Annotated in this window: 54 protein-coding genes and 1 rRNA gene (1 of these 55 cut by a window edge); 39 read left to right on the top strand and 16 right to left on the bottom strand. The window is 69.0% G+C overall.

Features of this window, described 5'->3' with window-relative positions; translation table 11 throughout:
• On the top strand, positions 1-1,011 hold the 3' portion of the coding sequence (locus HCR68_RS03150; protein ID WP_167146104.1) for a polysaccharide deacetylase family protein. Its footprint begins 948 nt before the window's first position; only the last 1,011 of its 1,959 coding nucleotides appear in the window; its start codon lies off the left edge, out of view; the stop codon is at positions 1,009-1,011.
• Between the two features lie 94 nt (positions 1,012-1,105).
• Positions 1,106-2,602, top strand: coding sequence for a Tat pathway signal sequence (locus HCR68_RS03145; protein ID WP_167146102.1), 1,497 nt, complete (start codon positions 1,106-1,108; stop codon positions 2,600-2,602).
• Between the two features lie 67 nt (positions 2,603-2,669).
• Here the strand turns inward: HCR68_RS03145 and HCR68_RS03140 are convergent, their stop codons facing one another.
• Positions 2,670-4,982 carry a DEAD/DEAH box helicase gene (locus HCR68_RS03140; protein WP_167146100.1) on the bottom strand — a complete coding sequence of 771 codons (2,313 nt, stop codon included), beginning with the start codon at positions 4,980-4,982 and terminating at the stop codon, positions 2,670-2,672.
• A gap of 451 nt (positions 4,983-5,433) precedes the next feature.
• Here HCR68_RS03140 and HCR68_RS03135 point away from each other — a divergent pair, with 451 nt between their 5' ends.
• From HCR68_RS03135 to HCR68_RS03115, 5 genes are all read left to right on the top strand, one after another.
• Positions 5,434-6,321 carry a MarR family winged helix-turn-helix transcriptional regulator gene (locus HCR68_RS03135; protein ID WP_167146098.1) on the top strand — a complete coding sequence of 296 codons (888 nt, stop codon included), beginning with the start codon at positions 5,434-5,436 and terminating at the stop codon, positions 6,319-6,321.
• A 43-nt stretch (positions 6,322-6,364) separates the two neighbouring features.
• On the top strand, positions 6,365-8,332 hold the full coding sequence (locus tag HCR68_RS03130; protein WP_167146096.1) for a sodium:proton antiporter: 1,968 nt from the start codon (positions 6,365-6,367) through the stop codon (positions 8,330-8,332).
• 101 nt (positions 8,333-8,433) lie between these two features.
• Entirely contained in the window at positions 8,434-9,579 is a 1,146-nt protein-coding gene (locus HCR68_RS03125) for a histidinol-phosphate transaminase (protein ID WP_167146095.1), read from the top strand.
• 121 nt (positions 9,580-9,700) lie between these two features.
• Positions 9,701-10,300, top strand: a complete 600-nt coding sequence (gene hisB, locus HCR68_RS03120; protein ID WP_167146093.1) for an imidazoleglycerol-phosphate dehydratase HisB — start codon at positions 9,701-9,703, stop codon at positions 10,298-10,300.
• Positions 10,300-11,229, top strand: coding sequence for a hypothetical protein (locus HCR68_RS03115; RefSeq protein WP_208320487.1), 930 nt, complete (start codon positions 10,300-10,302; stop codon positions 11,227-11,229). Before hisB ends, HCR68_RS03115 begins: the two co-directional genes overlap by 1 nt.
• A gap of 68 nt (positions 11,230-11,297) precedes the next feature.
• On the opposite strand, the gene HCR68_RS03110 is transcribed toward HCR68_RS03115, so the two are convergent.
• On the bottom strand, positions 11,298-12,959 hold the full coding sequence (locus HCR68_RS03110; protein WP_167146089.1) for a serine/threonine-protein kinase: 1,662 nt from the start codon (positions 12,957-12,959) through the stop codon (positions 11,298-11,300).
• 383 nt (positions 12,960-13,342) lie between these two features.
• Here HCR68_RS03110 and hisH point away from each other — a divergent pair, with 383 nt between their 5' ends.
• Positions 13,343-13,981 carry an imidazole glycerol phosphate synthase subunit HisH gene (gene hisH / locus HCR68_RS03105; RefSeq protein ID WP_167146087.1) on the top strand — a complete coding sequence of 213 codons (639 nt, stop codon included), beginning with the start codon at positions 13,343-13,345 and terminating at the stop codon, positions 13,979-13,981.
• A gap of 38 nt (positions 13,982-14,019) precedes the next feature.
• The gene (gene priA / locus HCR68_RS03100; protein ID WP_167146085.1) at positions 14,020-14,772 is read left to right on the top strand and encodes a bifunctional 1-(5-phosphoribosyl)-5-((5-phosphoribosylamino)methylideneamino)imidazole-4-carboxamide isomerase/phosphoribosylanthranilate isomerase PriA; all 753 of its coding nucleotides are present in this window, start codon (positions 14,020-14,022) and stop codon (positions 14,770-14,772) included.
• A 37-nt stretch (positions 14,773-14,809) separates the two neighbouring features.
• On the opposite strand, the gene HCR68_RS03095 is transcribed toward priA, so the two are convergent.
• From HCR68_RS03095 to HCR68_RS03085, 3 genes are all read right to left on the bottom strand, one after another.
• Complete coding sequence (locus HCR68_RS03095) at positions 14,810-16,099, bottom strand: lysophospholipid acyltransferase family protein (protein WP_167146083.1); 1,290 nt, start codon at positions 16,097-16,099, stop codon at positions 14,810-14,812.
• A gap of 131 nt (positions 16,100-16,230) precedes the next feature.
• Positions 16,231-17,169, bottom strand: coding sequence for a phosphatidate cytidylyltransferase (locus tag HCR68_RS03090; RefSeq protein WP_167146081.1), 939 nt, complete (start codon positions 17,167-17,169; stop codon positions 16,231-16,233).
• On the bottom strand, positions 17,166-17,864 hold the full coding sequence (locus HCR68_RS03085; RefSeq protein WP_167146079.1) for a CDP-alcohol phosphatidyltransferase family protein: 699 nt from the start codon (positions 17,862-17,864) through the stop codon (positions 17,166-17,168). The genes HCR68_RS03090 and HCR68_RS03085 overlap by 4 nt, the downstream gene beginning before the upstream one ends.
• Before the next feature lie 198 nt (positions 17,865-18,062).
• Between HCR68_RS03085 and HCR68_RS03080 the strand changes: the two genes are divergently transcribed.
• On the top strand, positions 18,063-18,839 hold the full coding sequence (locus tag HCR68_RS03080) for an SseB family protein (protein ID WP_208320495.1): 777 nt from the start codon (positions 18,063-18,065) through the stop codon (positions 18,837-18,839).
• A gap of 36 nt (positions 18,840-18,875) precedes the next feature.
• On the opposite strand, the gene HCR68_RS14130 is transcribed toward HCR68_RS03080, so the two are convergent.
• Complete coding sequence (locus tag HCR68_RS14130; protein WP_243858903.1) at positions 18,876-19,076, bottom strand: hypothetical protein; 201 nt, start codon at positions 19,074-19,076, stop codon at positions 18,876-18,878.
• A 271-nt stretch (positions 19,077-19,347) separates the two neighbouring features.
• On the opposite strand from HCR68_RS14130, the gene HCR68_RS03070 reads away from it, so the two are divergent.
• The 6 genes from HCR68_RS03070 (at position 19,348) to HCR68_RS03045 (ending at position 24,407) form a co-directional block, all read left to right on the top strand.
• The gene (locus HCR68_RS03070) at positions 19,348-20,091 is read left to right on the top strand and encodes an ABC transporter ATP-binding protein (RefSeq protein WP_243858902.1); all 744 of its coding nucleotides are present in this window, start codon (positions 19,348-19,350) and stop codon (positions 20,089-20,091) included.
• Entirely contained in the window at positions 20,088-21,698 is a 1,611-nt protein-coding gene (locus tag HCR68_RS03065) for a DUF6297 family protein (protein ID WP_167146075.1), read from the top strand. Before HCR68_RS03070 ends, HCR68_RS03065 begins: the two co-directional genes overlap by 4 nt.
• Positions 21,699-22,048: 350 nt before the next feature.
• Positions 22,049-22,651 carry a translation initiation factor IF-3 gene (gene infC, locus HCR68_RS03060; protein WP_243858901.1) on the top strand — a complete coding sequence of 201 codons (603 nt, stop codon included), beginning with the start codon at positions 22,049-22,051 and terminating at the stop codon, positions 22,649-22,651.
• Positions 22,652-22,775: 124 nt separating this feature from the next.
• Positions 22,776-22,970: a 50S ribosomal protein L35 gene (rpmI, locus tag HCR68_RS03055; RefSeq protein WP_003780493.1), complete on the top strand. Its 195-nt coding sequence runs from the start codon at positions 22,776-22,778 to the stop codon at positions 22,968-22,970.
• A gap of 27 nt (positions 22,971-22,997) precedes the next feature.
• The gene (gene rplT, locus HCR68_RS03050; RefSeq protein ID WP_003780489.1) at positions 22,998-23,378 is read left to right on the top strand and encodes a 50S ribosomal protein L20; all 381 of its coding nucleotides are present in this window, start codon (positions 22,998-23,000) and stop codon (positions 23,376-23,378) included.
• A 114-nt stretch (positions 23,379-23,492) separates the two neighbouring features.
• Positions 23,493-24,407 carry an RNA methyltransferase gene (locus HCR68_RS03045; RefSeq protein ID WP_167146073.1) on the top strand — a complete coding sequence of 305 codons (915 nt, stop codon included), beginning with the start codon at positions 23,493-23,495 and terminating at the stop codon, positions 24,405-24,407.
• Between the two features lie 40 nt (positions 24,408-24,447).
• On the opposite strand, the gene HCR68_RS03040 is transcribed toward HCR68_RS03045, so the two are convergent.
• Positions 24,448-25,728, bottom strand: a complete 1,281-nt coding sequence (locus tag HCR68_RS03040) for a nucleotide disphospho-sugar-binding domain-containing protein (RefSeq protein ID WP_167146072.1) — start codon at positions 25,726-25,728, stop codon at positions 24,448-24,450.
• A gap of 252 nt (positions 25,729-25,980) precedes the next feature.
• On the bottom strand, positions 25,981-26,640 hold the full coding sequence (locus tag HCR68_RS03035; protein ID WP_243858900.1) for a TetR/AcrR family transcriptional regulator: 660 nt from the start codon (positions 26,638-26,640) through the stop codon (positions 25,981-25,983).
• Positions 26,641-26,966: 326 nt separating this feature from the next.
• Between HCR68_RS03035 and HCR68_RS03030 the strand changes: the two genes are divergently transcribed.
• From HCR68_RS03030 to HCR68_RS03015, 4 genes are all read left to right on the top strand, one after another.
• Positions 26,967-27,821, top strand: a complete 855-nt coding sequence (locus HCR68_RS03030; protein ID WP_279586960.1) for an amino acid ABC transporter ATP-binding protein — start codon at positions 26,967-26,969, stop codon at positions 27,819-27,821.
• 89 nt (positions 27,822-27,910) lie between these two features.
• Complete coding sequence (locus HCR68_RS03025; RefSeq protein WP_167146070.1) at positions 27,911-28,975, top strand: glutamate ABC transporter substrate-binding protein; 1,065 nt, start codon at positions 27,911-27,913, stop codon at positions 28,973-28,975.
• A gap of 154 nt (positions 28,976-29,129) precedes the next feature.
• On the top strand, positions 29,130-29,786 hold the full coding sequence (locus HCR68_RS03020; RefSeq protein ID WP_167146068.1) for an amino acid ABC transporter permease: 657 nt from the start codon (positions 29,130-29,132) through the stop codon (positions 29,784-29,786).
• Entirely contained in the window at positions 29,783-30,658 is an 876-nt protein-coding gene (locus HCR68_RS03015) for an amino acid ABC transporter permease (protein ID WP_167146066.1), read from the top strand. The genes HCR68_RS03020 and HCR68_RS03015 overlap by 4 nt, the downstream gene beginning before the upstream one ends.
• 21 nt (positions 30,659-30,679) lie before the next feature.
• Here the strand turns inward: HCR68_RS03015 and HCR68_RS03010 are convergent, their stop codons facing one another.
• On the bottom strand, positions 30,680-31,066 hold the full coding sequence (locus tag HCR68_RS03010; RefSeq protein ID WP_167146064.1) for a VOC family protein: 387 nt from the start codon (positions 31,064-31,066) through the stop codon (positions 30,680-30,682).
• A gap of 128 nt (positions 31,067-31,194) precedes the next feature.
• Here HCR68_RS03010 and HCR68_RS03005 point away from each other — a divergent pair, with 128 nt between their 5' ends.
• The 3 genes from HCR68_RS03005 to HCR68_RS02995 all read left to right on the top strand — a co-directional run bounded on the left by HCR68_RS03005 (position 31,195) and on the right by HCR68_RS02995 (position 33,267).
• Positions 31,195-31,680: a WYL domain-containing protein gene (locus tag HCR68_RS03005; RefSeq protein WP_347878297.1), complete on the top strand. Its 486-nt coding sequence runs from the start codon at positions 31,195-31,197 to the stop codon at positions 31,678-31,680.
• Positions 31,625-32,227 (top strand): TetR/AcrR family transcriptional regulator, encoded by a 603-nt coding sequence (locus tag HCR68_RS03000; protein ID WP_167146062.1) that lies wholly within the window; start codon positions 31,625-31,627, stop codon positions 32,225-32,227. The genes HCR68_RS03005 and HCR68_RS03000 overlap by 56 nt, the downstream gene beginning before the upstream one ends.
• Positions 32,228-32,310: 83 nt before the next feature.
• Positions 32,311-33,267 carry an NADP-dependent oxidoreductase gene (locus HCR68_RS02995; protein ID WP_167146061.1) on the top strand — a complete coding sequence of 319 codons (957 nt, stop codon included), beginning with the start codon at positions 32,311-32,313 and terminating at the stop codon, positions 33,265-33,267.
• 22 nt (positions 33,268-33,289) lie between these two features.
• On the opposite strand, the gene HCR68_RS02990 is transcribed toward HCR68_RS02995, so the two are convergent.
• Entirely contained in the window at positions 33,290-33,745 is a 456-nt protein-coding gene (locus tag HCR68_RS02990) for a MarR family winged helix-turn-helix transcriptional regulator (protein ID WP_167146060.1), read from the bottom strand.
• A gap of 50 nt (positions 33,746-33,795) precedes the next feature.
• On the opposite strand from HCR68_RS02990, the gene HCR68_RS02985 reads away from it, so the two are divergent.
• Entirely contained in the window at positions 33,796-34,155 is a 360-nt protein-coding gene (locus tag HCR68_RS02985; protein ID WP_208320486.1) for a hypothetical protein, read from the top strand.
• Positions 34,156-34,187: 32 nt separating this feature from the next.
• Here HCR68_RS02985 and HCR68_RS02980 read toward each other — a convergent pair whose 3' ends face one another.
• The 5 genes from HCR68_RS02980 to HCR68_RS02960 all read right to left on the bottom strand — a co-directional run bounded on the left by HCR68_RS02980 (position 34,188) and on the right by HCR68_RS02960 (position 38,419).
• On the bottom strand, positions 34,188-34,583 hold the full coding sequence (locus HCR68_RS02980) for a type II toxin-antitoxin system VapC family toxin (protein ID WP_167146056.1): 396 nt from the start codon (positions 34,581-34,583) through the stop codon (positions 34,188-34,190).
• Positions 34,580-34,825 carry a type II toxin-antitoxin system prevent-host-death family antitoxin gene (locus tag HCR68_RS14515; RefSeq protein WP_347878296.1) on the bottom strand — a complete coding sequence of 82 codons (246 nt, stop codon included), beginning with the start codon at positions 34,823-34,825 and terminating at the stop codon, positions 34,580-34,582. Before HCR68_RS14515 ends, HCR68_RS02980 begins: the two co-directional genes overlap by 4 nt.
• A 53-nt stretch (positions 34,826-34,878) precedes the next feature.
• Positions 34,879-36,573, bottom strand: coding sequence for a Tat pathway signal protein (locus HCR68_RS02970; RefSeq protein WP_243858899.1), 1,695 nt, complete (start codon positions 36,571-36,573; stop codon positions 34,879-34,881).
• Positions 36,573-37,454, bottom strand: coding sequence for an ABC transporter ATP-binding protein (locus tag HCR68_RS02965; protein ID WP_208320493.1), 882 nt, complete (start codon positions 37,452-37,454; stop codon positions 36,573-36,575). Before HCR68_RS02965 ends, HCR68_RS02970 begins: the two co-directional genes overlap by 1 nt.
• 101 nt (positions 37,455-37,555) lie before the next feature.
• Positions 37,556-38,419 (bottom strand): MerR family transcriptional regulator, encoded by an 864-nt coding sequence (locus HCR68_RS02960; protein ID WP_167146050.1) that lies wholly within the window; start codon positions 38,417-38,419, stop codon positions 37,556-37,558.
• Between the two features lie 209 nt (positions 38,420-38,628).
• On the opposite strand from HCR68_RS02960, the gene pheS reads away from it, so the two are divergent.
• From pheS to HCR68_RS02915, 9 genes are all read left to right on the top strand, one after another.
• On the top strand, positions 38,629-39,714 hold the full coding sequence (gene pheS / locus HCR68_RS02955) for a phenylalanine--tRNA ligase subunit alpha (protein ID WP_167146048.1): 1,086 nt from the start codon (positions 38,629-38,631) through the stop codon (positions 39,712-39,714).
• Between the two features lies 1 nt (position 39,715).
• A complete protein-coding gene (pheT, locus tag HCR68_RS02950; protein ID WP_167146046.1) occupies positions 39,716-42,373 on the top strand; it encodes a phenylalanine--tRNA ligase subunit beta in 2,658 nt (885 codons plus the stop codon).
• A gap of 130 nt (positions 42,374-42,503) precedes the next feature.
• A complete protein-coding gene (locus tag HCR68_RS02945; protein ID WP_167146044.1) occupies positions 42,504-43,013 on the top strand; it encodes a flavodoxin domain-containing protein in 510 nt (169 codons plus the stop codon).
• Between the two features lie 88 nt (positions 43,014-43,101).
• Positions 43,102-44,211 carry an N-acetyl-gamma-glutamyl-phosphate reductase gene (argC, locus tag HCR68_RS02940; RefSeq protein ID WP_167146042.1) on the top strand — a complete coding sequence of 370 codons (1,110 nt, stop codon included), beginning with the start codon at positions 43,102-43,104 and terminating at the stop codon, positions 44,209-44,211.
• Complete coding sequence (gene argJ / locus HCR68_RS02935) at positions 44,208-45,404, top strand: bifunctional glutamate N-acetyltransferase/amino-acid acetyltransferase ArgJ (RefSeq protein WP_167146040.1); 1,197 nt, start codon at positions 44,208-44,210, stop codon at positions 45,402-45,404. Before argC ends, argJ begins: the two co-directional genes overlap by 4 nt.
• Entirely contained in the window at positions 45,401-46,327 is a 927-nt protein-coding gene (gene argB, locus HCR68_RS02930) for an acetylglutamate kinase (RefSeq protein ID WP_167146038.1), read from the top strand. Before argJ ends, argB begins: the two co-directional genes overlap by 4 nt.
• Positions 46,324-47,673 (top strand): acetylornithine transaminase, encoded by a 1,350-nt coding sequence (locus tag HCR68_RS02925; protein ID WP_167146036.1) that lies wholly within the window; start codon positions 46,324-46,326, stop codon positions 47,671-47,673. The genes argB and HCR68_RS02925 overlap by 4 nt, the downstream gene beginning before the upstream one ends.
• The gene (locus tag HCR68_RS02920; protein WP_167146034.1) at positions 47,670-48,257 is read left to right on the top strand and encodes an ArgR family transcriptional regulator; all 588 of its coding nucleotides are present in this window, start codon (positions 47,670-47,672) and stop codon (positions 48,255-48,257) included. Before HCR68_RS02925 ends, HCR68_RS02920 begins: the two co-directional genes overlap by 4 nt.
• Positions 48,258-48,331: 74 nt before the next feature.
• Entirely contained in the window at positions 48,332-49,555 is a 1,224-nt protein-coding gene (locus tag HCR68_RS02915) for an argininosuccinate synthase (RefSeq protein ID WP_167146032.1), read from the top strand.
• Positions 49,556-49,773: 218 nt separating this feature from the next.
• Here HCR68_RS02915 and HCR68_RS02910 read toward each other — a convergent pair whose 3' ends face one another.
• Positions 49,774-50,646 (bottom strand): formate/nitrite transporter family protein, encoded by an 873-nt coding sequence (locus HCR68_RS02910; RefSeq protein ID WP_167146030.1) that lies wholly within the window; start codon positions 50,644-50,646, stop codon positions 49,774-49,776.
• A gap of 175 nt (positions 50,647-50,821) precedes the next feature.
• On the opposite strand from HCR68_RS02910, the gene argH reads away from it, so the two are divergent.
• The 6 genes from argH to HCR68_RS02880 form a co-directional block, all read left to right on the top strand.
• Complete coding sequence (gene argH / locus HCR68_RS02905; protein ID WP_167146028.1) at positions 50,822-52,441, top strand: argininosuccinate lyase; 1,620 nt, start codon at positions 50,822-50,824, stop codon at positions 52,439-52,441.
• 31 nt (positions 52,442-52,472) lie between these two features.
• A complete protein-coding gene (locus tag HCR68_RS02900; protein ID WP_167146026.1) occupies positions 52,473-53,144 on the top strand; it encodes a DNA-3-methyladenine glycosylase in 672 nt (223 codons plus the stop codon).
• A gap of 36 nt (positions 53,145-53,180) precedes the next feature.
• Positions 53,181-53,789, top strand: coding sequence for a class I SAM-dependent methyltransferase (locus HCR68_RS02895; RefSeq protein WP_167146301.1), 609 nt, complete (start codon positions 53,181-53,183; stop codon positions 53,787-53,789).
• Positions 53,790-53,803: 14 nt separating this feature from the next.
• Positions 53,804-54,505 (top strand): base excision DNA repair protein, encoded by a 702-nt coding sequence (locus HCR68_RS02890; RefSeq protein ID WP_167146024.1) that lies wholly within the window; start codon positions 53,804-53,806, stop codon positions 54,503-54,505.
• A 189-nt stretch (positions 54,506-54,694) separates the two neighbouring features.
• A complete protein-coding gene (tyrS, locus tag HCR68_RS02885) occupies positions 54,695-55,957 on the top strand; it encodes a tyrosine--tRNA ligase (protein WP_167146022.1) in 1,263 nt (420 codons plus the stop codon).
• A gap of 546 nt (positions 55,958-56,503) precedes the next feature.
• A 16S ribosomal RNA gene (locus tag HCR68_RS02880) occupies positions 56,504-56,623 on the top strand; the annotation flags it as partial.

The following is a 56,623-nucleotide window of genomic DNA, read 5'->3' as shown; positions in this document are numbered from 1 at the left end:
TCCTCCGGACTGACCTTCATCGGGGAGGTCCCTCTGACCTACCTCGGTGAGCAGGACCGGTACATCGCCGCCGCCGACATCCTCCTGGACGTCCTCCAGCCCAACGCCCAGCAGTACCGCCAGGCCGCCGTGCGCCTGGAGGACATCACCCCGGACAGCGACCCCGAGGAGCTGCAGGCGATCGTCGACTATCTCCACAGCGAGAACGTGCCCTTCCAGATGGCGGTCGTGCCGATCTACACCGACCCCAAGGGCACTGAGAACAACGGTGTCCCCAAGGAGATGACCCTTGAGGACTCCCCGGAGCTGGTGGCCGTTCTTCAGGACGCCGTCAACAAGGGTGGAACGATCGTCCAGCACGGCACCACCCACCAGTTCGGCACCCTGGACAACCCCTACAACGGCGTCTCGGCGGACGACTTCGAGTTCATCCGCTCATGGTGCTCGGCCACCAACGACACGAAGGCACCGGCCATCGACTGCCAGGACAACTCCTTCGTCCAGATCGGCGGCACGCTGCCGGACACCTCCAGGCAGTGGGCCTCCGAACGCGTTGATCAGGGCCGCCGGATCTTCGGCGAGGTCGGGCTGCCCACGCCCGAGATCTTCGAGACCCCGCACTACTCGGCCACCCGCGAGGCCTACGAGGGCATCGGCGAGCACTACCCGGTGCGCTACGAGCGCGAGCTGCTCTACGCCGGCCTGCTCACCAGCACCCAGGCGGGTCCGCACGACTACTACGGCCAGTTCTTCCCGTACGCGGTCAACGACCCCTACGGGACGCACGTCCTGCCGGAGAACCTGGGCAACTTCGAGCCCAACGAGATCAACCAGCACCCGCCGCGCCTGGCCCAGGAGGTCGTCGATGCTGCCAAACTCAACCTCGTCAACACCCACGCCACCGCCAGCTTCTTCTTCCACCCCTACTACCCGCTGTCGGAGCTGAAGAAGATCGTCGCCGGTATCAAGGCCGAGGGATACACCTTCGTCCCGGCCTCGGAGCTGAAGTGACGACGGCACTGGACGTGGCAACGAACCACACCGGATCCACCGCAGTGGAACCGTTCGGTCGGAAGACCTCTCAAGAGACGGGAATAATGGTTCCATGACTCTTGAGACCAGCCGCAGAAGGGCACTGGCGCTCCTGGGCGCCGGGGTTCTGGGAACGTCAGTGTCCTCCTGTGGTCACGGACATGTGGCCACCCCGCCGGCCATGGGCGACGGGGCGACCACTCACTTGAGCCTCCACGTCAGCGATGCGCAGGGCAGTGCCCTCGACCTCGAGGCACTGCGACGCATCCAGTCCAACGGCAAGGGCGAGGCCGGCTACGACGACGCCCTGCTGGACGCCAAGACCCTGGAGGTCATCGCCGTCGGCCCCCTCTACCAGGACGAGGGCGGCGCCATCGGCATCGACGTGCCCACCGGGCGCGCCTGCACGCTGACCATGTCGTGGCCCACCAGCCACGGGTACTCGGCTCTCATGGCGGACCTGCCCGCCTCCGGTGAGCACGACCTGCTGGAGCTGGCGGCCAGAACCCTCCATGAGCGGCAGGCCGAGCGCTACCAGCAGGCCACCGCGCAGGGCCTCAAGGGCGCCGACGAGGCGGTACCGCTGCGGGACTCCGCCCAGCAGTCCCTGGATGCCTGCGCCACGGCCCAGTCCTGGGCCGACAGAGGCCGCCTGGCCAACTCGGCCCTGGAGTCCACCGCCGGGGCCCAGCTCGCCCTGGACCGGGCGATGGTGGCCCAGGCCCCCCAGGACGCCATCATCGGAGTGACCTTCACCCGGGTTCCCACGGCCGCCGAGATCACCGCGGCCCTGGCCCCCAGTGGACCAGGAGGTGGAAAGCGGAAGGTATCGGCCCGCCTCGTCATCGGCAACCCCGGCGACGCCCAGGAGATGGCCGGCTGGCGCGCCGCAGTGGACGTCCTGCATGCGCAGGGCGGTCTGGCCCTGGTCCAGATCTGCGACTCCCACGACATGGCCGCCTTGAGCGACGAGGCCTGGGACACACGGGTGAACACCCTCATCGCGGCGCTTCCCGACGTCGACGCCTGGGAGGTCGGAAACGAGATCGGTGGGGACTGGCTGGGCACCGGCCCGGTGGCCAAGGCACAGCGTGCGGCCCAGGCGGTACGCGAGCGCACCGGCGCCACAACGGTGCTCACGCTCTACTACCAGCTCGGACAGGCGGACCCCGCCTACTCCCTGTTCAGCTACGCGGCCAAGGAGATCACCCAGCCGATCAGGGACCTGGTCGACGTCGTCGGACTGTCCGTCTATCCCCAGCTCCACCCGCTGGGAACGGCTGCGGACCGGGTCCTCAGCGCCCTGGACGCCGCCTTCCCGGCCTCCCGGGTCGCCGTCACCGAGCTGGGGTACGGGGCTGAGGACCTGAACCACGGCCCGTGGTGGTTCGGGTCGGCCTCCGACCCCACGGTGGCCCGCACCGCCGTCGCCGAGCACGTCACCGGCGCCGCACTGGGGCGCTCCGACGCCTGGGGCGCTCCCTTCTGGTGGTACTACCTCGAGGACCAGGTGGGGACCCCTGGCGGCCAGGTGGCTCCGGCACTGGCCGCCGCCTCCACCGGGTTCTAGCGCGCCGGAGCCGGGCGGGTGCCGGAGTCGGTCCGGCCAGCACCCGCCCGGCCCTGCCTCCCTGTCCCTATCTCTGGGCCAGGACGAAGGGGTGAACCGCGGCCGCTCCCGCCTCACGCAGAAGGGCGGCCGCCATCGTGAGCGTCCAGCCGGAGTCGCTCCAGTCGTCCACCAGGACCGCGACGGAACCCCGCAGCTGATCAAGCGCCTGCGCCGACCACGCCTCGAGGGTCAGGCTGCGGGCCACCTCCGCCAGCCGGAACGCCGAGCCCACGTCGTGGTGCGGCGGATCCTGGCCGGCCAGGCCCACGACTCCCAGTGGTCTGGCCCCGAGCCGGGTGGCCACGGCGTGCCCCAACCGGCGGACCAGGTGGGGCCGGGTGCGAGAGTCCACAACGACGACCACGATCCGCCTCTCCTGCGTCTGAGTGCCGGCGTCCCGCTCGTCCTGGATGATCTTGCCGAGCCGGTCCACGGCCTGAAGCACCAAGGGTCTCAGGGGGACCGGGACCTCCCCGTCGGAACCGGAGGCCACCAGCTCGCGCAGAGCGCCCGAGGCCCCCAACCCGTCCAGCCGCCCCACGGCCAACCCGGTTGCCGCCTGCTGCGCGGCGCCGATGCGACCCTTGAGCCGGCCCAGCCCCAGACGCTCCATCCCGGTGGGCCACTGACGGCGAGCCCGCAGCTCGACACCGGCGCGGCCCAGCGCCCGGCGGGCGGCACCGACCTGCTCCTCGCCGGGGACATCGGGCAGAACCAGGCCTCCGCACAGGTCACAGGCCCCGCAGCGCCACCCCCGCTCAAGATGCGGATCATCGAGCGCCGACCTCAGGAAGGCCATCCGACAGGGTGCATCAGCCCCTGAGGAGGCGGCGTCGGCTCCGAGCCGCTCGTAGGCGACCATCGCCTCCTGCTCGGCCCGACGCGCGGCGTCGACCCTCGCGTAGCGCTCAGCATCATAGGACCAGGGCTCGCCGGTGGACTCCCAGCCGCCCCGAACCCGGCGCACGGCGCCGTCGACGTCAAGGACCTTGAGCATGGACTCCAGCCGGGTGCGCCGCAACGAGGTCACCGTCTCCAGCGCCGCCGTCGACATCGGCCCGGACCCCGCGGCCCGCTGGTCCTCCAGGCCCTCCAGGACCGTGCGGACCTGCTCCTCGGGAGGGAAGCCCTGAGAGCCGAACCACTCCCAGATGGCGCGGTCCTGCGATCCCGGCAGCAGGACCACCTCGGCCCGCTCCACGCCGCGACCGGCACGCCCCACCTGCTGGTAGTAGCTCACCGGCGAGGACGGCGCCCCCATATGCACCACGAAGGCCAGGTCCGGCTTGTCGAACCCCATTCCCAGCGCCGAGGTGGCCACCAGCGCCCTGACCCGGTTCGCCTTGAGATCCTCCTCCAGGCGCTCGCGCTCGGCGGCGTCGGTCTGCCCCGTGTAGGCGGCCACCTCCATGCCCGCGGTGCGCAGGTACTCGGCGACCTCCATCGCAGCCGAGACGGTCAGGCAGTAGACGATGCCGCTTCCGCGGGCTCGCCGCAGGTAGGAGGCCAGCCAGGCCAGGCGGGCGGCGGCATCGGGCAGGGCCCTGACCCCCAGGTGGAGGGAGCTGCGCCCCAGGGTGCCGCGCAGCACCAGGACCTGCGATTCGTCCACGCCGGACGCCGTGGGGGAGACTCCCAGCTGCTCGGCAACATCGGCGCTGACCCGGGCGTTGGCGGTCGCCGTCGTCGCCAGGACCGGGGTGCGCGGCGGCAGATCCTCCAGCAGGGTGCGAATGCGCCGGTAGTCCGGACGGAAGTCATGCCCCCAGTCCGAGATGCAGTGGGCCTCGTCAATGACGACCAGCCCGGCCGCCTCGGCCAGGTGCGGCAGCACCTCGTCCCGGAAGACCGGGTTGTTGAGCCGCTCGGGGGAGACGAGCAGGACATCCACCTCTCCGGTGCGCACCTGGGACTCGATCTCCTCCCACTGGGTGACGTTGGCCGAGTTCATCGTCACGGCCCGGATCCCGGCGCGCTCGGCGGCGGCCACCTGGTCGCGCATGAGGGCCAGCAGCGGCGAGATGATGACGCTCGCGCCGACGCCCCCGGTCCGGTCGCGCGCGCCGGGGGAGGGCGTCGGCGCGCCGGGGCGCCAGTCTCCCCAGCCCTCACGCAGCAGCACCGTGGCCACGAAGTACACCGCCGACTTGCCCCAGCCCGTGCGCTGGACCACCAGGGCCCGACGGTGGGCGACGACAAGCGCCTCGATCGCCCGCCACTGGTCCTCGCGCAGGCGGGCCTCCGGGCGGCCGACGAGCTCGCGCAGGACGGCCTCGGCACGCTCACGAACAGGGCGGACGGCACCTTGAGAACCCGATGTCATGGTCGTCGTAGACATGCTGCAACGCTAACCCCGGCGACTGAGCCTCACCGAGTTTCACCGGCTTCCGGTGACTTCCGGTGACTTCCACTGACTTCCACGGACGTGCCCGTGCATCCGCGGACATCGATACCGGATCCGGCACCGGCGAGGTCGGACACCGTCGTGAAGAATGACCTACATCATACAGGTACCAGCAGATAGTCTCTTGACGATGATCAGAAGGTGCCTGTACCTTCGGTGTCGTCAAGATACAACAGGCACCTTCCAAAGTCTGTCCGCCGCCGCCCGCGATGACGGTTCGAACCGATGGCGACAGGAGTGGCAGTAGACCCGCAAGACCCGCACAGGTGCCCTCACGAGTCAGGAGAAGCTCATGAATGCCGAGAGCATCAGGAACACCGACCCAGACACAACCTCACTCGACAGTCAGCACAGCGCCCGCCAAGGCGCTGGAACGGAGACCGACATGACGAACAACTCCAACAACCCCCATCCCAGTGCTTCCGAGCTCGACGCCGACGACACCGGTAACACCGAAGACGCGGCCTCGTCGCAGCACCTGCAGCGAGCCTCGCTCCACGAACGATTCCGCCGCCTGCAGCACCTCATGCGCCGCAGTCGCATGACAGCGCATCACGACGGCCCCTTCGCCGACACCACTCGAGGCCGCGGCCGGGTACTGGCCGCCCTGCGCATGCAGAGCCCGATCCCCACCCGAGACCTGGCCTTCCTCCTCGATATCCGCCAGCAGTCCCTCAATGAGCTGCTCAAGAAGCTCCAGGCCGATGGCCTCATCGAGCGCAGGGCCAGTGAGGAGGACCGCCGCGTCATGGTCGTCCACCTCACCGAGGCCGGTCGTGACACGCCCCTGAGCGGGCCCAGGGCCGACTACCTCGACTCGCTGACCGATGAGGAGGCCGCCACCTTGGCCCGGCTTCTCGACAAGATCATCACCTCTCTGGAGTCTCGGCTCGGGCCGGACGAAGACGGTGAGTGCGGGCCGCGCTTCGCCGACGCCCGTCGTCGCATGGGCGAGGAGCGCTTCGAGGCCATGATGCGCATGCGCGAGCGCGGCTTCGGCCCCTTCGGCCCCGGTCCCGCATTCGTTCCGGGCTACGGTCCCGGTTTCGGCCCGGAGGCGGACGACGCCGATCTGTCTGAGGGCCGTGGCAGGCGAGGCGGGCGCTCAGGCCACGGGGGACCGCGTCGAGGAGGACGACCCCATCGAGACGGCAGTGCCCTCCCCGGAGAGGACTTCCCCGAGCGCGGAGCCCGCAGGTTCAGAGCCGCTCGGGCACGACGCACCCGTGGAGCCCGCATGACCTCCTACCGCTTCACCGCCCACGACTGCTGAAGCCTCATCATTGGCCGCCGATGGCCTTGGCTACCCTTGGCCCATGGACCTCCTCATCATCGCCGTGCTGGGCACCCTGGCCATCGCGGCGGCCTCGCAGCTCAGTGACCGCATTGGTGTCGCTCCGGCGCTGATCCTCCTGGCCGGCGGCACCGCCGTCGGCTTCCTGCCCTTCATCCCGGCGGTCGAGCTGGACCCCCAGGTGGTCCTCGAGGGCATCCTTCCCCCACTGCTGTTCTCGACGGCGGTGAGCATCTCGACCATCAACTTCCGACGGGAGCTCGCCCCCGTGGCGGTCCTGGCCATCCTGCTGGTCGCACTGTCCGCCGCCGTGATCGGCGTGGTGCTCACCCTGCTGGTCCCCGGGCTCTCCCTGGCCTGGGCGATCGCCATGGGAGCGATCCTCAGCCCCACCGACGCCGTGGCCATCTCCATCGCCCGCCGGTTGGGGGTCTCGCAGCGCATCATCACCGTCCTGGAGGGGGAGGGGCTCCTCAACGACGCCACCGCCCTGGTGGTCCTGTCCTCGGCCGTCTCGGCCGCCACGTCGGGAGGCGTGAGCGTCGGAGGCGTTCTGGGCGGCTTCGCCCTGGCGGTCCTCGTGGCCCTGGGCGTGGGCTGGCTCGTCGGCGAGGTGAGCCTGCGGGTGCGATCCCACATCACCGATCCCACCGTGGACACGGTCGTGTCCTTCACCGTCCCCTTCCTGGCGGCGATCCCGGCCGAGCACATGCACGGATCGGGCCTGGTGGCCGCCGTCGTCGCCGGACTCATCACCGGACACCGAGGTCCCCGGATGCTGCCGCCGGCCCACCGAGTGGCCTCACGGACCAACTGGCACACCGTGGAGCTCACCCTGGAAGGACTCATCTTCCTGGTCATGGGGCTGGAGTTCTTCGGCGTGGTGGAGAAGGTGGACGCCTCGGACCTCGGGGTCCGTCGGGCGGTTGAGGTCGCCGCCATCGCCGGGCTCCTCACCGTCGTCATCCGGGCCCTGGTCGTCGCCCCGATGCTCAAGCTCCTCAGCCACCGGACCGCGCGCTGGGCGACCCACTGGGAGGAGAACGAGGAGGCCATCCACCAGTTCCAGAACCGCTGCTCGGCCATCGTGCGCGGCGAGGCCGAGATGCCTCAGGTTCCCTGGGACCGACGCCGCCTCGCGCGGGTCCAGCGCAAGCTCCGGCGCGAGCCCAGCCACGAGAGCATCGCCCGGCGCGCCCTGAGGCTCTCCAGCCGGGTCCGACGCCGCGGTGCCGACCTGGACTACTTCGCGGCCGAGCCCCTGCGCGCACGCGAGGGCGCCGTCATCATCTGGGCGGGCATGCGCGGCGCCATCACCCTGGCCGCGGCCCAGACCCTGCCGACCACGGCGCCGCACCGACCCTTCCTCCTCCTGGTGGCCATGCTCGTGGCCGCCGGCTCGCTGACGCTCCAGGGACTGACGCTGCCGGCGCTGGTGCGCCTGGTCAGACCCGCAATGGCCGGACCCGCCGACGACGAGGAGAAGGCATCCGTCATCTCGCTGCTGGTCAGTGCCGCCCGCGACGCCGTTGCCGATGGCCATGAGCCTCCCGGCCGCAGCCCTCACGACGCCATGGACTCCGGTACCACGAAGCCCTCCGACAGCGAGCCCGTGCCCGACACGCAGACCGAGTCGACCGGCCCGGAAGAGCCTGCCACCTCCGAGACGGCGTCGAGGCCGGACAAGGCCCCGGTGTCCGCCCAGGACGAGGAGAACGAGGCCCTCAAGCCTGAGCGCAGCACCCTGCTGCGACGGGAGGGGGACGACATCGTCCTCTCCCCGGCGGCCGTCGCCAGAGCATGGACCGACCCGACCTGGCGGCACGACGAGCTGGCCCCCATGAGGGAGCGGGCCCTGGACATGATCCGGGCCCAGCGCGAGGCCCTCCTGGACGCCGGGGACGAGGGCCTGTACTCGGCCGACTCCCTGGAGCACGCCCTGGATCGTCTCGACTTCCAGGAGATCATGCTGACCAGCGAACCGCACTGACCACCGTCGTCACCCGGCTCCGGCCGGCACCTCGGCGCGGGTGATCCCACCTGCTGAGGCCGCCCCTCCGCCAAGGGCTAGCGAGCCGTAGACTCCAGGCCGTGAGCGCGAACCTGCCCCTGAGACCGGACCTGGAGGACGAGACGCCTTACGGCGCCCCGGAGATCGACGTCCCCGTGCGGCTGAACGTCAACGAGAACCCCTATCCTCCGTCCGCCGCGGTCATCGAGTCGATCGCCACCGCAGTGGCCCGGGCCGCCCGGGGACTCAACCGTTACCCGGAGCGCGACTTCCCCCGGCTGCGGGCCGCGCTCGCGGACTACCTCGAGGCGGAGTCCGGGGTGGAGCTGACCCCGGAGCAGATCTGGGCGGCCAACGGCTCCAACGAGGTCATGCTCCACGTGCTTCAGGCCTTCGGCGGTCCGGGGCGCACTTGTCTGACCTTCACCCCCACGTACTCGATGTACCCTGAGTACGCCCGTGACACCCTGACCGACTACGCCACGCGCCCGCGCCGCGAGGACTTCACGCTCGACGTCGAGGCCGCGGTGGCCGCGATCACCGAGCTTCGGCCCGCCGTGGTCATTCTGGCCAGCCCCAACAACCCGACTGGGACGGCTCTGCCGCTTGAGGACGTCAGCCGGATCCTTGACGCGGCTCGCGGTCACGGCCCGATGCTCGGGGCCGAGATCGGATCACCGGCGCGCGCCAGCGACTGCGTCGTCGTCATCGACGAGGCCTACGCCGAGTTCCGCCGTCCGGGCGTGCCCAGCGCCCTGGAGCTGCTGGGGCCGGCCAATCCGCACCTGGCCGTCACCCGCACCATGTCCAAGGCCTTCGGAGCGGCCGGGCTGCGCCTGGGCTACCTGGCCGCCGATCGCGCCCTGGTCGATGTCCTGCGCGTCGTGCGCCTGCCCTACCACCTCTCCGCCGTCACCCAGGCCGTCGCCCTGGCCGCCCTGTCCCACCGCGACGAGCTCATGGCGCAGGTCGCCTCCCTGCGTGATGAGCGAGACGCCCTGGTGACCTGGCTGCGCGGCCAGGGACTGACCGCGCACGAGTCGGACGCCAACTTCGTCCTGTTCGGCCCGTTCCCGGACCGCGACGCCGTCTGGCAGAGCCTCCTCGACGCCGGGGTCCTCATCCGCGTCGTCGGCCCCGAGGGCTTCCTGCGCGCCAGCATCGGCACGCCGGAGGAGATGGGGCGGCTGCGCACCGCGCTGACGGCGGCCACGAGGAAGGCATGAGGAGATGGGAAGGACGCCGGCCGCGGGCGGCGTCGAGGACCGGTAGGGTTGCCACCGGTTGAGATCCTTCAAGGAACCAGTAATGCTGAAAAGCACGACACACGATGCTGAGGAAGCACACATGAGCCGTACCGCGCGTATCGAGCGAGCCACGAGCGAGTCCAGCGTCGTCGTCGAGATCAATCTCGACGGCACCGGCCAGACCGACATCTCCACCACCGTCCCCTTCTACGACCACATGCTCACCGCCCTGGGGCGGCACTCCCTCATCGACATGACGGTGCGCGCCAGCGGTGACACCGACATCGACGTGCACCACACCGTGGAGGACACCGCCATCTGCATCGGCGAGGCCCTGCGCGTGGCACTGGGGGACAAGCGCGGCATCCGCCGTTTCGGCGAGGCCAGCGTCCCTCTGGACGAGGCCCTGGCCCACGCCGTCGTCGACATCTCCGGACGCCCCTACCTGGTGCACGAGGGCGAGTCCGAGGCCTTCGTCCACCACCTCATCGGGGGTCACTTCACCGGCTCGATGGTGCGTCACGTCCTGGAGGCTGTCGCCTACCACGCCGGCATCTGCCTGCATGTGCGAGTCCTGTCCGGCCGCGACCCCCACCACATCGCTGAGGCCGAGTTCAAGGCCCTGGCCCGAGCCCTGCGCGCCGCCGTGGAGGACGACCCCCGCGTTGAGACCATCCCGTCCACGAAGGGAAGCCTGTGATGGACCAGATCCCCCAGCCCGACGAGCACCACGATGACGGCCAGGACGGCCGGCGCGACCTGGACGCCGAGTTCGCCGCCCTCATGGACGACGTCGAGATCCCCGACGACCTCTCATCGATCGAGGGCCTGGAGGCCCCGGAGGGTCCCCGGAGCAACAAGACCCGGGACGGCCTGCCAGAAGCGGCATCCGCCTCGCCCGACGGCGCCAAGGAGACCACGTCCGAAACCGTGTCCGAGGGAGTGAGCCCCGCCGACGTCCCCCACAACACCTACCATCCCATCAGCGGGGAGGATGGGGGAGTACAGAGCGCTGACGAGTCCTCCGGGCTCACCGACGTCCAGGAGGCGCAGGTCACGGCCGCGGCCGACTCCTTGAGCCCCTTCGGCCCCGGTGATCCCGATGACCAGGCCCCCAGGGCGGTCAAGGTCGCCGTCGTCATGACGCCGCTGAACCGGGCCGACGGCCTGGCCGGCATGTGCTCCCTCATGGACCTCGACTGCACCGTGGTGCCCTCCTCCAGCGGTGCCTTCGCGGTCAAGCAGTTCGTCTCGGCCCACTCCGACTGGGACGTGGCCGAGCTCCTGGGAGGATCCGAATCCGAACCCGCCGAGGCGGCTGAGCTGGCCGCCCAGCTCTCCCGCCTGTCGCGAGCCGGCGCGGTCCTCATGACCGCGGACCTGGCCACCGACGTCGGTATCGAGTCCGGCCTGTCCGGAACGATCACCGCCCGCCGCTTCAGCAACGGCCAGCCCGGGGAGGAGGCATCGGCGGGTCTCCTGCTGGCCTCCATGGACCAGGTCGTCGAGGACGTGCTTCTGGGTGTCATCGACGCCGACGACGTCCCCGGCGCCGTGAAGTCATCCGAGATCAAGGCCCCCCGGGCGATGCGCTGGTTCGGACGCGGACTGCGCCGTCCCCCGCAGTGATCTCAGGCACGTCGGATCACGTCAGCAGGACTGCCGCCATGTGATCAGCCGCGCCTGTGGGCTGCCGTCTAGCCGGCGTAGGAGCTGGTCCGCTGCCCGCCCTTCAGGTCCGAGGCGATGCAGGAGAAGCCCCGTTGCCCGGCGTTCCACCCCGCCTCACCGGGGCCCAGCACCGACGTGCTCGGATTCGCCGCCCCGTACTGCTGGGCGGCCTCCGAGGTGCAGGTGGCCTGCACATTGGGGTCGGACGCCAGGTCGTCGTCGCTGGAGCCCGAGGTGCTCTCCGCCAGGGTGCCCACCCGGTAGACCTCCCAGGAGTGGGGCTCGTTGCAGTCCACCTTCTTGGCGGTGGTCTGCCCCGACACGGAGGTCGTACCGGCCAGACAGGTACCGACCGGGTGCGGCGGGGTCGAGACGATGTCCTGGCCAGACGACGAGGACTGGGCCGACGAGCCCGCCCTGACCGTGGACACTGTGGGCGCCATCCAGGTCCCGGCCATCCAGCCGGCCCCCAGCCCGATGACCAGACCGACGACCGCTCCGACGAACCCGGCACGCAACCCGATCCGACGACGTTCTCGGGTGGTGAGTCTCACAGGCCGCCCGTTCTCCGGTGCCGCAGACCCACTCGGAGAGACATTCAACGACTCCGGTGAGGACACCGGCATCGGCGACTGTGCGTAGCGTTCCAGCTGATCGGAGATCGCTGACGGCGCTGACTGGGCCGAGCGGGCCGCCTGGGCCGAACCGGCTGATGGTCCCGACAGCGCGCTCGAGGCGACGGGAGGGTGAGCGCCGGACGAACCACTGGGACTACCGGGGCTCACCGAACCGGCCGAATGGCCTGCGGCGCTGTGGGTGGGTGCCGGCACCAGGCCGGCCTCGACCAGCTGCAACGAGGTCACCGGCCCGCCGACGGCCAGGTCACCGGTCCCGAGCTGCTCACGAATCTGTCCCAGGGCCTCGGTGAGCTCGATGCCGTTGCGGTAGCGGTCCTGCGGATCCGGCGCCATGGCCTTGCTGAGCACCGGGAGCAGGATCTCGGGAACGTTCGGGTCGTTGAGGTTCAAGGGCTCATCAAGGGAGCGGACGATCTCGGGCAGGCTGCGCTGCACGCCGTCGGGCCCGCGCCTGGGGCCCCGTCCCGTCAGCAGGGCGAAGAGGACCGCCCCCATGGACCACACATCGCCCTCGGGCCCGGGGCCGGCCAGCATGAAGGCCTCCGGAGCGGCGAAGTCGGGGGTGAGGCACTCCAGCGTGACGGTGGGGTCCTGGCCCTCACGCTGGACGGAGGCGATGCCGAAGTCCGACAGCCGCGGGGACCCGTAGGAGTCCAGAAGAATATTGGCGGGCTTGACGTCCCGGTGCATGACACCGGCCGCGTGCGCCGCCCCCAGCGCCGAGGACGCCGCCTCCACCAGTGCGACGGCGTCGGAGGCGGGTGTCGGGCCGCGTGAGACGAGGTCGTAGAGGCTGCCGCCCGCGCACAGCTCCATGACCAGGTACGGGCGCAGGTCGGGCAGCTTTCCGGTGTCGACCAGTGAGACCACGTGGGGATGCCCCGAGATCCGTGAGGCCGCCTGCACCTCGCGCATGAACCGCCGCTCGTTGCGCGGGTCGTCCAGGGGGCGGGAGTCAACCTTGACGGCGACCGGGCGCTGAAGGGAGTCCTGCACACCGGCGTAGACCGTGGCGAAGCCTCCGCGTCCCAGTACCGAGGTGATCCGCACCCCCGGAATGGAGAACGGTGCGGCGCTGTGCGATCCACTGGGGACGCCACTGGACCCGCGCGATCCCGCGTCCACGGAGGACTGACTCGCCGAGGGAGGCGATGGTGCCGGCGCAGGTGAGGGCGTCTCACTGGGGGGGGAACTGCATGCTCACGAATGAATCCTCGCCCATGTTGGAGATTCACGAAAGGAAACCGGCCATCCACCGACGGATCGGGCACTCGGCCCGGTGCCGGTGCTCATCCGGCTGGGGATGCACGAACGGCTCGTCTGACGAAGCCGTTGCACGAGCACCGCGGGTGCTGGGTCTGCGCACGTCCGTGCTTGTTTCAGAGTGTGGAGGATATGCCAGAACGATTCACCGGGACGGTAGGGTATGTCACATGCAAGCGCCACGCGTCACCGTTCTGTCATACGGATCCGGCAACGTCCGCTCGGCGGTGCGCGCTCTGGAGCGCGTCGGTGCGCAGGTGACCCTGACCGACGACCCCCATGAGGTCACCGGGGCCGACGGCCTGGTGGTTCCCGGCGTCGGTGCCTTCGGTGCGGTCATGGACCAGCTGCGGGCGGTTGACGCCCCTCGCCTCATCGAGCGGCGTCTGGCCGGCGGGCGCCCGGTCCTGGGGATCTGCGTAGGCATGCAGATCATGTTCGAGCGCTCCGAGGAGCACGGGACCACGGAGGAGGGTCTGGGGCAGTGGCCCGGAACCGTGACCAGGTTGAGTGCCGACGTCGTCCCGCACATGGGGTGGAGCCAGGTTCGCCCTCCGTCGGGCTCCGTGCTGTTCGACGGCGTTGCCGATGAGCGCTTCTACTTCGTCCACTCCTACGCGGCCACCGAGGACCCTGCCGAGCTGCTTGGTCCCGGTCCCACTCGGCTGCCCCGGGCGACCTGGGCGACTCACGGGCAGGACTTCATCGCCGCCGTCGAGAACGGGGCCCTGTGCGCCACGCAGTTCCATCCCGAGAAGTCCGGTGATGCGGGGGCACAGCTCCTGCGCAACTGGATGACAACCCTCTGACCACCCGAGCCGTCCCAAGACCACCGCAGGAGAAACCCATGCTCACCCTACTTCCCGCCGTCGACGTCGCCGATGGCAAGGCCGTCCGGCTCCTTCAAGGAGAGGTCGGTTCGGAGACGGACTACGGCAGCCCCGTCGATGCCGCCCGGGACTGGGTGCGAGCCGGGGCCGAGTGGATCCACCTGGTGGATCTCGACGCGGCCTTCGGTCGGGGCTCCAACTCCGAGCTGCTCTCGCGCATCGTCGGGGAGGTCGGCATCAAGGTGGAGCTCTCCGGTGGCATCCGGGACGACGCCTCGCTGGCCCGGGCCCTGGCCGCCGGTGCTGCCCGGGTCAACCTGGGCACGGCGGCCCTGGAGGACCCCGAGTGGACCGAGCGAGTGATTGCCGAGCACGGCGACAAGATCGCGGTCGGCCTCGACGTGCGCGGCACCACGCTGGCCGCCCGCGGCTGGACCAAGGAGGGAGGCGACCTGTGGGAGACCCTCGAGCGGCTCGACGCCGTCGGGTGCGCGCGTTACGTCGTCACCGACGTCACTCGTGACGGCACGCTGAGTGGTCCCAACACGGCGCTGCTCACCGAGGTCTGCCAGCGCACTCCGGCGCCGGTGGTCGCCTCTGGCGGTATCGCCCACCTCGACGATCTGGTCGCCCTGCGGCGCCTGGCCCCGCTGGGACTCGAGGGGGCCATCGTCGGCAAGGCGCTCTACAACGGCAACTTCACCCTTCAGGAGGCGCTGGCCGTGGCCGGTGACGAGGAGGTGCGCGAGCCGTCGACGGCGCGCGTCTGACGAGCCTGCCCAGCGGCGCGCCCCGGTCGCGCGCACCCTACCGCCCAGGATGCTCAGGCCGCTGCCAGTGCTTGACGATGCCGCGCAGTGCGGTGGCGAAGACGACGCCGGTGGCCGCCAGGTAGGGGCCGTAGTGCTGACGGGTGATCGGCCCGAGAGGCTTTCCCAGCGTCCTGACAACGGCGGTGGAGGCCGCCATGCGAGCGGCCCGTTCTCCGGCCGCGTGGATGACGACCGCGGGCAGAGGCAGGTCCCGGCGCCCGGACTCGGCGGCGAAGAGCTTGACCGGGATCCCGGTGAGTGCCTGCTTCCAGTAGCCGGAGGGACCTCGGCTCAGGTAGCGGGAGGTGGCCGCCCTCATCGCCGGCGTGGTCCACGGTGCGGGCGGGCGGTGTCCGGCCCGGGTGAGCAGGTGGGTGACCGCCACCCCGGTGACCGATCCAGCCACGACCATCGCCGCGCGGCGCCACATCCGCTCAGGGTGGGTCAGTCCCAGCCACACCTGGCTCATCTCCGCCATGATCGGGAAGGAGACGGCCTCGGCCATACCCCAGATGAACATCACGGCGTCTCCTCTGGGACCGTCCATCGCGGTGCGCAGCACGGTGAAGACGTCCGAGACCGGCTCGGGTCTGCGCGGGCGCTTGAGCATCTCCACGATCTGCGCCCGGGCCTGGTCGCTGACGCCCTCCACATCGTCACCGGGAGCGATCGGTTCCCCCACCCGGACCTCGACGGGGGAGTAGTGGGGCAGACCACTCTTCTTCGGCATCATCTCGCGCGTTCCCACCAGCGCAACCGGAAGCACGGGGATGCCGAAATCACGTGCGAGCCGGGCGGCCCCCGAGTGGAACCGGCCCATCTGCCCATCCGTGGAACGGGTGCCCTCGGGGAAGATGAGGATGCTCATGGACTCCGCCACCCGGTTGGCCAGGCTTCCTCGCAGCTCCTCGTAGGCACCCTCGCCGTCGCGCCGCACCGGGTAGGCCCCCAGCAGGCCCCTGGCCACGAGACGACGTGAACGGCTGGAGAACCAGTAGTCCTGGGCGGCGACCGTGACCACCCGCATGAGGGTCGGCGAGGCGCTCATCATGGCGATCGTGTCCGCGTGGGAGCCGTGGTTGGCGACGACGACGTAGGGACCGTCGGCCTCGAACTCGCCCTCGACCCGCACACCCCCGAACGGAGCGATGATGGCCGACCAGAAGCGCTGACGCAGAACCGCCCTCCAGGTGACCTTCTGGGGCGTTTGCACGATGGATCGCAGGCGACGCCCGGCTGAGGCGATTTCGGCGGGACCTGGTATCTGGGAGATCTGACGTGGCATGTCAACGGCCTTTCCGGAGGAGTGCGGGCGATGAAGGACGAACCGAGGGTCTTGGTGCGGCGACGGTGCGGGACGGAGCAGGACGAGGAGGCGGTGGGTGCAGCAGGAGCATCTCAGGGGACCGTGTGCGCTCACCCGAGGACAGCGGCCAGCGGCAGAACCAGGAGCAGGGAGTCGACTCGGTCCAGGAGCCCTCCGAAACCGGGAAGCCAGGCGCCGGCGTCCTTGACCCCGGCGGTGCGCTTGACAAGGGACTCCAGAAGGTCGCCCAGCACCCCGCCCAGTCCGACGGCGAGCACCAGCCCAGGAGTGATGCGGCCCAGCAGGGTGAGGATGAGTGCGGCTCCGACGACGGCGCCCACCAGTCCGCCGATCGTCTTGTTGGGGGACAGGGGGGACAGCGGTCGGCGTGCCCAGGCCATCGAGCGCAGGAAGGTGCCGCCGGCCCACGCGGCCACGTCGGCGGCCGCGGCCGCGAAGGCGATGAGAAAGGCGTCGTGCCACAGGATCACCAGGTGCGCCAGGGACCAGGGGATCCATATCGAGGAGAAGCCCGCGACCGTCGCCCGCCTCAGGCCGTGCTCGGCGTCGCCGGCCAGGACCGCGGGCACGGCGCACACGAGCACCATGAGCGGGGCGATCGCCATGAGACCCGGGCGCAACCAGGCGGCCAGCGGATAGCCCACCGCCATCATCGCCAGCATGGTGGTCTCCACCCTCGGCAGCCGGGTGAGCCGGGAGAGCTCGCGAACCGCCTGGAGCCCGAGGGCGGCGGCGAGCAGCGCCGTCGTGCCCCGACCGATCCAGATCGGGATGCCGACCGCCGGGATGATGACGGCCCATGTGGTCCAGCGGCGGCGCAGCTCCGTCTTACGGGACAGGGCCACGCCGATGCCGGCCAGAAGCAGGATGGTCATGGCCGTTGCCGCAAGGAACACGGCCCGGCCGGTGAGGACCCACCCCACTCCGGGAACGGTCACGGTCCACGAGCGGCTGCCTCCCACGAGCCATTCGATCACCCCGCCGCCGGAGGCCCTGGTGCCGGCCCAGGTGCTGACCCAGGTACTCACGGCTCGGCTCCCGCGTCGGAGCCGGCCTGACGGGGGCTGCGCCCGATACTGCTGATGTCCTGCGGTGGTGGTGGGGCCATGGTGTCGGCCATGGCAGGGCCGGTGCGTCCGGCGAGGGCGGTGGCGGTGCGCGCCAGCCGGAGGCAGGCCGTCAGCACGGAGCCCACGATGACGACCCAGGCGACGATCGCCAGGTACTGGGGGAGCGCCGCCGCCACGACCGCCGCCAGACACCGCTCGGTCTTTCCGAACGGTCCGCCGTTGAGCCTGGCGGCGCCCGCACCTGCAGCAGCCAGGGAGACGAAGGTCGGCAGCGTTGCCGCCGCCAGCGCGATGAGGGTCAGGTGGACCGTGGAGGCGGGTGAGCCCGTGCGCAGGGCCAGCCCCACCAGGCCGGCCATGATGAGGAGGTCGGAGACCCGGTCCCCGACCTCGTTGAGAACGAAGCCGAAGGGGCGTGATACCCCGCGTGCCCGCGCAACGGCGCCATCCAGGTTCGCGCCGCCGAGCCGGGCGGCCAGCAGGATGAAGGCCAGGGGCCACCACCCCATGACAAGTGCCCCGCAACCCAGTGCAGCGGCGATGACGCCCACGGCGGTCCACACGTCGGGTGAGATGCCACGGCGCACCGAGGCCTGGATGATGATCCCCAACCGGCGGGTGTACCAGTACTTCAATGAGTAGAGCGATGCCACCGCAACAGGTTATCGAGCCGGTTCCTCCAAGGTGCGCGATTGGTCCGGAACACACTGGGGAGTAATACCCCTGCCCCCGGACGCGCTACGGTGAGGGTTATGAGCAGGTCTTCTCAACAGGCCCCGGGTCAGGCCCCAGGACTTCAGCCCGGTGATGTGCGCGGGTCCGATCCGGAGGCGCCCCAGGTGGCGGCAGCCATGGCGGCCCGGGCCAAGCTGGAGCGTCTTCTCGCCGCGCCCTCGCCCTTCGCTCACGACGACGGGGCGGTCCGCCCGGAGGTGAGTAGTGCGCTGGAGGCCTCCGACGTGCCTCGTCACGAGTACCTCGATCGGCTGTGGGCGGCGCTCGTGGACGGCAGGCTGATCGTCCCGGTGGCCGCTCACGCCCATCCTGGTCGGCCTGAGCCGAGTGGACCGCAGGCCGTGAGCCTGTCCCGAGGAGGCTCTCCCGAGGTACCGACCCATGAGGTGCACACCGCCGACGCCTGCCAGGACGCGGCGACCCTTGCGGTGAGCCTGCCCGACGGGCACATCGCCCTGCCGGTGTTCACCAGTGCTGAGGCGATGAGCCGGTGGCGCAGCGATGTACGCCCCGTGCCGGTCTCACCCGAGCGGGCGGCTCAGGTGGCCTGCCTGTCCACTGACCAGCTGTGGGTGCTCGACCCCGGCACCCGGGACCTGCGCCTGCCGCGCCCGGCCGTTGTGGCCCTGGCCGGGGGAGAGGAGTGGGTGCCGTCGTGGCGCAATGAGCCGGTTCAGGCCGAGGTGCGCGCCCAGCTCGAGGAGGTCGACGGAGTCACCGGCGTGGCCTTCGGGCCCGGCGAGGGCGCCGAGCTGCGAGTCTTCATCCGCATCGACGCCGCAGACGGTCGGGCCGGCGTGGCCCGGAGCCTGGAGGGATGTCAGCACGTCATGGTCAATCCGGCCTGGGGCGACCTCATCGACACCGTGGAGCTGTGCCCGCTGCCGGCCTGAACCGGCGTTCCGGCCGGCTGCGGTGCCCGGGTGAGGTCAGGGACGTCCCAGAATCGTGGTGCTCCACTGCTCGACCTGACCGTAGTGGTCCCCCAACGGACCGGCCACCTGGTCGAAGCGGGTGACGACGTCGCGCAGGGTCTGGGCGTCCTGGTCACGTCCGTCGTTCTGTGCGATCCGGGCGGCAGCCTCGGCGATCGCACGGACCTGGGCGAGGTCCCGCGTCGAGACCATCACCCGTCCGGGACCTGGGTCCCTCGTGGTGCTCCAGTCAGTTCCCGCCTGACGGGAGGGGGAGGAGTCGCCGTCGGCCTCGCCGTGCGGGTCCGAGGTCCTAACACTGTTCCATTCCATGGGTTCGGAGCGTAAGGCATCTGATTTGACCAGGCCACCGAAAAAAACGTGTGTTGGAATAGTGCCGATGACCACTATGTCGATGACTGCCTCTCAACGTCGGCCGAGCGGCGCGCCAGTGCTTGGCAACCTGCGCACTTCTACCGACCACGTGGTGAACACCACCGTCGCTCAGGAGGCCGGTGCCGACGGGGACCCGAGCCCCGCAGTGGGCTCTGAGCCCTTGGTGAGCGCCCGTGACCTCAGCGTCGGGTACGGAGACGAGCCGGTCTGTGCTCCGGCGACCTTCGACCTGCGTGCCGGCCAGGTCCTGGCACTGGTCGGGGTCAACGGGGCCGGGAAGTCGACGATGCTGCGCACCTGCTGCGGGCTGCTGCACCCGTTGGAGGGAGAGGTGCGGGTGCTCGGGCACGTTCCGGACCCCCGCTCGGGCCCCCAGCGCGCCGCGCTCGCCACCGACCTGGGGCAGGAGTCCTTCTTCCCCACGTTGACCGTGGCCGAGCACCTGCGGCTGGTGTGCTTCGGTCACGGTGTCGCCGAAGCCGATGAGGTGGTAGGCGACCTGTTGGAGGACCTGGAGCTGACCAGGCTCGCGGGGCACCTGCCCGAGGAGCTCTCCTCAGGGCAGCGACGCCGTCTCGCACTGGCGTCGGTCCTGGCTCGCCCGCGCAGGCTCCTGGTCCTCGACGAGCCCGAGCAACGGCTGGACCGGGTGACCCGGCTGCTCCTGGCCGACCGGCTCATCGAGGAGCGGGACTCCGGCGGGGGAGTGCTCATGGTCTCCCACGACCCGGAGATCGTGGAGGAGGCGGCCACCCAGGTGCTCCTCGTGGGACGCGACACCCGCATGCTGAGCGTGGCCGATGGTGTTCGTGCCATTGAGCAGGGGCTCCAGTGACGCCGGCGGACTCCTCGGGGGCGCGGACTGACTCGACCGAGCCGGAGGCGGCGCCCCTCCCCGATGGAGCCGACCTGCGGCGATGGACCGCCCGACGCACCCGCAGGCACCGCCGCGGCGTGTGGGCCCTCGTGGGCGACATCTACACCGGGCTCCTGACGGTGGCCGTCGTTGGAACGATCCTGGCGCCCTACCTGCGCCAGCTGGTCGACGCGCCGCCCTCCTCGCCGGCCGCCGGTGGGGTGCCGGCCGGTCTCGGAGCTCTGGGCCTTGAACCGGGGTGGCTGGTGCTGGTCCTGACAATGCTGCTCCTGGCGCTTGGGCTCGGTCCGCTCAGTCGGCTCGGACCGCTGTTCCTGCGCCCCCACGAGGCCGCCTGGTGGCTGCCGATGCCCGGCGACCGGAGCGCTCTCCTGGTGCCGGTGGCTCGCGTCGAGTACCTCATCGCAGCCACTGCGGGCGCGGTGATGGGCCTGCTCCCGGCGCTCGTGGCCGGAGGCGGGTGGGTCGCCGTCACGGCGTGGCCGGCCCTGCTGGCAGCCGGGCTGTCCCTGGTGCTCTCCGAGCTCATCAAGGCGCAGGTTCAGGGCCACGGCATCGCGCGTTTGCGCCGGTTCGTGATCCTAATCGGGGTGGCGGTGTGCCTGGTGGGAACGTTCCTTCCCTTCCCCCACTCGGCCCACGGGCACATGGTGGTCGCGACCGTGGCCGGGGCGCTGGTCGGCGCCGCGGTGCTTGGCTGGAGGCGGGCACGAGCCGGCCTGGGGCAGGTGCATGACGCCGCTCTGCTCGACGTCGTCGCCCGGTCCTTCGGCGCCCACGTCTCCCTGCTGTCCCTGGACACCCGTGCCATGGGACGCCTGCTCTCCCCGCCGTCGGTGCGGCCCGTCGGCCCCGCCCCACTGCGGTGGGCCCGCCTCGCCAGCAGGCTGCCCCGGCCCGTGGGGGTGATGGCCTGCGTGGCTCAGGCGGACTGGCTCCTGCTGCGCCGTCAGCCCCGGCGGCTGCTTCAGCTGGGGGCGGGACTGGCCGTCGCGGCACTTCCCCTCCTGTCCGAGTCCGTCAGCAGTCCCATGCGTGCGTTGGCCTACCTCGGCGGCGGTTGGATCGCGACCCTGGCCGTTGCCGAACCGGCTCGTCAGGCCTGGTTCGACGGCGGTCCTGACGCCTCCTGGCCGGCGCCGCCATGGGTGGTCCGGGTGGGACACCTGCTCACTCCGGCCGCCTTGATGAGCATGTGGTCCCTGCTGAGCCTGGTGCCCGCCATGGCGTCCCTCGGCGCCGAGGCCGCTTGGAGGGATCTCGGGGTCGTGGTCGCGATGGCTCTCCTGAGTGGCTGGGCCTGGGCCGGGGCGGCGCTGCGCTCCGGGTACCGGACGATGCCCGACTTCGCCGCCGGACTCGTCACCTCACCCATGGGCTCCCTGCCGCCCGGACTGGTGCAGATGCTCACGGCAGGGCCCGACGCCGCGCTCGTGGGTGCACTGGCCACCGCACTCGTTGCCGGCGCCGTCTCGGTCCCGACGACGACGGTGCTCGGCATCCAGGCCGCCGCCAGCGCCGTCGTCATCCTGTGGGGGCTACGAACGAACCGTTGGGCGTTCTGACGTCCCGGCCCGCCCCGTACGTGGGAGGACTCACGTCGAGAGTGGTGGAGGCGCCTGGGAATCGTCCTGACGTACTGGTAGCATTCCTCATTGACCAACCGGGGTTCGCCCCGGTGCGCAAGCGGAGCGATCCCACCTGGGTTCCTTTCGGGAATCGGGTTCATGCAAGGGCAGTGAGCCCTTCGCGGTCACCTCTCGGCCACGGCCGGGGGACGATCGCGCTCGTCACGAGGCCTCCGTCCTGCGCGGCAGGGACGGGGGCCTTTCCTCGTTCCGCAACCATCCGTGACTCAGAGTGAGGAACCGACATCAGCGAGCCCCGTATCAACGAACGGATCCGCGTTCCCGAAGTGCGTCTCGTCGGCCCCAGCGGCGAGCAGGTCGGCGTCGTCCGTGTGGAGGACGCCCTGCGTCTGGCTGAGGAGGCCGATCTCGACCTGGTCGAGGTGGCCCCCGACGCTCGCCCTCCGGTGTGCAAGCTCATGGACTACGGCAAGTTCAAGTACGAGTCGGCCATGAAGGCGCGCGACGCGCGACGCAACCAGGCAAACACCCAGCTCAAGGAGATCCAGTTCCGCCCTAAGATCGATGAGCACGACTACGCCACCAAGCGCGGTCACGTCGAGCGATTCCTCAAGGGCGGGGACAAGGTCAAGTGCATCGTCCGCTTCCGTGGCCGGGAGCAGTCCCGGCCCGAGCTCGGGATCAGGCTCCTCCAGGGCCTGGCCGAGGAGATGGCCGAGCTGGGCACCATCGAGTCCCACCCCCGCCAGGACGGCCGCAACATGGTCATGGTCCTGGCCCCGGTCCGCAAGAAGGCCGAGGTCAAGTCCGATCAGCGCCGCCGTCGCGAGGAGGCGAGAGCCGCCCGCCGTGCCGAGAAGCACGCGGGCCGTGCGCCCAAGGGCGCCAAGGCCTCTGTGAGCGAGGAGCCTGCCGGCGAGAACGCCTGAGAGCGCCCTCACGGCGCTCCCGACACTCACCTGACACCAACGACCCACCCCCTCGCCACCGTGAGCGGGGTCCGCAGTCCCGGCGACTACCCGTCTTCCAGGGACCGAGAAGAGGAAATTACCCATGCCGAAGAACAAGACGCACTCCGGTGCCAAGAAGCGCTTCCGGGTCACCGGCAGCGGCAAGCTCATGCGCGAGCAGGCCAACAAGCGCCACCTGCTGGAGGTCAAGTCCTCCCGCCGCAAGCGCAAGCTGTCCCAGGACCAGCCGGTCGCCCCGGCCGATGTCCGCCAGGTCAAGAAGCTGCTCGGTCGCTGACCGCCCAACCCACCAAGGAGTCTCACCATGGCACGTGTGAAGCGGGCTGTTAACGCCCAGAAGAAGCGTCGTTCCGTTCTCGAGAAGGCCTCGGGCTACCGCGGCCAGCGCTCGCGCCTCTACCGCAAGGCCAAGGAGCAGGTCACCCACTCCGGCGTCTACGCCTTCCGCGACCGTCGCGCCCGCAAGGGCGACTTCCGTCGCCTGTGGATCCAGCGCATCAACGCCGCCGCCCGCGCCGAGGGCCTGACCTACAACCGCTTCATCCAGGGGCTTGGCCTGGCCGGCGTGGAGATCGACCGCCGCATGCTCGCCGAGCTGGCCGTCAACGAGCCCGAGGGCTTCAAGGCCCTCGTGGAGGTCGCCCGAAAGGCCCTTCCCGAGGATGTCAACGCCCCCAAGGCCTGAGTCAGCCGGGCACCGGCCCTCTGACGTACCGTCACCGAATCCTCGCCACAGACCCTGAAGCGGTTCGTGGCGAGGATTCGGTGTTCTTGCCGATCGCTCACGTAGGCTGACCGCATGAGTCCTACCTCCTCCGCCGATCCTGACGAGCTTCTCGACGACTCCGCTGACCGCCCCGCGACTCGCGGTCCACGGCGCCGCACCGTCGGTGAGGGGCCGGCGGCCGGCCACGAGGTACTCACCAACCCCGGCTCGGCCCGCATCTCACGTGTGGCCGGGCTGGCCCGCCGCAACGCCCGGACCAAGCACCGCCGCTTCCTCGCCGAAGGCCCCCAGAGCGTGCGCGAGGCCGTCCGTCACGCTCCCGAACGCGTCCTCGACGTCTATCTCACCGAGGCCGCCGTCGAGCGTCACGACGAGATCTGGCAGGAGGCCGTCGCGGCCGGGCTGTACGTCCACGTCACCAGCGAGCAGGTCATGGACGCCATGAGCGCCGACGCTCAGGGCGTCCTCGCCGTCGTCGCCACCCAGGAGGCCACCGGTTCCGAGGCTCTGGCCACAGCCCTGGAAGGAGCCCGGCTCGTCGCGGTCCTCACCCAGGCACAGGACCCCGGGAACGCCGGCACCATCATCCGAGCCGCCGACGCCGCCGGAGCCGACGCCGTCATCCTCGTGCGCGGCAGCGTAGACCCCACGGCACCGAAGGTCGTGCGCTCCACTGCCGGCAGCCTCTTCCACCTGCCCGTCGTCACCGGCGTGGCCCTCGACGACGCCGTTGCCGCGCTCCATGAGGCCGGACTCACCGTCCTGGCGGCTGATGGGCGCGGGGACTTCGACCTCTTCGAGGCCGAGTCCCTCCTGGTCGCCCCCAGCGCCTGGCTCTTCGGCAACGAGGCCCACGGACTGCCCGTCGAGGCGCTGAGCCGGGCCGACGCCGTCGTCTCCATCCCCGTCTACGGCAAGGCCGAGTCGCTCAACGTCGCAGCCGCAGCCACCGTCTGCCTCTACGCCAGCGCCCGCACACAGGCCTGAGGTACAGACCGACGAGGACCGAGCAGCAAAGGCGCAGCAGCTAGAGCAGCTCGCAGATCGCCGCAGCCGCCCGGCCCGGTCCGTCCAGTCCCTCCATCAGCTCGGCCATGTGCCGGGCGCGCGAACGCATGACGTCGTCGGCCAGGGCCTGGTGGACCAGCTCGGCCCAGTCGGCCCTGCGAGCCTGGCTCTGGGAGACGAGCCGGGCCGAGCCGAAGGCCGTGCAGCGCTGGACGTTGAATCGCTGCTCGAGCTGCAACGGGATCCCGATGAAGGGCCACCCCTGCGCGCAGCTGGTCTGTACCGTGCCCTCACCACCGTGAGTGATCGCCAGGTCCACGGCGTCCCCCAGCTGGTGCGCCGGAATCCAGTCGGTGACATGGACATTGAGCGGCAGGGTGTCCAGGTCCTCGTCCCTGATGTGGGAGCGCACCGGCGCCAGTACCTGACAGTCGGCCTGTCCCAGCCCCCTGAGCACGCTGAGAACGAGGTCGCGGTTTCCTGACGAGCCCATGGCGAAGTACACCAGGGGCTGAGGACCGGCGGCCAGATCGGCAACGATCTCGGGAACCTCGCCGGGCAGATGGGCGTATACCGGTCCCACCACCCGATGGCCCTCGGGCATCTCCAACCACCGAGGCAGTAGGTGAGGGGTACTGGCGATGAGGTTCAGGTCCGCGGTCAGTCCGGCGAACAGCCCTTGGGGCAGTGAGACGCCGTTGGCCCTGGCCACCTGGTGGAAGGCGCGAGACAGAGGCAGCCGGGTCCCGGCCGCATGGAGCAGGTGGGAGGCCGCGTCATCGATCAGGCACTCCTCGGGGGTGGTGCGAGGCAGGAAGCCGGTGGCGCCCACCTTGCGTGCCGCCTCCAGGTGCGCCAGGGAGTAGGCGAAGGGCCGTACGAAAACCAGGGGGACGCACTCGGCCCGCGCCGAAATAAACTGGCTGGGAGTTACTCCGATGACGACGGCATCCGGACGCAGGCAACGCAGCAGCACCCGCTCGCTTGTGACCCGCTGGGTGAGCATCTGAGCCGTGAAGGGGTGACGCAGGCTGCGACCCTGGTCGAATGCCAGGGCCAGCCTGCCCTCCTCGTCACTGAGGTAGGGGGTGAGCAGGCGGAACTCGAAGCCTGCGGCCCTGATGTACTCGGAGTTGCGTCGCGAGAAGCCCGCAAAGACGCACTCCACGTCCGAAGGCATTCGGCGGGCCACCTCAATGGCACGGGTCACCTCGGCGAAGTTGAACGTCTCCGGGGCGAAGAGGACCCGGGACGTACTTCTACGCACAGTCACCACGTGTCCAGCGGCGCCTTCAGGCATGATCAGCTCTCCTTCTGAGAGTGAGGGCGCAACGGCATAGGGACGCCCTCAACAGCTCTCTTATTGCACGTCATGTACAACTGGAGGAGAGGTTAGCACGTTTATTCTTCCACAGTTGCCATTCTTACGACGAGGTTGGAAAGCCAGAAAAAATATACGTAAGGTGGATTAGGGGCATAGGAGGACTGTGACGCGACTCGGGCGAGGAGCGGCTCCGGGCAGCGCTTCAGTGAGTGTCACTCAGAGCGTCACTCAGTGGCTGCCCGCCAGATCGTGGGAGACGGTTGGTGGCGTGGTGCGCTCGAGGACCTCGCCGGCTCCCTGCCGTTCCTGGGACACTTGGGACACCAGGCTTCGCAAGGTCTGGGCGGACATGTTCGTGATGGTCTCCTGGCTGATCTCCGGGTGGTCCAGCCAGGCCAGGCACAGGGCGATCATCGTGTTGATCCACACCTTGGCGGCGAACATGGCGTGCTCATCGGGCTCCATGATCCCCAGGAACATCAGGACAAGACGCTCGTAGCGCTCGAAGCTGGTGGCCAGGGCGGCCGCGATCTCCGGGTCCTGGTCAAGGCCCCCGGTGTGCAGGGCCCGGAAGCTGTTGGGCCTGGCTCTCACGTAGCCCACGAAGGTGGAGATCGCCGCCTCCAGCGTCGGCTCGATCTGTTGCTCCACCAGGCCGTGAAGGTGAAGGATCTCGTGCTCCACGATGGCTCGGGCGAAGGCGGTCTTGGAGGGGAAGTAGTGATAGAAGAGCGTGCGTGAGACGCCGGCACGATTGATGATCTCGTTGACGTGAGTGCGGTCGAGGGATCCTTCCGCGAACAGCTCGACTCCGACTCTCACCAGCTCCTCACGGCGCTGCTCGGGCTGAAGTCGGCGGCGCGGATCAACTGCATTCGCGGGGCTCATGCGCATGAGACTACGACCGGACGGTCGACTTGTGCGGTTAGGCGCTCTATACGGCGTGTGACCATCATCCCAGAGAGGAGTGTCCATGAGATGCAGTTGACGTCTCGGTTGTGGGCGGTGCTACTCTTCCTGACGAAAGGTCAGAACTGCGACAGCCTGTTATCCGCGCAGCCAGTGGACTCCAGGTGACGCAAGAGATTCTGGCCCGAACTTCTCAGTATCGAGCCAAGGCGAGCAAGGGGGAACACGGTGCGCATGTGGATGTGTTGCTGTTGCTGTCGATGAGACAGATATCGCTCCCATATCCACGTCGAGACGAGGTACTCGTGACCACATCCGCACCCTCTCCTGATCAACCAGCCGCCCGTATTGATGACGTCAGGAATGACGCTGAGGACGACGTCAAGGACACGCCGCGGGACCCCCAGGGAAGTGGGAGGACCGGAGACGTCCTGGTACGGATCAGCCACGTCACCAAGTACTACGGCCGCTTCAAGGCTCTCGACGACGTCTCGCTCGACATCCACCGCGGCGAGGTCGTGGCCGTCATCGGTGCCTCGGGCTCGGGCAAGTCGACCCTGTGCCGCACGGTCAACCGCCTGGAGCCGATTCAAGAGGGCGAGATCGAGATCGACGGGATCCCGCTGCCCCAGGAGGGCAAGGCGCTCGCACAGCTGCGCGCCGAGGTGGGAATGGTCTTTCAGTCCTTCAACCTCTTCCCGCACCGGACGGTGCTGGACAACATCACCCTGGCCCCGGTCAAGGTGCGGAACATTCCTCAAGGGCAGGCCGAGGCCCGCGCCCGTGAGCTGCTGGCCCGTGTCGGGCTGGCGGATCAGGCCGGCAAGCGTCCCGCCCAACTCTCCGGAGGTCAGCAGCAGCGAGTCGCCATCGCCCGTGCGCTGGCCATGGACCCCAAGGTCATGCTCTTCGATGAGCCCACCAGCGCCCTGGACCCCGAGATGATCAACGAGGTCCTCGACGTCATCAAGGACCTGGCCGCCTCCGGCATGACGATGCTCGTCGTCACCCACGAGATGGGCTTCGCCCGCTCCGTGGCCGACCGCGTCGTCTTCATGGACGACGGCCAGATCGTCGAGTCCGGTAGGCCCGCCGAGTTCTTCTCCTCCCCGCGCACCGAGCGCGCCCGTGACTTCCTCTCCAAGGTGCTCAGCCACTGAGTCCCGAGCCGCACCTCCTCCCGGGTGCGGTGACCACCGCAGGCCCCGTGCCTGGGACGGCCCGTCCCCGTCCGAACGAAAGGAACACCATGACCACCCTCTCCCGCCGCAGCCTCCTGGCAACCACGGGCGCCGTCTCCCTGGCCGGTGTACTGGCTGCCTGCGCCGACACGGGCGCCGACGGCAAGGCCGTCGCCTCGGCATCGGCCTCCGACGCCGACTACGACAAGGCCATCAACTCCGGTCCGGTGGCCGCCGACGACGTCGTGGCCGCCTCCACCTGGGCGTCAGCCGTCAAGAAGGCGGGCAAGTTCGTCACCGGCGGGACCAAGACCTCCGAGGTGTTCTCCTGGGAGGACTCCAGGACCAAGAAGGTCTCCGGCTTCGACGCGGCCATCGCGCAGGCGCTGGCCCGCTACATCATCGGTGGTGAGGACGCCCGCTCCCTGCTTGAGATCCAGCAGGTCACCTCCGACACGCGTGAGACCGTCCTGGTCAACGGCACGGTCAACGCCGTTGTCGCCACCTACACGATCACCCCGGAGCGGGCCGAGAAGATCGACTTCGCCGGCCCGTACTACGCCTCCAGCCAGGCCATCCTGGTCAAGGCCGACAACAAGGACATCACGGGCGTCGACAGCCTGACCGGGGACGTCGCCGTCCAGTCCAACTCCTCATCGGCCTCCGCCCTGAAGAAGTACGCCCCTAACGCCACGGCCAAGCCCTTCGACACCCAGGCCAAGTGCGTCGCCGCAGTCGAGAGCGGCCAGGTCAAGGCCTACGTCGTGGACCAGTCCCTGCTCAAGAGCGAGGTCCTGTCCAATGACAAGGTCAAGATCGTCGGCGACACCTTCGCCGAGGACCCCTACGGCATCGGACTGCCCAAGGACTCCGGAGCCCAGGCCTTCGTCAACACCTTCCTGCAGACGATCGAGTCTGACGGCACCTGGAAGAGGATCTGGGACGCGACGATCGGCAAGTCACTCGGCGGCGACGCCCCCCAGCCGCCGGCCATCGGCTCGGTTCCCGGCTCGTCGGCCGCCGGTGCCGCCGGGTCTGAGGGAGCCGGTGGTAGTGAGCAGACTCCCGCCCCTGAGGGCGGTGCCGAGCCGGCACCCGAGCAGGGCGCCGACGAGGCTCCGCAGGAGTCCTGACCGAGGTCGCTGCCCATCAGGCTCGTTGCGTCGTCGACCCGAATGAGGTCCCTTTGCAGGGTCGACGACGCGACAGCCAGTATTGGTCCACCGTTGGTCCAACGCGCTTGACCCGCCGTCATGGTGACGACCCACATCTTTCAAGGAGGCGACCATGAGTGCCATCACCGACAATCTCGCTGATATCGGTTCAGGGCTGCTCATCACGCTGGTGATCTCCATGCTGTCCTACCTGGGCGGACTGGTCCTGGGCTCGCTCATGGCCATCTTCCGGGTCGGCCCCATCCCTCCACTGCGGGCACTGGGTGCGGCGTGGGTGACGGTGGCCTGCAACATCCCCAACCTGTGCCTCATGGTGCTCATCGGTCTGGCACTTCCCAACGTCGGCATCAGGATCCCCCTGTTCTGGTCGGTGATCGTCGCACTGATCTTCTCCTCATCCGGATTCGTGTGCGAGACGGTGCGCAGCGGAATCAACTCGGTGCCGAAGGGGCAGATCGAGGCGGCCCGTGCCCTGGGCATGCCCTTCGGCCTCATCATCCGCGGCATCGTCCTGCCCCAGGCCCTGGCGCGCACGATCCAGCCCCTGGTCAACATCTTCATCGCCTGCCTCATCGGCTCCTCACTCGCGGCGGCGATCGGCGTCGTCGAGCTGACGGCCGTCACCCAGCAGATCAACCGGGACCAGGCTGCGGGTGTCATCACCTTCCTCACCTCCGGCCTCACATACCTGGCCATCGCCTTCGCCGCCACGAAGCTCGGCGGGCTCCTTGAGAGACGCCTCGAGTACATGGGGAAGGAGCGAGCATGAGCTCAGACATCATGCCCATGGCGGACTCCCGCCCCGCCAAGCAGCGGGGCAGGGACTCCGGGGCGACGGACGCCGCCCTGCTCTTCGATGAGCCCGGGCCGCGGGGGCGCATGATGATCGCCGTCGGGTCGGTCATCGCGGTCATCGGAATCGTGGCCCTCACGGGTGCGGTCCTCTACCGTCTGGATCTCGCCGGCCAGCTCGACTACCCCGAGTGGCGCTACTTCCTGGGGCGCTCGGTCGTCAGTCAGCTTCTGGAGGCCGCCGGGAACACCCTGTCCCTGGGGCTGGTTGCCGCTGTCATCACCTTTCCCCTGGGGATCGTTCTGGGGTGGCTCCGTATGCTGGACAACCGGCCCATAAGGTGGCTTGTCGGCTTGTGGATCGACGCCATGCGTGCGGTGCCGATGCTGCTGCTCGTCTACTTCTTCCTGCTCGTGGTTCCTCGTTTCGTCGAGGTCTCGGACTTCTGGAAGCTGGTTCTGCCCGTTGTCATGTGCACCTCGGCGACGACGGCGGAGGTCTTCCGCTCCGGTGTCCGGGCGCTGGACCGGGGCCAGACCGAGGCCGCGCTGGCGCTGGGGATGAGCAGGTCACTCACGATGCGTCTCATCCTGGCGCCGCAGGCTCTGCGTCTCATGCTCCCGACCCTCATCACCCAGATGGTGACCATTATCAAGGGAACCACGCTGGCCTACGTGCTCGCCTACCCCGAGCTCATGTATCGGGGCTCCACAATGATCGGCCAGGCGAAGATCGACGCCCGCCTGTCCGTCTTCTTCCAAACCTACGTCATCATCGCGGTCGCCTACGTCATCGTGAACTGGGCGCTGGGCGCGCTGGCACGGTACATCGAGTCGCGTACGCGCTGACGGGCGAGTCGACGTCTCCGGTCAGCTGAAGCTCGAGGTGTCGGTGGCGCACACGCGCAGGCGGTGCCCATCGGGGTCGGTGGCCACGAAGGTGTAGCCGAACTCGAGGACGGTCGGCTCCAGAACCATCGGAATGCCCAGCGTCTTCCACTGCACGTAAAGGCGGTCGACGTCGGCGTGTTCGACGTCGCTCAGGCTCAGCTCGCCACCGCCGACGTACGGCTCGGCAGCGGGCTCGATCTCGTCGGCCGCCTGCAGGCCGAGAGTCACGTCCTCAGACAGCTGGAAGACGCTGAATCCGGGATAGGTCTCAATGGGACCTGAGCCCAGAACTCTGCGGTAGAAGGCGGTGCTTGTTTCAACATCGGACACGTAGAGGATGACGCTGTTGGGAATGAAGTCGGTCATAGTGATGCTCCTGGGTCTCTCACGGGTACGCGGCGCGTTCGGACGGCGTCGAGGTTAGAGACGATTGGTGACACCTTGTGTCATGTACCTGCGAAGATGAGTCCGTGCGTGCTGACCGACTGCTGTCGATGATTTGGCTGCCCCTGCCTGAGAGCGAACGGGCCGACGCCGTCTTCCGCACCGTTCAAGAAGCGGTCCTCACTCGACACCGGTTGCGCATGGTCTTCCGGCACAGGTCGAGAACGACGACGCAGGACGTCGTCGACCCGCATGGAATGGTTGCCGCCGGTCGCAGCTGGTACCTGTGCGCCTCACACGACGGTGAGGTCCGCTTCACCAAGTTCTCTCGGATCGAGGAGGTCGAAATCCTCGCCGAGGTGTGCCTTGACGACTCCGGCTCGGTCCGGATGCCTGCGTCATCACCCCCGAGTACCTGCGTCAGGACGTCATCGACTACCTGGCTCGCACGCTTGAGCGCTACCGGGCTGACAGGGGCTGATGCCCTAACGTTGAGGCAGGGAGGGAACGGTCCCCCTCGTGAGACGAAGGAGGCGCTCCATGCCCAACGCCGCGCAACAGAATGGTGCCGTCTCACGACGTCGCGCCCACACTGACGCCCGGCTGTCTGAGGCCGTTCTTCAACAGCTGGCGACCCACGGGTACCAGGCCCTGACGATCGAAGGAGTATCCAGGCAGTCGGGGGTCGCCAAGACAACGATCTACCGGCGCTGGCAGTCGAAGGCGGAGATGGTGTTCGACCTGGTCATTCACCGCCGTGACGCCGAAGGGCTTACTGATTCCGGTTCTCTAACCGCAGACATCGATGCGCTCGCCGGCCAGGTGGTTGACCTCATCGCCATCGAACCCGGTAGGAGCACGCTTCCGGGACTGCTCGCCGACATGGCCGGCGATCCTGACCTCACCTCGAGGCTGCAACGCAGCGTCGTAGCCGTTGTGCGCGCCGACATCGAGGCCATGGTCGATCGCGCCTCCTCCCGGGGGGAGATGTGTACGGGCGTCGATGTTGACAGCCTGTACGCGGCGCTGCTCGGTGTTCCGTACGTGCATGTGCATCTTCTCGGCCAGATGCAGCCCGACCTGCTCCGACAGGAGCTCACGGAGGTTCTGCTGACGCTCCTGGCAGCCGACCGGCGAGCCTGAGTCCTACGGACATGAACCTGCTTGTGGCACTCCTCCCTCTGTTGCGCTACGCTACGTAGCGTAGCGCAACAGAGGGAGGAAAGATGGTCGCACAGAGCACGATGTGGGCGGTGCAGTTCCGCTCCTATGGCGGTCCGGAGGTGCTCGAGATCGGGGCGGCTGCAGTGCCGGAGCCTGGTCCCAAGGAGGTCGTTGTCGAAGTCGCAGCCTTCAGTGTCAACGCCGTCGACCTCCAGACAAGGCGAGGAAAAATGCGCCTGTTCGACGGAATGGGGTTCCCGAAGGGCTCGGGCGTGGACTTCGCCGGGGTCGTTCGTGCGGTCGGAAGCCGGGTCGGGGAAGTGGAGGTTGGGAGGCGCGTCTGGGGCTACCTGGGGATGAAGCCTCCTGGTCGCGCGGCTGCGGGAGCGCAGTATGTGCGAGTCCGTGCCGACCGGGTCGCACCTGCACCTGACGCGGTCCCGCTTACGGAAGCCGCTGCCCTGCCTCTTGCGGGACTGACGGCCGTGCAGGCACTCCGTCCCCTCAAGCTTCGTCGAGGTGATCGGGTGCTTGTGGTGGGAGGAAACGGTGGCGTCGGCTCCACGGTGATTCAGGTCGCCCGCATTATGGGAGGAGAGGTGGATGCCGTCGTCGGCGTCCGTAGCGACGCGGCCATCGGTGCTGGAGCGCGACAGGTCTTCGACTACCACGACCTCAAGCCCTCTGACATTCCCGGGCGCTACGACGTCGTCGTTGACACCGCGGGTACTGATGCGTCCGCCTACCGCAGGCTGCTCAAGTCTGGAGGCCGCATGACGGCGATTGCGCCCGGAGCCTTCTGGGACATTCTCCGGTCCATGGTGTCACCGGGGTCGGTCATCCGCATGGTGTCCGGAAAACCGAGCGCCAAGGATCTGACCTGGCTGGCCGCACAGGTGAATGCTGGAGAGCTCAAACCACTGATCGCCGCAACGTACCCGCTTGATCGGATCGTGGAGGCCCACCGCGATGCGGAGAGCGCGTCGGCTGCAGGAAAGCGCGTCGTGCTGGCGCGGTAATGCTTGAAAGGAAACGCTGCTGCTAATCCCCGTTGCCCACCGTCTCAGCAGCCTGAAAGAGGGCGGGCAGGAGGCTGTCCAGGGTCGAGTGATCCGTGGGGGAGAGGTGTCCTTGCAAGTCGGCGTCGAGCTTCTCGACGATGCCGGCGGCAAGTCGCAGCAGCCTGCGCCCCTCGTTGGTGACCTCAATGGCCTGCACGCGACGATCCTTCGTGCTGCGCGTCCTGCGTACGGCGCCGATGTCGACGAGCTGATCGACCAACGACACCACCAGGCTCGGAGCGATGTCGAGTCGTGTGGCGATCTCACGCTGGGAGTTCGCCATCCCGGCATCGACGACGGCGAGTAGTCCAACCTGCTTGTGAGTCAGGCCGGTGTGCCCAATGCGCTGTGAGAACGACCGGGTGATCTGGCTGCCCATGACGCCGAGCCGGAAGCATGTGGATGACAGGATCGCGGCACCGTCTTCTCTGCTCATGGCGCCAACGGTACACTGTAGAATGATTCATTACTGAACGATATGAAGGAGTGATCCGTGTGCCGTGGTGGTTGATGCTGCCGAACTTGTTGTTGGGAGTCGTCTCCGCGGGAGCAGGAGCCGCGGCGGTGATCCGTCCGGCGATGCTTGCTCCTCCCGGCCATGGCGGGCGGCGAGGGCGGTTCTATCCGGCGATGTACGCGGCCCGGAGCGTCCCGCTCGGGGTGCTGGTTGCCGTTGCTGTCTGGCTGGCTCCGCTTCAGCCGCTGACCTCGCTCATCCTCATTGCGGCGGCAGTCTCCCAACTCGGAGACGCGCTGATCGGCGTCGTGCACCGCATGCCGGGAATGGTGGTCTTTCCCCTGGCCGCTGCCGTCTGCCACCTGGTCGGCGCGGCCTATCTGATGTGAGAACAGGAGCAGGGGGTGCTTTGCCTCAGGCCTTAAGACGGGGCAACGGGGAGTATGCCGCAGTATTTTGCTGCATTCTGCATCTCAATGTCGTAGGTGACGATGGCGTTCGCTTGGATGTCCAACGCCACCGTCAAATGAATGGCGTCTGCGGTCCTTAATCCCATCGATGAGCTTGCCGCATCAATGAGGTGCGACCGTGAGATGTCGATGAGCTCAATCCCTGAAAGCAAAGAGGTGGCTGCCTCATGGTCGAGCTCGTTGCGGCGTCGGGCGGCGCAGTGAAGCTCAGTGTGAAGAAGGAAGGATGCGCACAGGCAGTGGCCGTCGGTCGTGCACGCCGTGAGCCAGGTGGCCAGAGCGTCAGACTCCTTTTCCTCGATGAGGAGCTTCAAAGCAGCAGAGGTGTCGAGGTAGTAGACGCTCATCGCTCCCCACGAAGATCATCCAGCACTTCCTGAGACGCCAGTTCAGACGTGCGTTTCAGTGCTCTGAAGTCGACGTGAGCCGCTCCGCGGGTCGCTCCTCGTCGCCTGAGGAGGGAAAGACGGTCTTGAGAAATAGGTGAGAGCAAGGCAACGGGCTCGCCGTTATTGGTGATCTCGAAAGTTTCGCCGGCCTGGACGCGACGGAGGATGGCGGCACTGTGGTTGCGCAGTTCTCGGTGCATAATCGTCTGCATGTCTATCACCCCGTAGCAACTGTAGCACCCCCGATTCATTGTCAGGATGGCAGATCGCGGCGGGTGTAGGCGACCAGACCGATGACGATGCCGAGGAGGCCGACCGCGGACTGCACGGCAAGGGGCTTCCAGTCAAGGGACCCGACGACGTCGAGATGGTGCCCGAGCACGCTGAGGTCCTTGGCCCAGTCCTTGAGCTCCACCAGTCCTCCGAAGAACTGGGCGAAGGCGCTCCAGACGACCACCGCCCAGGACACTCCGACCATTCGCGGCGCCAGACCGATCAGCGCCGCCGCGATGCCGACCGCCGCCACCATGCCGGGCAGCTGACTCACCGTGAACACGAAGGCCCTCCCCACGGCATGATCATCCGTGAGCTGAGTCGCCGTCGTCACCGCCAGAACCATCGCCGAGACGAGCAGCAGCACGACCGACTCGATGACGGCGCCGATAACCTGCAAGAGGAACAAACGACGACGACTGACTCCGGCGGCAAGCCCGACCTCCACCAGGCCCGCGCGCTCAAGAGCTACCAGGCGGTTCATCCGACGCACGGCCGCCACGGCCACGAGCAGCACAGTCACCACCGTCATCAGCGACATGAACTGCTCCACCGGGGAGCCCGAGGCCATCTTGCCGACCCAGGACGCCGTCGGGGAGTCCGGAGCCAGCAGGTCCTTGACGCTGCCCGACACGGATCCGTACAGCGACGCGAGTCCTGCCGACGCCACCGCCCAACCGAGAACACCACGCCAGGACAGGCGAGCGAGCAGGTCCATGTGGCCTCGTACCCGCCACCGGCGCCCCGACGAGCTGCGGTCGGGGAGATAACCGTCCAGGTACTCGCGGCGCGTGGCCAGCACCGCGGCGATAAGCACCAGGCTGATGTCAACGGCGCAGCACACCACGAGCACCGCGAACCGGTCATCGGAGTACGGGCGTACCAGGTCACGCCAGCCCAGGGGGGAGAACCACCGCAGCCAGTCGGATCCGTTGCCGTCTGAGACCTGGTCGGCGGCCACACGTATCGCGAAGGCGGCCGCGAGCGCGATCATGGACAGGCCTCTGGCCGATCCGACCTGCCTTCCCAGCTGGGAGGCGATCGCCGCAACAGCCGAGAACGCCCAGCCCACCACGCACATCGTTCCGGCCATTGCCCAGGCGCCGGAGACCGTCAGCTCCCCGATGCTCGAGGCCTGCCAGGTCAGGATGCCTCCGACGCCTGCCGACAGGACGCCAACGACCGCCCACACCACCGTGACCGGCACGAGGAACGGAACCCTCCTGCCTGCGCCCGTAGCGCGTAGGACCTCAACCAGTCCCTCGTCCTCGTCGCCTCTCAGCATCCGGCTCGTCAGCAGGATCGCCAGGAGGGCGGTGCACACCAGCAGGAACGTCCCGGTCTCCCACTGCAGGAGCTGACCGAGTCGGCCAGGGGTGGGGACGTAGCCGTAGAGCAGACGTGTCCCCGGAGAGGTGCGTACCTGCTCGATAAGCACGGCCCGGGTCTCCAACGAGGGGTAGACGCTCTCATAGCTCGGAGCGGTGACACTGACCAGCAGCCACAGCGGCAGGATCCAGGCCACGATCTGAACCCGGAACCGCCTGAGCAGGATCCGAACGTACGTGCCCCAACCCGCCAGGGCGACGGATCCTTCGGTGCCGCCTGTGCCGACTCCGAGACCGGGCGCACCGCCGGTCGACGCCGATGATGGTGCCACTGCGCTGACGCTCATCAGGCCTCCTCGTAGTGACGCAGGAAGAGATCCTCCAGGCTGGCCGGCTCGCAGGTGATGTCCTGGACCCGGTGCTCACCGGCCAGACTCATCACCGTCGGCACCTGCTCCGCCGTCACCTCGAGGCTCAGGCGCCCACCATCCTCGACGACGTCAAGATCCATGGGCCTCAGCGCCCGCGAGACCGCGCCGAGCACGTCGGCAGGGGCACCCAGCTCGATACGGGTGCGCGACAGCCGGCGCAGGGTCCCCAGGTCTCCGTGCTCGACGACGCGGCCGTCCTTGATGATCGTCACCGCACTGCACAGCCGCTGCACCTCGGCCAGGATATGGCTGGAGAGCAGAACCGTGCGGCCCTCACCGGCCGCTCGGGCGATCTCCTCAGTGAAGACCCGCTCCATGAGCGGGTCCAGGCCGCTGGTGGGCTCATCGAGCACCAGCAGCTGCGTCGGCGCAGCCAGCGCAGCCACAAGCGCCACCTTCTGACGGTTGCCCTTGGAGTAGGTCCGCACCCGCTTGCTGGGATCCAGGTCGAAGCGCTCGATGAGCTCGGCCTCCCGCTCGGCGTTGCGCGACCCCCGCAGCCCCGCCAGCGCGTCGAGCACCTGTCCGCCGGTCAGTCCCGGCCACAGCGCCACGTCACCGGGAACATAGGACACCTGGCGGTTGACCGCTGGGGCCTCCTGCCACGGATCGCGTCCCAGCACGCTCACGCTTCCGCCGTCGGGCCGGTAGAGCCCCAGCAGAATGCGGATCGTCGTGGACTTGCCAGCCCCGTTGGGGCCCAGGAAGCCATGAATGCTGCCCGCCTCCACCTCCAGGTCCAGGTGGTCGAGCGCCCTGAAGCGGCCGAAGTGCTTGACCAGGCCCTGCACGCGCACCGGCGGTTGAGTTGTGTCTCCGGTGAAGGGATGCGCAGCAGTCGTCCCGGACGCTGCTGCTGGCGGTTTTGCTGCCGTCGTGCTGGTCGTCGGCTTCGTGGTCACAGCACTGGCTCCTCTCCCGCCGAACGGCGGATGGTCGTGGCGAAGTCCGGATCGGCGAGCATGCGCTCCATGAGCTCGGCCACGAAGGCCTGCTGAGCAGGGTGGGGGTAGCTGGAGGTGGCCAGCACGTGAGTGAGCCGCCACATGGCACGCCCCAGGGCGCCCGAGGGAAGGTCGTCCAGGACGGCCAGCGCGTGCTCCTTGTGGCGGCACGCCAGCAGCCAGCTGTTCTCCGCGAGGCGCTGGGCCTCGGTCAGGCCATCGGCCTCGGGCAGTGTGGCCAGGCGGGCGAAGTCGGCGATCTGCTGGGCGGACAGCTCCCGATCGGCCTCGTCCAGTCCCTCGATGAAGGGGACCGCGGAGTCGGGCACCATGCCCAGCGAGGCGAGAACCACCATCATCTGGCGCTCGGCCCGCAGACCGAGCACGCTGCCACCCAGCCGGGTGATTCTGGCCTCCAGGTCGTCGTAGAAACGTGTCAGGGCACTGGGAGCGGGGGACAGTCCCTCGCCGCGCTCCACCCGGGCGATGAGCTCATCGATACGGGAGGCCTGCTCGGCCAGGCTGCGCCGCTGCGCCTCGATCGTGCCCCGGGTGGCCCGCAGGTCACGCAGAACCGCCTCTCGGCGGGAGTCCTGATCAGTGCCGATCGTGTCCGAGGCGAGCATCTCGGCCACCTGGGTCAACGACAGACCGCCGTCGGCCAGCCACCGGATCCGCAGCAGACGAGCCACGTGCTCGACGCCGTACTCGCGCCGACCGCGCACCGTGGGCGGAATCTCCAGCAGCCCCAGGTGGTGGTAGTGGCGCACGGCCCTCGGCGTGGTGCCGGCGAGGCGGGCGAGCTCCTTGACGTGCATGAATCCATCTCAGCAGGTGACGTAACGTCACCGTCAAGTCGCTCTGACCGCACTCCCGGCAGCAACCGGATGAGCCTTCAGGACAGGCCGGAGGGTGGGCCAGGGACCGCCCCGCCACCCCGGCTGCGAGACGATTTACGCCCTCGCGACGGCGCAGACTACCCTTAAGGGCGGAAAACCCCGGACACACCTGGTGGAAGGCACCGCATATGACTGACGCCCCCGGCGCGCTCTCGCCCCTGGACGAGGCGGGCATCAACGCCGCCGTCGAGGAGGCCCTGGCCGCCTTCGCCGCGGCCGGCAGCCTCGCCGAGCTCAAGGAGGCCCGCCTGGCCCACACCGGCGACGCCTCGCCCCTGACCCTGGCCAACCGCCTCATCGGCACGTTGGACAAGGCGGACAAGCCCACGGCCGGCAAGCTCCTGGGCGGCGCTCGCGGGCGCATCGCCAAGGCCCTGGCCGCCAGGCAGGAGACCCTCGAGGCCGCAGCGGAGGAGGAGATGTTGCGCACCGAGGCCGTCGACGTCACCGTCCCCACCTCCAGGACGGTGGCGGGGGCCCGCCATCCGCTCGACGTCCTGGTCGATGAGGTCTGCGACTTCTTCACCTCCATGGGCTGGTCCATCGCCGAGGGCCCGGAGGTGGAGCACGAGTGGTTCGACTTCGACGCCCTCAACTTCGACGCCGACCACCCCGCCCGCCAGATGCAGGACACCTTCTACATCGACGGAGCCAGCGTCGGGGCCGAACGGGGGCGGGCGGCCAACCTCGTGCTGCGCACCCACACCTCCCCGGTCCAGGCCCGGGTCATGCTCGATCAGCAGCCCCCGATCTACGTGGCCTGCCCCGGCAAGGTCTTCCGCTCCGACGAGCTCGACGCCACCCACACGCCGGTCTTCCACCAGGTCGAGGGACTGGCCGTGGACAAGGGGCTGACGATGGCGCATCTCAAGGGCGTCCTCGACCACTTCGCCAAGGCCATGTTCGGTCCCGAGGCGCGCACCCGCCTGCGTCCCTCCTTCTTCCCCTTCACCGAGCCCAGCGCCGAGATGGACCTGTGGTTCCCCCACAAGAAGGGCGGCGCCGGCTGGATCGAGTGGGGAGGCTGCGGCATGGTCAACCCCAACGTGCTCACCGCCTGCGGCATCGACCCGGAGGTCTACACGGGCTTCGCCTTCGGCATGGGCCTGGAGCGCACCCTCATGCTGCGCCACGGAATCGCCGACATGCACGACATCGTCGAGGGCGACATCCGCTTCTCCCAGCAGTTCGGCATCACCGGAAAGGGAAACTGACATGCCCTACGTCCCCATCGAATGGCTGCGCGAGCACGTCGACGTCCCCGCAGGCCTGAGCGCCGAGCAGCTCGCCGCCGACCTCGTGCGGGTGGGCCTGGAGGAGGAGCGCATCGTCCCCCCGGCCGTCACCGGTCCGCTCGTCGTCGGCAAGGTCCTCACCCGCCAGGCCAAGGAGCAGTCCAACGGCAAGGTGATCAACTACTGCCGCGTCGACGTCGGCCCGGAGCACAACGACGCACCCGGCACCGGCAAGGAGCCCTCGGACCTGCCCAGCCGCGGCATCGTCTGCGGCGCCCACAACTTCGACGTCGGGGACTCGGTCGTGGTCAGCCTGCCCGGCGCCGTCCTGCCCGGTGACTTCCGTATCGCCGCGCGCAAGACCTACGGCCATGTCTCGGACGGCATGATCTGCTCCGCCCGCGAGCTGGGCATCGGAGAGGACCACTCCGGCATCATCGTGCTTGAGCAGTGGCTGGCCGAGCACGGACACGACGGTGAGGAGCCGCCCGCTCCCGGAACCGACGCCATCGGCATTCTCGGTCTGGGGGAGGAGGTCCTGGAGATCAACGTGACCCCGGACCGCGGCTACTGCTTCTCCATGCGAGGCGTGGCCCGCGAGTACTCCCACTCCACCGGCGCCCGCTTCACCGATCCCGCCGACGTCACCGACAGGGGGCTCTACCCCAACGGTCTGGCGCGCTCCGGTGAGGACGGCTTCGACGTTGTCATCCCCGAGGACCCCCGGCCCATCCACGGACGCCCGGGCTGCGACCGCTACGTCGCCCGTCTCGTGCGCGGCATCGACCCGTCGGCCCCGTCCCCGGCCTGGATGCAGGACCGTCTCACCGCCGCCGGCATGCGGCCCATCTCCCTGGCCGTCGACGTCACCAACTACGTCATGCTCGACCTGGGACAGCCGCTGCACGCCTTCGACGCCGGCAAGCTCGCCGCCCCGATCGTCGTGCGCCGCGCCAGGGAGGGGGAGACGCTCACCTTCCTCGACGAGGTCACCCGCACCCTGGATCCCGAGGACCTGGTCATCGCCGACTCCCCGCAGGGGGAGGGGTCGCGAGCACTGGTCCTGGCCGGAGTCTTCGGCGGAGCCCTCAGCGAGGTCGACGCCGACACCCGTGACGTCCTCATCGAGGCGGCCCACTTCGACCCGGTCTCCGTGGCCCGATCCGCCCGCCGCCACAAGCTGCCGACCGAGTCGGCCAAGCGCAACGAGCGCGGCATCGACACCGAGCTGGCCCCCATCGCCGCCCAGCGAGCCGTCGACCTGCTCGTCGAGTACGGCGGCGGAAGCGCCGAGCCCGTGGCCACCGACGTCAACCGCACCAGGGCTCCCGAGCCCATCACCATGCGCTCCGACGCCGCCGAACGCCTCACCGGTGTTGCCTACGGCACCGACCGCGTCACCGAGCTGCTCACCACCATCGGCTGCACCGTGGAGCGCGGCGGCAACGCCGAGGACGGGACCGCGGTCCTGACCGTCACCCCGCCGACATGGCGGCCCGACCTCGTCGGTCCCGCCCACCTGGCCGAGGAGATCGCCCGCCTCGACGGATACGACGCCATCCCGGTCATCGTGCCCACGGCGCCCGCCGGCACGGGGCTGAGCGCCGACCAGAGGGCCCGCCGCGACGTCGTGCGTGCCCTGGCCGACGCCGGACTCACCCAGGTCCTGTCCTACCCCTTCATCGGGGACGTCCACGACCTGCTCGAGATCCCCGAGGCCGACCCGCGCCGCCAGACGGTCCGCCTGGCCAATCCGCTCGCGGAGGACACGCCCTACCTGCGCACCAGCGTCCTGGACTCCCTGGTGGAGGTCGCCCGCCGCAACGTCTCCCGTGGCCTGGCCGACGTCGCCGTCTTCGAGGTCGGCTCGGTCACCCACCCGGCCGGAACCGTCCCCGCACCGATCCCCGGGACCGATCGCCGTCCCACCGACGCGGAGGAGGCCGCCCTGAGGGCAGGTATCCCCGCCCAACCCACCCATATCGGCGCCATCATGTCCGGTGAGCACGAGCGCACCGGGGTGCTCGGGGTGGGACGCCCCTGGGACTGGGCCGACGCCGTCGAGGTGGTCCGTACGGTGGCCTCCGCGCTCGGAGTGGAGATCGTGGTCGCAGCCCCCGCGCAGCCCTACGCCCCCTGGCACCCCGGTCGCACCGCGGTGATCCGCCTGCCCGGTCGGCGCCGGGGCAAGGAGGTCGAGCCCGGAGCGCTCCTCGCTCATGCCGGTGAGCTCCACCCGCGGGTGGTTCGCCAGCTCGGGCTGCCTGAGCGCGCCTGCGCCGTCGAGATCGACCTCGACCCGCTGCTGGAGGCGGCACGCAGCGCCGGAGCGCTCCAGGTCAAGGCTGTCTCCACCTTCCCCGCCGCCAAGGAGGACATCGCACTCGTCGTCGATGAGACGGTCACTGCCGCCGCGGTCGAGGACCTGGTCAGGCAGGCTGCCGGCGACCTGGCCGAGGAGGTGCGTCTCTTCGACGTCTTCCGCGGCGCCCAGCTCGGCGAGGGCAGGAAGTCGCTGGCCGTCTCCCTGGTGCTGCGCGCTCCCGACCGCACACTGACCGCCGAGGAGACCGCCGGTGTGCGCAAGCGCGTGGTCAAGCGAGCCGCCAAGCTCCTGGGGGCCGAGCTGCGCAGCTGAGCCGTGCGACCTCCTCACGACCGCCGACAGTCATGATGTGATGCACATCATGGCTGTCGGCGTCTCTTTGGTACCTTCGTCGGGTATCGGGTCCCAGACAGCGGGTGTGGTCTCCGCAATACTAGGCGCCATGAAGATCCTGCTTACCTCTTCCTCCAAGCACGGGTCCACCGACGAGGTGGCCGCGGTGATCGCCGAGCGTCTCCAGGCGGCCCAGATCGATGTCGAGACCAAGCGCCCCGAGGACGTTGCCAGCGTCGACGGCTACGACGCCTTCATCCTGGGCAGCGCCGTCTACATGACCAAGTGGACGCCGGAGGCCGTCGCCTTCACCGAGCGTTTTCACGACGCCCTCAAGGCCAGTCCTGTGTGGGCCTTCTCCGTGGGACTCTCCGGCCTTCCGAAGGGCAAGGTCGCGGACCCTATGCGCATCGGCCCGGTTCTCCTGGCGCTCGACCCCGAGGACCACATGACCTTCGCCGGTCGCTTCGACCCCTCCCGGCTCAACCTGCGCGAGCGCTCCATCGCCAAGCTCGGGGGAGCCACCGAGGGCGACTACCGCGACTGGGACGAGGTGCGCCAGTGGGCCGATGCCATCGCCACCTCCCTCTATGACGACACGCTCACCGGGCGCAGGTAGTCACTGTCGATAAAGGCGACAGCAGGAGAAAGGTCACAGCGACCCTCGTGTGACTGTATTTCTATACAGGCGGATGTATGGTTGCTGCATGACCTGGACTGTTGCTGTTGCCGGAGCCACCGGATACGCGGGTGGCGAGGTCCTGCGCCTGCTTGCCGCCCATCCCGGGGTGACGATCGGTGCGCTCACTGCGGCCTCGTCGGCCGGCAGTCGCCTCGGTGATCATCACCCCCACCTGCTGTCCCTGGCGGATCGGGTCGTCCAATCGACCGAGGCCGAGGTGCTCGCCGAGCACGACGTCGTCGTCCTGGCCCTGCCCCACGGGGCCTCCGGAGCCATCACCGCCGCGCTCGAGCAGCTCGGGGACGGCAGCGGTGTCACACCTCTTGTCATCGACTGCGGGGCGGACCATCGCCTGACCAGCCGGAAGGCATGGGAGGCCTTCTACGGCTCCGGCTACGCCGGCGCCTGGACCTACGGCATGCCCGAGCTCCTGCACGACGGCGAGGACCACGCCCGGGCCCAGCGCGCCGAGCTCACCACCACCAGACGCATCGCGGTCCCCGGCTGCAACGTCACCGCCGTGACCCTGGCCCTCCAGCCCGGCATCGCCGCCGGACTTATCGACCCCTCCCGACTGACCGCGGTCCTGGCCGTCGGGTACTCCGGTGCGGGCAAGGCTCTCAAGCCCCATCTCACCGCCGCCGAGGCGCTGGGATCCGCCCAGCCCTACGCCGTCGGCGGCACCCACCGGCACATTCCGGAGATCATCCAGAACCTCGAGGTGGCAGGCGCCGCCGCCGGCTCGACGCACCTGTCCTTCACCCCGGTCCTGGTCCCCATGAGCCGTGGCATCCTCGCCACCGTCACCGCCCCCATGACTCGGGCCCTGCGTGAGGCGCTCGACCCGGATGCCACCCTGCGAGCGGCATGGGAGACCGCCTACGGGGCGCTCGGCAGCGGCGAGAGCCTCATCCACCTCCTACCCGAAGGCACCTGGCCCACCACGGGCACCGTCCTGGGCACCGGCATGGCCACCGTCCAGGTCGCCATCGATCGCGGCGCGGACGCCGTGGTGGCCATGTGCGCCATCGACAACCTCGGCAAGGGCACCGCCAGTGCCGCCCTCCAGTCCCTCAACCTGGCCCTCGGTCTGGAGGAGACCACCGCCATCACCACCCAAGGAGTCGCACCGTGAGCGTGACCGCAGCCCGGGGCTTCCGTGCCGCCGGCGTACGCGCCGGCCTCAAGGCCTCCGGCAAGCCCGACCTCGCCCTCGTCGTCAACGACGGCCCGCTCGATACCGCCGCAGGAGTCTTCACCACCAACCGTGTCGTCGCCGCGCCCGTCGTGTGGTCGCGCCGGCTCCTGGCCGGTGGGGACGGGAACGAACCGGGCCGTGCCCGCGCCGTGGTCCTCAACTCCGGAAGCGCCAACGCCTGCACCGGAGCCCAGGGGCTGCGCGACACCGAGGCCACCGCGGCCTGCACCGCCGGGCTGCTGGGAACCGAGCCGAGCCAGGTCCTGGTCTGCTCCACCGGCGTCATCGGAGAGCGCATCGACATGCCCGTCCTCCTGGAGGGCATCGACGTCGCCGCCCTCGCCCTGGCCGACACGCCCCGTGCCGGCTCAGAGGCGGCCACCGCCATCATGACCACCGACACCGTCTCCAAGGAGGACGCCCTGAGCATTGGCGCCGATCCGGAGAGCTGGACCGTCGGCGGCATGATCAAGGGTGTGGGCATGCTGGCACCGGGCCTGGCCACGATGCTCGCCGTCATCACCACCGACGCCGTCCTCACCCCCGAGGCAGCCCAGGACGCCCTGATGTCAGTCACTGCCCGCACCGTCAACCGGATCAACTCCGATGGCTGCATGTCCACCAACGACACCGTCCTCCTGCTGGCCTCCGGCGCCTCCGGGATCACGCCCTCGCCGGCCGAGCTCGAGGAGGCGCTGACCGAGGTCATGAGCCGGCTCGGCCGGCGTCTCGTGGCCGACGCCGAGGGCGCCACGCACGACATCGCCATCACGGTCAGCGGAGCCGTCAGCGAGACGGCCGCCGAGGCGGCGGCCCGCACGGTGAGCTCCTCCAACCTCCTCAAGTGCGCCGTTGCCGGGGCCGACCCCAACTGGGGGCGCGTCCTGTCCCAGCTCGGGACTGTGCCCGAGGACATCTGCCCCTTCAACCCCGACGAGGTCGACGTCACCATCAACGGGGTGACGATTTTCCGTCACGGCGCGCCCGACCAGGACCGGGACACGGTGGACATGAGCCCGCGCGAGACCCGTATCGACATCGCCCTGTCGGCGGGGCAGGCCGAGGCCACCGTGTGGACCAACGACCTCACCCACGGATACGTCACCATCAACGCGGACTACACGACATGAACCGGACACCTCTCGACCCGCAGATCAAGGCATCCGTCCTGCTGGAGGCCGTGCCGTGGCTGCGCACCTACAAGGGCGCCACCATGGTCATCAAGTACGGCGGCAACGCCATGGTGAACGACGACCTCAAGCGCGCCTTCGCCCAGGACATCCTCTTCCTCCACCAGGTCGGGGTGCGACCCGTCGTCGTCCACGGCGGCGGCCCCCAGATCAACGCCATGCTCAAGCGACTGGGCATCGCCTCGGAGTTCCGCGGCGGCCTGCGCGTGACCACCCCCGAGGTCATGGATGTGGTCCGCATGGTCCTCACCGGCTCGGTGCAGCGCGAGCTCGTCTCCCTGCTCAACACCGACGGCTCCGCCGCGGTCGGCATCAGCGGCGAGGACGGCGGACTCCTACGGGCACGTCAGCGCCTGGCCACGGTGGACGGCGAGACCGTCGACGTGGGCCTGGTCGGCGACGTCGTCGACGTCAGCCCGCAGCCCATCATCGACTTGCTCGACCAGGGCCGCATCCCCGTCATCTCCTCTGTCGCCCCGCTGATGACGGACTCCGAGACCGTCCTCAACGTCAACGCCGACACGGCCGCCGCCGCGATCGCCGTGGCGCTCCAGGCGCGCACGCTGCTCATGCTCACCGACGTCGAGGGGCTCTACTCCGCCTGGCCCGACCGCAGCTCGCTGGTGCCCTTCATCAGTGCGGCCGCGCTCGAGGAGCTCCTGCCCTCGCTCGAGTCCGGAATGATCCCCAAGATGGAGGCCTGCCTGCGGGCCGTCTACGGAGGAGTCGGGCAGGCCCACGTCGTCGACGGGCGACAGGCCCACAGCATGCTCCTGGAGATCGTCACCGACCAGGGCGTCGGCACCGTCATCCACCCCGGGGACGCCCCGATACCGCCACTGAACGGAGGCAAGAGCCTATGACCATCTCTTCAGGCCCGTCAGGATCGTCCTCAGCACTGCCGGATCCCGATGCGGAGGGCGCCGGTCAGGGGACCGTCGGCTCGGCCAGTGCCGGAAGTGCTGACAATACTGACAGTGCCGGTAACGCCGGTAATGCCGGCTGGCTGGAGCGTTACACCGACGCCGTCATGAACACCTTCGGCACCCCCGGGCGGGCGCTGGTCCGCGGTCAGGGCGCCCGCGTCTGGGACGCCGACGGCAAGGAGTACACCGACCTGCTGGCCGGAATCGCCGTCAACTGCCTGGGTCACGCCCACCCGGCGATCGTGCGGGCCGTCACCGGCCAGCTCGGCACCCTCGGCCACGTCTCGAACTTCTTCACCACCCCCGCCCAGGTCCGCCTCGCCGAGGAGCTCGTCTCCCTGACCTTCCCAGGCCAGAGCGCACGCGACTCCCGGGTCTTCCTGGCCAACTCCGGGACCGAGGCCAACGAGGCCGCCTTCAAGATCGCCCGCCGGCACGGGGGCCCCGGCCGCCCCCGGGTCCTGGCACTCCAGGATGCCTTCCACGGGCGGACCATGGGCGCCCTGGCCCTGACCCACAAGGCCGCATACCGGGAGCCCTTCGAACCGCTTCCCGGCGGGGTCGAGTTCATCCCGGCCGGCGACACCGACGCCCTGCGCAGCGCCCTGGGGCCGGACGTCGCGGCACTCATCGTCGAGCCGATCCAGGGCGAGGCCGGGGTCCGTGAGCTGCCCGCCGGGTACCTGGAGGCCGCCCGTGAGCTGACCAGGCAGGCCGGCGCCCTGCTCATCATCGACGAGGTCCAGTCCGGCATGGGGCGCTCCGGCGCCTGGATGGCCCACCACCTGCTGGCCCCCGGCGTCGTACCCGACGTCGTCACCCTCGCCAAGGGCCTGGGCGGCGGCATCCCCATCGGTGCAGCCGTCGCCACCGGTCAGGCCGCGTCGCTCCTCGGACCCGGTCAGCACGGCACCACCTTCGGCGGCAACCCGGTGGCCTGTGCGGCCGCACTCGCCGTCATCGAGACCATCCGCGGCCAGGACCTGCTCAGCCGGGTCGATCGACTCGGCTCCGCCTGGGCCCGGGACCTGGCGGCAGTCGACGGCGTCGAGCAGGTACGCGGTCGAGGCCTGCTGATCGGCGTCGGACTGGTCGAGGGCCTGCCGCCCGCAGGCGAGATCGCGACCGCTCTGGCGCAGCGCGGCTTCATCGTCAACGCACCGCGCCCCGACACGATCCGCCTGGCGCCGCCCTTCATCCTGTCCGACGACGACGCCCGAGCCTTCACCACCACGTTGTCCGAGGTTCTGTCTGGGGCGCGGTCTGAGAGAGCAGGCTCATGAGCGCCACCGTCGAGGACTCCCAGCGGGACCTGGCGGCAGCGGCCCCACTGGCACCCGGGACCAAGACCGCCAGGCACGCCAGCATCATCCAGATCCTCTCCCGGGAACGCATCCGCTCCCAGGCCCAGCTGCGCAAGGCCCTGGCCCAGCGCGGCATCAGCACCACCCAGGCAACGCTCTCGCGGGACCTAGTGGAGCTGCGGGCCACGAAGATCCGCGCCCCGGGCGGAGAGCTCATCTACTCGATGCCCGAGGCCGGGGCACCCGGCCAGGTCCACGCCGGTGCCCTCACCGGGGCGGAGGAGACCGACGACTCCCTGCCCGGCCACACGACCCCCCGCCTGGCCCGGTGGTGCGCCGAGCTGCTCGTCACCGCCGAGTGGGCCGGCTCCCAGGTGGTCCTGCGAACCCCGGCCGGCGCCGCCCAGCTGCTCGCCGGCGCCGTCGACGACGCGATGATGCCCGGGGTCCTGGGCTGCATCGCCGGGGATGACACAGTCCTGGTCATCACCCGCAGCGCCCGGGTCGCCGCCGATGTGGCCGGGCACCTGCTCGCCCTGGCCGACCCCTCGGCCAGAGCCTGACCTCTCCCCACAGCCCTTGCAGTCACCTCACCACTGGTTCGCCAGTGTCACCACGAAGAGAAGAGAGAGATCCCATGAGCACCCACAAGGACCGTGTCGTCCTGGCCTACTCCGGAGGCCTGGACACGTCTGTCGCCATCGGCTGGATCGGTGAGGCCACCGGCCGAGAGGTCGTCGCCGTGGCCGTCGACGTCGGCCAGGGCGGCGAGGACCTTGAGGTGATCCGACAGCGAGCCCTCGACTGCGGCGCCGTCGAGGCCTACGTGGCCGACGCCCGCGACGAGTTCGCCAACGACTACTGCATGCCCGCTCTCAAGGCCAACGCCCTCTACGAGGGGACCTACCCGCTGGTCTCGGCGCTCTCGCGGCCCGTCATCGCCCGTCATCTGGTCAAGGCCGCCCGCGAGTTCGGCGCCCGCACGGTGGCGCACGGCTGCACCGGCAAGGGCAACGACCAGGTCCGCTTCGAGGTCTCCATCACCTCCATGGCCCCGGACATGGACTGCATCTCGCCGGTGCGCGACCTGGCACTGACCCGAGACGTCGCCATCGACTACGCCGAGAAGCACAACCTGCCGATCGAGACCACCAAGCACAACCCGTTCTCCATCGACCAGAACGTGTGGGGACGCGCCATCGAGACCGGTTTCCTGGAGGACCTGTGGAACGCCCCCACCAAGGACGTCTACGTCTACACCGATGACCCCACCTACCCGCCCCTGCCCGACGAGGTGACCCTCACCTTCAAGGAGGGCATCCCGGTGGCCATCGACGGGCGGGCCGTCACCCCGCTGGAGGCCATCCAGGAGCTCAACCGCAGGGCCGGTGCCCAGGGCGTGGGGCGCATCGACATGGTTGAGGACCGCCTCGTGGGCATCAAGTCCCGCGAGATCTACGAGGCCCCCGGGGCCGTGGCCCTCATCGAGGCGCACCAGGCGCTCGAGGCAGTCACCCTGGAGCGCATGCAACGCCGCTACAAGCGGAGCATGGAGCAGACCTGGGCCGAGCTCGTCTACGAGGCCCAGTGGTACTCCCCGCTCAAGCGCTCCATGGACGCCTTCATCGAGGACACCCAGCGCTACGTCAACGGCGACATCCGCATGGTCCTGCACGGCGGCCGAGCGACCGTCACCGGGCGCCGCTCCGAGACCGGCCTGTACGACTTCAACCTGGCCACCTACGAGAGCGGGGACACCTTCGACCAGTCCTCCTCACGAGGATTCATCGAGATCTACGGGATGCAGTCCAAGCTCGCCGCCGCCCGAGACGTGCGCGCCGGCAACGGCCAGGGATTCTGACCGGGACTCAGACCGGGACTCAGCCGGGGACTGCCGCCCGTCACCGGTACTGCGGGCGCCCCCGGTCCCAGGGCGCCGGAACATGACGAACCGGTTGTCTCCGCGGGCAGGAGCGGAGGCAACCGGTTCGGTCGTGTCGGGCCGGGTGGGCCACGGGGACTGGCCGGCTGACGGCCGAGCGGTGCTGGTCGTGGTCTACCTGGTGGGGTCTCCTGGGCCTACTCGGCCGCCTGAACCTCGTCCTTCTGAGGCTGGCGGCGCAGCCACCGGGAGTCGTCGTTGGCATAGGCGTAGTAGCCGCCGATGAGCAGCCCACCACCCACGAAGTTGCCCAGCAGGGCCACGGCCACGTTGCCCAGCGCCGGCAGGACGTCGATCCCGTGCGTCAGGCCGATGACGGTGAACAGGACCGTGTTGGCCACTGAGTGCTCGAAGCCGAGGAAGGCGAAGACGAACACGGCGATGATCATCGAGAAGATCTTGGACCAGTCCTCACGGATGAAGCCGTTGTAGATGAGAAGCATCGCCAGGTTGATCATGAAGTTGCACAGGATCGCCCGTACGAAGAGGTCGGCGACCCCCGAGGCCGTCGACAGGTAGCCCAGCTTGGCCTCCACCGAGTGCAGGGCCTGTTCGCCGGTGGGGCCGTCCACGAGCGTGGAGAAGCGGTACATGACGGCGAAGACGAGCCCGCCCAGGAAGTTGCCGGCCAGGCACATGAACAGCACTCTCAGGGTTCTCCACGCCGAGATGCGCCTGTAGTAGTAGCCGATGACCACCACCATCATGTTGCTGGTGAGAAGCTCGGACTTCGTGTAGTAGATGAAGACCAGGGCCGGCCCGAAGGCCAGAGCCCCGAGGAGCTTCCCGACCCCCGCCAAGGAGGTGTCCCCGACATGAAGGCCGGCGAAGATACCGACGATGGCGTAGTTCACGATGTAGAAGACCGCCACGATCATGCCGGCCATCGCCGCGCGCATGAGGTAGCGGTGGGCGAGGGCCCAGGTCATCCTGGTCTTGGTCTCCAGCGCCTCGAGCACGGTGGAGATGAATTGCTTGCCTGGGAAAAGAGCGTCTTGTTCGGCGGGCATGGTTCATCATGGCATGACAGGCGAGTAACCGGGCAGGCCCTTCTTCCTTCCCGTCGGTCGGTGCCGCCCGATCCGCTCCCGCTCCTGTGCATTCCTCAGGAAGGGTGGCTCTCTTTTGCCGCCGATCCACGACAGATCCCCTCCGCACCGATCGCTGAGGCGCTCCTGAAGACAGATGGGTCATGATGGGGTCATGAGCCAGTCCTCCACCCAGCCCACCAGAGATCTCGAGACGTCGTCCTGCGCCCAGTCCAACCCTTCTGATGCACGGCAGAGCCCGGGCCCCGCGGGCGTCAGCCTGTGGGGCGGACGCTTCTCCGGAGGACCCGCCGACGCGCTGGCCGCCCTGTCGGTGAGCACCCACTTCGACTGGCGCCTGGCCCGCTACGACATCGCCGGATCCCGCGCCCACGCCCGGGCCCTGGCGCTGGCCGGTCTGCTGGACGAGGGCCAGCTGAGCGGCATGCTGGACGCCCTGGACCGCCTTGAGGCCGACGTCGTCGCCGGCATCTTCGTCGCAGACGTCACCGATGAGGACGTCCACACCGCCCTGGAGCGCGGTCTCATCGAGCGCGCCGGTGACGACCTGGGCGGACGTCTGCGCGCCGGACGCAGCCGCAACGACCAGATCGCCACCCTTATCCGCATGTATCTGCGCGATCAGGCGCGCCACGTGGCCGGGCTCGTCCTCGACGTCGTCGATGCCCTTATCGACCAGGCGGCCGGCGCCTCCGACGCCATCATGCCCGGACGCACCCACATGCAGCACGCCCAGCCGGTGCTGGTCGCCCACCAGCTGCTCGCCCACGCCTGGCCTCTCATGCGCGACGTCGAGCGCCTCGAGGACTGGGACGCCCGCGCCGCCGTGAGCCCCTACGGCTCCGGCGCGCTGGCCGGCAACACGCTCGGCATGGACCCCGACGCCGTGGCCGCCGACCTCGGTTTCGAGGCCGCCGTGGAGAACTCCATCGACGGCACCGCCGCCCGCGACGTCGTCGCCGAGCTGAGCTTCGTCCTGACGATGGTGGCCGTGGACGTCTCGCGCCTGAGCGAGGAGATCATCATCTGGAACACCAAGGAGTTCGACTTCGTCACCCTGGATGACTCCTACTCCACGGGATCATCCATCATGCCGCAGAAGAAGAACCCGGACGTCGCCGAGCTCGCCCGCGGCAAGGCCGGGCGCCTCATCGGCGACCTGACCGGGCTGCTCGCCACCCTCAAGGCCCTGCCCCTGGCCTACAACCGCGACCTGCAGGAGGACAAGGAGCCCGTCTTCGACGCCGTCGACACCCTGGCCATCCTCCTGCCTGCTGTCAGCGGCATGGTGGCCACCATGACCCTCCACTACGAGCGCATGGCGACCCTGGCCCCCCAGGGATTCTCCCTGGCCACCGACGTGGCCGAGTGGCTGGTCAAGAACGGGGTGCCCTTCCGCCAGGCCCACGAGATCTCCGGCGCCTGCGTGCGCGAGTGCGAGAGCCGCGGCATCGAGCTGTGGGACCTGTCCGACGACGACTTCGCCGCCATTGATGAGCGACTCACCCCGGGGGTCAGGGAGGTCCTTTCCGCCGAGGGATCGGTGGCCGCTCGCACCGGACACGGCGGTACCGCGCCGGTGCGCGTCGTCGAGCAGCTCGCTCGGGCCATTGCCCGCAGTGCGGAGCTGCGGGTCTTCGCCTGGGAGGGCTCCCTGCTGGACGGGCCCTCCGGTCCCCAGTGGCCCGAGCCGAGTGGGGCCGACGACGAGGAGGACGAGGGCGTTGATGCGAACGTCGAGAATGAGCAGGCCTGAGCTGGACTGAACCCGGCCGTCAGGATGATTCATGGCCGATCAAGCGACGGATCTGAGCCCCGAGGCCGCCTCGCTCCTGGGACGCGACAGCCTGGAGGCGGCTCCGGCACTGCTGGGCGCCGTCATCGCCGTCGCCGGCCCGCAGGGGCGCGTCGCGATCCGCTTGACCGAGGTGGAGGCCTATCGGGGTGAGGAGGATCCCGGCTCCCACGCCTACCGTGGGCGCACGGCCCGCAACGCCTCCATGTTCGAGGCGGGTGGGTGCGTCTACGTCTACTTCACCTACGGCATGCACCATTGCCTCAATATCGTCACCGGACCGGCGGGGGTATCGCGAGCGGTGCTCCTGCGCGGGGGAGAGGTGGTGGAGGGCACGGAGCTCGCCCGGCTTCGTCGCCCCGCCGCGCGGGTCGACAGGGACCTGGCCCGGGGGCCGGCACGGCTGTGCTCGGCGCTCGGGCTGGACCGGTCCGACGACGGTGCGCCGGTAGGCGGACCGGGATCACGTATCAGCCTGACTCTTCCGGAGCCGTGGCAGGCGCCGGGTACTGAGCGCATTCGACGTGGGCCACGTACCGGGGTCGCCGGCCCCGGAGGAGACGGAACCGCCTTCCCCTGGCGCTTCTGGCTCGAGGGGGAACCCACTGTCTCGGTCTACAGGCCCGCTGCGGCCGGACGAGGCAGCCGACGGGCAAGCGAGTAGATCGACATGACCGGCCTGAGCCATGCGGTCGAGACCATGACCGAGGAGTACTGGAACCACAACGTCGCCTTTCACCGGCGCATCGTGCGGGACGCTGGACTGCGCGGCGGGCGTGCACTCGATGTCGGATGTGGGGACGGGCTCCTGCTCGCGCGCCTGGCAACGGTGTGCCGCTGCGTCGTCGGAATCGATCCTGACGAGCAGGCCGTTGTGCGAGCGTGTCGCCGTCTGGACCAGATCCCGCAGATCGAGGTCCGCCTCGACGACGTCATGGACCCGGACCTGCCCGAGCGCGTCGGAACCTTCGAGACCGTCAGCTGCGTGGCCACGCTTCACCACCTGCCGCTGAAACCGGCTCTGAGGAGGCTCGGAGAGCTGGTGGCTCCCGGTGGGCGGCTCATCGTCGTCGGCCTGGCCGCTAACAAGAGCCCATGGGACTGGACGCTGTCCGCGCTCGCCGTCCTCCCGCTGCGTGTCATTGGAGCCCTGTACGGGGAGATGCGTGACATCGGAGTCGCCACGGCCACTCCGCGAGAGTCGTTCGGCGAGATCCGCGATACGGCATCCCGGATGCTTCCCGGAGCCAGGATCCGACGGCGCTTCTACTACCGCTACACCCTCATATGGGACCGCCCCGCCGCCTGATCCACCAAGGACTCATGAACGCCTCTCCTCCGCTTCCCGGACAGATCTCCTCAGACACACCGATCCCTGTACGCACTCTGTACGAGCTGCTGCGCGCCGAGCTCGGTGAGGTCAAGCCATGGCCGGCGAGCTCGGAGCTCGAGTACGTCTGCGGGGCCGTCCTCGTCCAGAACACCGCATGGGGTAACGTCCAGCGCTCCCTGGAGGCGTTGCGTCAGGCCACCGCCTTCGAGACCGACCGGCTGCTCGCGCTGGACGAGGCCGGCCTCATCGACCTGATCCGCCCCAGCGGATTCATGAAGGCCAAGGCCCGCGCGCTGCGTGCCTACGCGACCTGGTCATGCGCAGCGGAGGGAGCAACCGCATCCGCTCTCGATGACGAAGCCCTGCGCTCAGCGCTTCTTGGGCTTCCCGGTTTCGGTCCCGAGACGGCCGACGTCGTCGCCCTCATGGCGTACGACCGGCCCCGGTTCATCTTCGATGCCTACGCCAGACGCCTGCTGCGCCAGGCGGGCTATGCAGTGGGTCGAGGATATGAGGCGGCCCGGCGTGCTCATGAGCCGGCGGTTGCCCGCAGCGGGCTCAATGTCTCTCAGCTCAAGGACTTCCACGGGCTCATCATTGCGGCCGGTCAACGCGCGCGGGCAGCAGGCGGTTGGGAGACCTACGGCCCCACGATCGGCGTGGGGGTCGCGGCGGGGCTCGCAGCGCGGTGACACCGGTCGGGCACCGGCGACAACGGGGATGCTCCCGTAGAGGAGGTGCTTCGCCGTCTTACGCGTATCGTGGAAGCCGAGCCGGGACGTGGCAGACTATCGGCGCCGGAGGCAACAGCCGGCCCCGAGCGCGACGCGCCGGGACGACGCGTGCGTAGTGCACGACGATCCACGGAAGGCGACTGGACAGTGACGGACATCCTGGACGAACTGCAGTGGCGCGGGCTCATCGCCCAGCACACCGACATCGAGGCGCTGCGTGCGGCGTTGACTGACGGAACCGTCACCTTCTATTGCGGGTTCGACCCGACAGCACCCAGCCTTCACCACGGCCACCTCGTGGCCGTCAAGGTCATGCGTCACCTGCAGCTCGCCGGGCACCACCCGCTCGCGCTGGTGGGCGGGGCGACCGGGCTCATCGGTGATCCTCGGGCCAAGGGGGAGCGCAGTCTCAACACGAAGGACGTCGTCGCCGGCTGGGCGGCCGGCCTGCAGGAGCAGCTTGAGAACCTTCTCGACTTCGGCGGGGACAACCCGGCTCGTATCGTCAACAACCTGGACTGGACCCAGGCGATGAGCGCCATCGACTTCCTGCGGGACCTCGGTAAGCACTTCCGCATGGGCACGATGCTCTCCAAGGACATCGTCGCGCGCCGCCTGGCCAGCGATGAGGGCATCTCCTACACCGAGTTCAGCTACCAGGTCCTCCAGGCCAACGACTACCTTGAGCTCTACCGGCGCTATGGCTGCACCCTGGAGGTCGGCGGCAACGACCAGTGGGGCAATCTCGTAGGCGGGATGGACCTCATTCACAAGGTCGAGGGCGCCTCGGTCCACGTCATGACCAACCCGCTCATCACCAAGGCCGACGGAACCAAGTTCGGCAAGTCCGAGGGCGGGGCCATCTGGCTCAACCCGGAGATGCTCAGTCCCTACGCCTTCTACCAGTTCTGGCTGCAGGTCGACGACGCCGACGTGGTGCGCTTCCTCAAGGTCTTCACCTTCCTGGAGCGTGAGGAGATCGAGCGCCTCGAGATGGCGACCGCTGAGAACCCGAAGGCGCGCGAGGCGCAGCGGGTGCTGGCTCACGAGGTCACGACCTGGGTCCACGGATCCGAGGCCACGGCCCAGGCGGAGGCCGCGACCTCCGCACTGTGGGGACGTGGAGACCTCACCGATGTCGATGAGGCGACGATCCTGGCCGCCACGGCCGACCTCGCCTCCGGTGATGTAACGGTCGGAGAGACCACCATCGTCGACCTGCTCGTCAGCACGGGACTGGAGCGAGGGCGCAACGCCGCCCGCAAGACCATCGCCGGTGGCGGGGCCTACCTCAACAACGTCAAGGTGGAGGACGAGGCCACGGTTATCGGTCCTGAGCACCTGCTCGCCGGGGGAGTGGTCCTGGTGCGTAAAGGACGACGGAACCTCGCTGCTGGGCGCTCGGCCTAGGTCCATCTCTGGAAACATCGGTCGCCCACCAACGTAGTAGCGCGGTGACGGTGCCTTGTGTGCACCGTCACCGCGCTACGGTTTGACGGGCTGGTGGCCGGTGCGTAATGTTCTCTCCGGCCCGAAACGGGGAGGATGATTCCTCAGACCGACCGGGACCTGAGAACTGAAGAGAGCCGAATGAGAGACGAGGGTCACTGACCGATCGTTTGACTCAGGAAAAGCGGCTCGCTAAAGTTTCCCAGGCGCTTCTGAGAAGGAGACGAAAGGCAGCAGTCTTTCGAAGAATTTTCAGTGGGTGTGTTGTTTGAGAACTCGATAGTGTGTCATGTTTTTTATGCCATGGGTCCTGGGGGCTGTGCGCATGTTTGCTGGGTTGTCTGCTTTTGTTTGGTGGGTGGTTTGGTTTGGTGTGTGTGGTTTCTGGGGCTTGTTTTGTTTTGGTTTGCCTGGCTCTGATTTGTTTTGGGGTTGGGTGGGGCCATGTGGTCTGGTTTTCTGGACTGTGTACTGATGGGGGCCTGTTTTTTGGTTTCCTTTTGGTTTTGTTTGGAGAGTTTGATCCTGGCTCAGGACGAACGCTGGCGGCGTGCTTAACACATGCAAGTCGAACGGTGAAGGAGCCAGCTTGCTGGTTCTGGATGAGTGGCGAACGGGTGAGTAACA

Source organism: Actinomyces sp. ZJ308 (genome assembly GCF_011752065.1).
Lineage (GTDB): Bacteria > Actinomycetota > Actinomycetes > Actinomycetales > Actinomycetaceae > Actinomyces.
This window is presented reverse-complemented; position numbering and strand designations above follow the sequence as displayed.

Excerpts from the sequence above, each read along its gene's own strand:
- HCR68_RS03145 (WP_167146102.1), top strand. The coding sequence starts at position 1,106 with ATGACTCTTGAGACCAGCCGCAGAAGGGCACTGGCGCTCCTGGGCGCC.
- HCR68_RS03140 (WP_167146100.1), bottom strand. The coding sequence starts at position 4,982 with ATGTCTACGACGACCATGACATCGGGTTCTCAAGGTGCCGTCCGCCCT.
- HCR68_RS03135 (WP_167146098.1), top strand. The coding sequence starts at position 5,434 with ATGACGAACAACTCCAACAACCCCCATCCCAGTGCTTCCGAGCTCGAC.
- HCR68_RS03130 (WP_167146096.1), top strand. The coding sequence starts at position 6,365 with ATGGACCTCCTCATCATCGCCGTGCTGGGCACCCTGGCCATCGCGGCG.
- hisB (WP_167146093.1), top strand. The coding sequence starts at position 9,701 with ATGAGCCGTACCGCGCGTATCGAGCGAGCCACGAGCGAGTCCAGCGTC.
- HCR68_RS03115 (WP_208320487.1), top strand. The coding sequence starts at position 10,300 with ATGGACCAGATCCCCCAGCCCGACGAGCACCACGATGACGGCCAGGAC.
- hisH (WP_167146087.1), top strand. The coding sequence starts at position 13,343 with ATGCAAGCGCCACGCGTCACCGTTCTGTCATACGGATCCGGCAACGTC.
- priA (WP_167146085.1), top strand. The coding sequence starts at position 14,020 with ATGCTCACCCTACTTCCCGCCGTCGACGTCGCCGATGGCAAGGCCGTC.
- HCR68_RS03095 (WP_167146083.1), bottom strand. The coding sequence starts at position 16,099 with ATGCCACGTCAGATCTCCCAGATACCAGGTCCCGCCGAAATCGCCTCA.
- HCR68_RS03080 (WP_208320495.1), top strand. The coding sequence starts at position 18,063 with ATGGCGGCCCGGGCCAAGCTGGAGCGTCTTCTCGCCGCGCCCTCGCCC.
- rpmI (WP_003780493.1), top strand. The coding sequence starts at position 22,776 with ATGCCGAAGAACAAGACGCACTCCGGTGCCAAGAAGCGCTTCCGGGTC.
- rplT (WP_003780489.1), top strand. The coding sequence starts at position 22,998 with ATGGCACGTGTGAAGCGGGCTGTTAACGCCCAGAAGAAGCGTCGTTCC.
- HCR68_RS03045 (WP_167146073.1), top strand. The coding sequence starts at position 23,493 with ATGAGTCCTACCTCCTCCGCCGATCCTGACGAGCTTCTCGACGACTCC.
- HCR68_RS03040 (WP_167146072.1), bottom strand. The coding sequence starts at position 25,728 with ATGCCTGAAGGCGCCGCTGGACACGTGGTGACTGTGCGTAGAAGTACG.
- HCR68_RS03035 (WP_243858900.1), bottom strand. The coding sequence starts at position 26,640 with ATGAGCCCCGCGAATGCAGTTGATCCGCGCCGCCGACTTCAGCCCGAG.
- HCR68_RS03025 (WP_167146070.1), top strand. The coding sequence starts at position 27,911 with ATGACCACCCTCTCCCGCCGCAGCCTCCTGGCAACCACGGGCGCCGTC.
- HCR68_RS03020 (WP_167146068.1), top strand. The coding sequence starts at position 29,130 with ATGAGTGCCATCACCGACAATCTCGCTGATATCGGTTCAGGGCTGCTC.
- HCR68_RS03015 (WP_167146066.1), top strand. The coding sequence starts at position 29,783 with ATGAGCTCAGACATCATGCCCATGGCGGACTCCCGCCCCGCCAAGCAG.
- HCR68_RS03010 (WP_167146064.1), bottom strand. The coding sequence starts at position 31,066 with ATGACCGACTTCATTCCCAACAGCGTCATCCTCTACGTGTCCGATGTT.
- HCR68_RS03005 (WP_347878297.1), top strand. The coding sequence starts at position 31,195 with ATGATTTGGCTGCCCCTGCCTGAGAGCGAACGGGCCGACGCCGTCTTC.
- HCR68_RS03000 (WP_167146062.1), top strand. The coding sequence starts at position 31,625 with ATGCCCAACGCCGCGCAACAGAATGGTGCCGTCTCACGACGTCGCGCC.
- HCR68_RS02995 (WP_167146061.1), top strand. The coding sequence starts at position 32,311 with ATGGTCGCACAGAGCACGATGTGGGCGGTGCAGTTCCGCTCCTATGGC.
- HCR68_RS02990 (WP_167146060.1), bottom strand. The coding sequence starts at position 33,745 with ATGAGCAGAGAAGACGGTGCCGCGATCCTGTCATCCACATGCTTCCGG.
- HCR68_RS02980 (WP_167146056.1), bottom strand. The coding sequence starts at position 34,583 with ATGAGCGTCTACTACCTCGACACCTCTGCTGCTTTGAAGCTCCTCATC.
- HCR68_RS14515 (WP_347878296.1), bottom strand. The coding sequence starts at position 34,825 with ATGCACCGAGAACTGCGCAACCACAGTGCCGCCATCCTCCGTCGCGTC.
- HCR68_RS02970 (WP_243858899.1), bottom strand. The coding sequence starts at position 36,573 with ATGAGCGTCAGCGCAGTGGCACCATCATCGGCGTCGACCGGCGGTGCG.
- HCR68_RS02960 (WP_167146050.1), bottom strand. The coding sequence starts at position 38,419 with ATGCACGTCAAGGAGCTCGCCCGCCTCGCCGGCACCACGCCGAGGGCC.
- pheS (WP_167146048.1), top strand. The coding sequence starts at position 38,629 with ATGACTGACGCCCCCGGCGCGCTCTCGCCCCTGGACGAGGCGGGCATC.
- pheT (WP_167146046.1), top strand. The coding sequence starts at position 39,716 with ATGCCCTACGTCCCCATCGAATGGCTGCGCGAGCACGTCGACGTCCCC.
- HCR68_RS02945 (WP_167146044.1), top strand. The coding sequence starts at position 42,504 with ATGAAGATCCTGCTTACCTCTTCCTCCAAGCACGGGTCCACCGACGAG.
- argC (WP_167146042.1), top strand. The coding sequence starts at position 43,102 with ATGACCTGGACTGTTGCTGTTGCCGGAGCCACCGGATACGCGGGTGGC.
- argB (WP_167146038.1), top strand. The coding sequence starts at position 45,401 with ATGAACCGGACACCTCTCGACCCGCAGATCAAGGCATCCGTCCTGCTG.
- HCR68_RS02925 (WP_167146036.1), top strand. The coding sequence starts at position 46,324 with ATGACCATCTCTTCAGGCCCGTCAGGATCGTCCTCAGCACTGCCGGAT.
- HCR68_RS02920 (WP_167146034.1), top strand. The coding sequence starts at position 47,670 with ATGAGCGCCACCGTCGAGGACTCCCAGCGGGACCTGGCGGCAGCGGCC.
- HCR68_RS02915 (WP_167146032.1), top strand. The coding sequence starts at position 48,332 with ATGAGCACCCACAAGGACCGTGTCGTCCTGGCCTACTCCGGAGGCCTG.
- HCR68_RS02910 (WP_167146030.1), bottom strand. The coding sequence starts at position 50,646 with ATGCCCGCCGAACAAGACGCTCTTTTCCCAGGCAAGCAATTCATCTCC.
- argH (WP_167146028.1), top strand. The coding sequence starts at position 50,822 with ATGGGTCATGATGGGGTCATGAGCCAGTCCTCCACCCAGCCCACCAGA.
- HCR68_RS02900 (WP_167146026.1), top strand. The coding sequence starts at position 52,473 with ATGGCCGATCAAGCGACGGATCTGAGCCCCGAGGCCGCCTCGCTCCTG.
- HCR68_RS02895 (WP_167146301.1), top strand. The coding sequence starts at position 53,181 with ATGACCGAGGAGTACTGGAACCACAACGTCGCCTTTCACCGGCGCATC.
- HCR68_RS02890 (WP_167146024.1), top strand. The coding sequence starts at position 53,804 with ATGAACGCCTCTCCTCCGCTTCCCGGACAGATCTCCTCAGACACACCG.